The organism is Nocardia sp. NPDC055165, assembly GCF_053606985.1.
On the sequence record NZ_JBSGSS010000020.1, the window covers coordinates 1 to 55994 of the forward strand.

General features: G+C 67.8%; 54 protein-coding genes, 1 rRNA gene and 1 riboswitch (1 of these 56 running past the window's edge). Of the genes, 21 read left to right on the forward strand and 34 right to left on the reverse strand.

All coding sequences use genetic code 11. From position 1 onward, the window contains the following. The 8 genes from ACWFRF_RS30705 to ACWFRF_RS30740 all read right to left on the reverse strand — a co-directional run. Nucleotides 1-356 (reverse strand): 16S ribosomal RNA (locus ACWFRF_RS30705); the annotation flags it as partial. Nucleotides 357-906: 550 nt separating this feature from the next. Beyond that, nucleotides 907-2193 (reverse strand): tyrosine--tRNA ligase, encoded by a 1287-nt coding sequence (gene tyrS, locus ACWFRF_RS30710; protein WP_379316252.1) that lies wholly within the window; start codon nt 2191-2193, stop codon nt 907-909. A 28-nt stretch (nt 2194-2221) separates the two neighbouring features. Continuing rightward, entirely contained in the window at nt 2222-3070 is an 849-nt protein-coding gene (locus tag ACWFRF_RS30715) for an alpha/beta hydrolase (protein ID WP_379316250.1), read from the reverse strand. Nucleotides 3071-3255: 185 nt separating this feature from the next. Further along, nucleotides 3256-3681 (reverse strand): DoxX family protein, encoded by a 426-nt coding sequence (locus tag ACWFRF_RS30720; protein WP_378994284.1) that lies wholly within the window; start codon nt 3679-3681, stop codon nt 3256-3258. Between the two features lie 108 nt (nt 3682-3789). Beyond that, nucleotides 3790-4398 carry a DNA-3-methyladenine glycosylase gene (locus ACWFRF_RS30725; RefSeq protein WP_378994282.1) on the reverse strand — a complete coding sequence of 203 codons (609 nt, stop codon included), beginning with the start codon at nt 4396-4398 and terminating at the stop codon, nt 3790-3792. Nucleotides 4399-4482: 84 nt separating this feature from the next. Next, nucleotides 4483-5628, reverse strand: a complete 1146-nt coding sequence (locus ACWFRF_RS30730; RefSeq protein WP_378994280.1) for a low temperature requirement protein A — start codon at nt 5626-5628, stop codon at nt 4483-4485. A 130-nt stretch (nt 5629-5758) separates the two neighbouring features. Next, nucleotides 5759-6649 (reverse strand): RNA polymerase sigma-70 factor, encoded by an 891-nt coding sequence (locus ACWFRF_RS30735; protein ID WP_452453613.1) that lies wholly within the window; start codon nt 6647-6649, stop codon nt 5759-5761. A 77-nt stretch (nt 6650-6726) separates the two neighbouring features. After that, nucleotides 6727-7905 carry an NAD(P)/FAD-dependent oxidoreductase gene (locus ACWFRF_RS30740; protein ID WP_452453615.1) on the reverse strand — a complete coding sequence of 393 codons (1179 nt, stop codon included), beginning with the start codon at nt 7903-7905 and terminating at the stop codon, nt 6727-6729. A 187-nt stretch (nt 7906-8092) separates the two neighbouring features. Between ACWFRF_RS30740 and ACWFRF_RS30745 the strand changes: the two genes are divergently transcribed. From ACWFRF_RS30745 to ACWFRF_RS30760, 4 genes are all read left to right on the forward strand, one after another. After that, complete coding sequence (locus ACWFRF_RS30745; protein ID WP_452453617.1) at nt 8093-9607, forward strand: multicopper oxidase family protein; 1515 nt, start codon at nt 8093-8095, stop codon at nt 9605-9607. Between the two features lie 72 nt (nt 9608-9679). Continuing rightward, nucleotides 9680-10414, forward strand: a complete 735-nt coding sequence (locus tag ACWFRF_RS30750) for an ABC transporter ATP-binding protein (protein WP_378994271.1) — start codon at nt 9680-9682, stop codon at nt 10412-10414. After that, complete coding sequence (locus tag ACWFRF_RS30755) at nt 10411-11172, forward strand: ABC transporter permease (RefSeq protein WP_378994269.1); 762 nt, start codon at nt 10411-10413, stop codon at nt 11170-11172. Before ACWFRF_RS30750 ends, ACWFRF_RS30755 begins: the two co-directional genes overlap by 4 nt. Before the next feature lie 28 nt (nt 11173-11200). Continuing rightward, nucleotides 11201-11836 (forward strand): TetR/AcrR family transcriptional regulator, encoded by a 636-nt coding sequence (locus tag ACWFRF_RS30760; RefSeq protein WP_378994267.1) that lies wholly within the window; start codon nt 11201-11203, stop codon nt 11834-11836. Between the two features lies 1 nt (nt 11837). On the opposite strand, the gene ACWFRF_RS30765 is transcribed toward ACWFRF_RS30760, so the two are convergent. The 4 genes from ACWFRF_RS30765 to ACWFRF_RS30780 all read right to left on the reverse strand — a co-directional run bounded on the left by ACWFRF_RS30765 (nt 11838) and on the right by ACWFRF_RS30780 (nt 15606). After that, nucleotides 11838-12644 (reverse strand): class I SAM-dependent methyltransferase, encoded by an 807-nt coding sequence (locus tag ACWFRF_RS30765; protein ID WP_379312933.1) that lies wholly within the window; start codon nt 12642-12644, stop codon nt 11838-11840. Between the two features lie 98 nt (nt 12645-12742). Continuing rightward, complete coding sequence (locus ACWFRF_RS30770) at nt 12743-12967, reverse strand: Trm112 family protein (RefSeq protein ID WP_378636876.1); 225 nt, start codon at nt 12965-12967, stop codon at nt 12743-12745. A gap of 9 nt (nt 12968-12976) precedes the next feature. Further along, complete coding sequence (locus tag ACWFRF_RS30775) at nt 12977-13414, reverse strand: GtrA family protein (protein WP_378994263.1); 438 nt, start codon at nt 13412-13414, stop codon at nt 12977-12979. Beyond that, on the reverse strand, nt 13411-15606 hold the full coding sequence (locus ACWFRF_RS30780) for a hypothetical protein (RefSeq protein ID WP_452453621.1): 2196 nt from the start codon (nt 15604-15606) through the stop codon (nt 13411-13413). Before ACWFRF_RS30780 ends, ACWFRF_RS30775 begins: the two co-directional genes overlap by 4 nt. A gap of 266 nt (nt 15607-15872) precedes the next feature. Here ACWFRF_RS30780 and ACWFRF_RS30785 point away from each other — a divergent pair, with 266 nt between their 5' ends. Beyond that, nucleotides 15873-16913, forward strand: a complete 1041-nt coding sequence (locus ACWFRF_RS30785; protein ID WP_378994259.1) for a glycosyltransferase — start codon at nt 15873-15875, stop codon at nt 16911-16913. Further along, nucleotides 16910-18046, forward strand: coding sequence for a dTDP-4-amino-4,6-dideoxygalactose transaminase (gene rffA / locus ACWFRF_RS30790; protein ID WP_378994257.1), 1137 nt, complete (start codon nt 16910-16912; stop codon nt 18044-18046). Before ACWFRF_RS30785 ends, rffA begins: the two co-directional genes overlap by 4 nt. A gap of 78 nt (nt 18047-18124) precedes the next feature. Here the strand turns inward: rffA and ACWFRF_RS30795 are convergent, their stop codons facing one another. Continuing rightward, the gene (locus ACWFRF_RS30795; RefSeq protein WP_452453623.1) at nt 18125-21082 is read right to left on the reverse strand and encodes an AMP-binding protein; all 2958 of its coding nucleotides are present in this window, start codon (nt 21080-21082) and stop codon (nt 18125-18127) included. Between the two features lie 569 nt (nt 21083-21651). Between ACWFRF_RS30795 and ACWFRF_RS30800 the strand changes: the two genes are divergently transcribed. The 5 genes from ACWFRF_RS30800 to ACWFRF_RS30820 all read left to right on the forward strand — a co-directional run bounded on the left by ACWFRF_RS30800 (nt 21652) and on the right by ACWFRF_RS30820 (nt 26316). Continuing rightward, nucleotides 21652-23058 (forward strand): family 2B encapsulin nanocompartment shell protein, encoded by a 1407-nt coding sequence (locus ACWFRF_RS30800; RefSeq protein WP_452453625.1) that lies wholly within the window; start codon nt 21652-21654, stop codon nt 23056-23058. Nucleotides 23059-23070: 12 nt separating this feature from the next. Continuing rightward, the gene (locus ACWFRF_RS30805) at nt 23071-24348 is read left to right on the forward strand and encodes a family 2 encapsulin nanocompartment cargo protein terpene cyclase (RefSeq protein ID WP_452453627.1); all 1278 of its coding nucleotides are present in this window, start codon (nt 23071-23073) and stop codon (nt 24346-24348) included. Next, a complete protein-coding gene (locus ACWFRF_RS30810; protein WP_452453629.1) occupies nt 24345-25217 on the forward strand; it encodes a geranyl diphosphate 2-C-methyltransferase in 873 nt (290 codons plus the stop codon). Before ACWFRF_RS30805 ends, ACWFRF_RS30810 begins: the two co-directional genes overlap by 4 nt. Then, complete coding sequence (gene idi, locus ACWFRF_RS30815) at nt 25214-25774, forward strand: isopentenyl-diphosphate Delta-isomerase (RefSeq protein ID WP_452453630.1); 561 nt, start codon at nt 25214-25216, stop codon at nt 25772-25774. Before ACWFRF_RS30810 ends, idi begins: the two co-directional genes overlap by 4 nt. A gap of 170 nt (nt 25775-25944) precedes the next feature. Continuing rightward, nucleotides 25945-26316: a hypothetical protein gene (locus tag ACWFRF_RS30820; RefSeq protein ID WP_379314312.1), complete on the forward strand. Its 372-nt coding sequence runs from the start codon at nt 25945-25947 to the stop codon at nt 26314-26316. A 7-nt stretch (nt 26317-26323) separates the two neighbouring features. Here ACWFRF_RS30820 and ACWFRF_RS30825 read toward each other — a convergent pair whose 3' ends face one another. The 3 genes from ACWFRF_RS30825 to ACWFRF_RS30835 form a co-directional block, all read right to left on the reverse strand. Continuing rightward, nucleotides 26324-27052 (reverse strand): aspartate/glutamate racemase family protein, encoded by a 729-nt coding sequence (locus ACWFRF_RS30825; protein ID WP_452453632.1) that lies wholly within the window; start codon nt 27050-27052, stop codon nt 26324-26326. Then, the gene (locus ACWFRF_RS30830; protein ID WP_378994241.1) at nt 27052-28539 is read right to left on the reverse strand and encodes an NCS1 family nucleobase:cation symporter-1; all 1488 of its coding nucleotides are present in this window, start codon (nt 28537-28539) and stop codon (nt 27052-27054) included. The genes ACWFRF_RS30825 and ACWFRF_RS30830 overlap by 1 nt, the downstream gene beginning before the upstream one ends. Nucleotides 28540-28623: 84 nt before the next feature. Continuing rightward, the gene (locus ACWFRF_RS30835; protein ID WP_378636910.1) at nt 28624-29346 is read right to left on the reverse strand and encodes a GntR family transcriptional regulator; all 723 of its coding nucleotides are present in this window, start codon (nt 29344-29346) and stop codon (nt 28624-28626) included. Nucleotides 29347-29452: 106 nt separating this feature from the next. On the opposite strand from ACWFRF_RS30835, the gene ACWFRF_RS30840 reads away from it, so the two are divergent. Together ACWFRF_RS30840 and ilvA are read left to right on the forward strand one after the other, a co-directional pair. After that, nucleotides 29453-30631, forward strand: coding sequence for a serine hydrolase domain-containing protein (locus ACWFRF_RS30840; protein WP_452453634.1), 1179 nt, complete (start codon nt 29453-29455; stop codon nt 30629-30631). 80 nt (nt 30632-30711) lie between these two features. Then, on the forward strand, nt 30712-31935 hold the full coding sequence (ilvA, locus tag ACWFRF_RS30845; RefSeq protein ID WP_452453727.1) for a threonine ammonia-lyase: 1224 nt from the start codon (nt 30712-30714) through the stop codon (nt 31933-31935). 51 nt (nt 31936-31986) lie between these two features. On the opposite strand, the gene ACWFRF_RS30850 is transcribed toward ilvA, so the two are convergent. From ACWFRF_RS30850 to ACWFRF_RS30860, 3 genes are all read right to left on the reverse strand, one after another. Next, nucleotides 31987-32301 carry a DMT family transporter gene (locus ACWFRF_RS30850; protein WP_358114922.1) on the reverse strand — a complete coding sequence of 105 codons (315 nt, stop codon included), beginning with the start codon at nt 32299-32301 and terminating at the stop codon, nt 31987-31989. Between the two features lie 10 nt (nt 32302-32311). Continuing rightward, a riboswitch (guanidine-III (ykkC-III) riboswitch) is annotated at nt 32312-32376 on the reverse strand. A gap of 65 nt (nt 32377-32441) precedes the next feature. Further along, nucleotides 32442-33860: an argininosuccinate lyase gene (gene argH, locus ACWFRF_RS30855; RefSeq protein ID WP_378636916.1), complete on the reverse strand. Its 1419-nt coding sequence runs from the start codon at nt 33858-33860 to the stop codon at nt 32442-32444. A 232-nt stretch (nt 33861-34092) separates the two neighbouring features. Then, a complete protein-coding gene (locus tag ACWFRF_RS30860; RefSeq protein WP_378994234.1) occupies nt 34093-35295 on the reverse strand; it encodes an argininosuccinate synthase in 1203 nt (400 codons plus the stop codon). Between the two features lie 270 nt (nt 35296-35565). Here ACWFRF_RS30860 and ACWFRF_RS30865 point away from each other — a divergent pair, with 270 nt between their 5' ends. From ACWFRF_RS30865 to ACWFRF_RS30885, 5 genes are all read left to right on the forward strand, one after another. Then, nucleotides 35566-35706: a hypothetical protein gene (locus tag ACWFRF_RS30865; RefSeq protein ID WP_266287497.1), complete on the forward strand. Its 141-nt coding sequence runs from the start codon at nt 35566-35568 to the stop codon at nt 35704-35706. A 30-nt stretch (nt 35707-35736) separates the two neighbouring features. Next, nucleotides 35737-35868 (forward strand): hypothetical protein, encoded by a 132-nt coding sequence (locus tag ACWFRF_RS30870; RefSeq protein WP_255284563.1) that lies wholly within the window; start codon nt 35737-35739, stop codon nt 35866-35868. 62 nt (nt 35869-35930) lie between these two features. Continuing rightward, nucleotides 35931-36086, forward strand: a complete 156-nt coding sequence (locus tag ACWFRF_RS30875) for a hypothetical protein (protein WP_378994231.1) — start codon at nt 35931-35933, stop codon at nt 36084-36086. Nucleotides 36087-36153: 67 nt separating this feature from the next. Continuing rightward, entirely contained in the window at nt 36154-36975 is an 822-nt protein-coding gene (locus ACWFRF_RS30880; RefSeq protein ID WP_452453637.1) for an aldose epimerase family protein, read from the forward strand. Nucleotides 36976-37005: 30 nt separating this feature from the next. Further along, nucleotides 37006-37827, forward strand: coding sequence for a DUF4184 family protein (locus tag ACWFRF_RS30885; protein WP_452453639.1), 822 nt, complete (start codon nt 37006-37008; stop codon nt 37825-37827). Here the strand turns inward: ACWFRF_RS30885 and ACWFRF_RS30890 are convergent. Beyond that, a complete protein-coding gene (locus tag ACWFRF_RS30890; RefSeq protein ID WP_452453641.1) occupies nt 37711-39126 on the reverse strand; it encodes an MFS transporter in 1416 nt (471 codons plus the stop codon). The two genes, ACWFRF_RS30885 and ACWFRF_RS30890, sit on opposite strands and share 117 nt — an antisense overlap. A 126-nt stretch (nt 39127-39252) precedes the next feature. Between ACWFRF_RS30890 and ACWFRF_RS30895 the strand changes: the two genes are divergently transcribed. After that, nucleotides 39253-39816: a TetR/AcrR family transcriptional regulator gene (locus ACWFRF_RS30895; RefSeq protein ID WP_379314395.1), complete on the forward strand. Its 564-nt coding sequence runs from the start codon at nt 39253-39255 to the stop codon at nt 39814-39816. A 6-nt stretch (nt 39817-39822) separates the two neighbouring features. Here ACWFRF_RS30895 and ACWFRF_RS30900 read toward each other — a convergent pair whose 3' ends face one another. From ACWFRF_RS30900 to ACWFRF_RS30935, 8 genes are all read right to left on the reverse strand, one after another. Continuing rightward, the gene (locus ACWFRF_RS30900; protein WP_056824335.1) at nt 39823-40326 is read right to left on the reverse strand and encodes an arginine repressor; all 504 of its coding nucleotides are present in this window, start codon (nt 40324-40326) and stop codon (nt 39823-39825) included. Between the two features lie 34 nt (nt 40327-40360). Next, nucleotides 40361-41293 carry an ornithine carbamoyltransferase gene (argF, locus tag ACWFRF_RS30905; RefSeq protein ID WP_378994221.1) on the reverse strand — a complete coding sequence of 311 codons (933 nt, stop codon included), beginning with the start codon at nt 41291-41293 and terminating at the stop codon, nt 40361-40363. Then, complete coding sequence (locus ACWFRF_RS30910) at nt 41290-42492, reverse strand: acetylornithine transaminase (RefSeq protein WP_452453643.1); 1203 nt, start codon at nt 42490-42492, stop codon at nt 41290-41292. The genes argF and ACWFRF_RS30910 overlap by 4 nt, the downstream gene beginning before the upstream one ends. Continuing rightward, nucleotides 42489-43403 carry an acetylglutamate kinase gene (argB, locus tag ACWFRF_RS30915; RefSeq protein ID WP_452453645.1) on the reverse strand — a complete coding sequence of 305 codons (915 nt, stop codon included), beginning with the start codon at nt 43401-43403 and terminating at the stop codon, nt 42489-42491. Before argB ends, ACWFRF_RS30910 begins: the two co-directional genes overlap by 4 nt. Beyond that, nucleotides 43400-44626 (reverse strand): bifunctional glutamate N-acetyltransferase/amino-acid acetyltransferase ArgJ, encoded by a 1227-nt coding sequence (gene argJ / locus ACWFRF_RS30920; RefSeq protein ID WP_449971011.1) that lies wholly within the window; start codon nt 44624-44626, stop codon nt 43400-43402. The genes argB and argJ overlap by 4 nt, the downstream gene beginning before the upstream one ends. After that, the gene (argC, locus tag ACWFRF_RS30925) at nt 44623-45681 is read right to left on the reverse strand and encodes an N-acetyl-gamma-glutamyl-phosphate reductase (RefSeq protein WP_452453647.1); all 1059 of its coding nucleotides are present in this window, start codon (nt 45679-45681) and stop codon (nt 44623-44625) included. Before argC ends, argJ begins: the two co-directional genes overlap by 4 nt. A gap of 27 nt (nt 45682-45708) precedes the next feature. Further along, nucleotides 45709-46932, reverse strand: coding sequence for a cation:proton antiporter (locus ACWFRF_RS30930; protein ID WP_379314010.1), 1224 nt, complete (start codon nt 46930-46932; stop codon nt 45709-45711). An 85-nt stretch (nt 46933-47017) separates the two neighbouring features. Further along, the gene (locus ACWFRF_RS30935) at nt 47018-47509 is read right to left on the reverse strand and encodes a pyridoxamine 5'-phosphate oxidase family protein (RefSeq protein ID WP_378636960.1); all 492 of its coding nucleotides are present in this window, start codon (nt 47507-47509) and stop codon (nt 47018-47020) included. A 62-nt stretch (nt 47510-47571) separates the two neighbouring features. Between ACWFRF_RS30935 and ACWFRF_RS30940 the strand changes: the two genes are divergently transcribed. After that, a complete protein-coding gene (locus ACWFRF_RS30940) occupies nt 47572-48552 on the forward strand; it encodes a helix-turn-helix transcriptional regulator (protein WP_452453650.1) in 981 nt (326 codons plus the stop codon). Nucleotides 48553-48572: 20 nt separating this feature from the next. Here ACWFRF_RS30940 and ACWFRF_RS30945 read toward each other — a convergent pair whose 3' ends face one another. Further along, nucleotides 48573-48980 carry a MerR family transcriptional regulator gene (locus tag ACWFRF_RS30945; RefSeq protein ID WP_452453651.1) on the reverse strand — a complete coding sequence of 136 codons (408 nt, stop codon included), beginning with the start codon at nt 48978-48980 and terminating at the stop codon, nt 48573-48575. A 134-nt stretch (nt 48981-49114) separates the two neighbouring features. On the opposite strand from ACWFRF_RS30945, the gene ACWFRF_RS30950 reads away from it, so the two are divergent. Further along, a complete protein-coding gene (locus ACWFRF_RS30950; protein WP_452453653.1) occupies nt 49115-50014 on the forward strand; it encodes an MBL fold metallo-hydrolase in 900 nt (299 codons plus the stop codon). A 2-nt stretch (nt 50015-50016) separates the two neighbouring features. On the opposite strand, the gene ACWFRF_RS30955 is transcribed toward ACWFRF_RS30950, so the two are convergent. The 5 genes from ACWFRF_RS30955 to ACWFRF_RS30975 all read right to left on the reverse strand — a co-directional run. Continuing rightward, nucleotides 50017-51114, reverse strand: a complete 1098-nt coding sequence (locus ACWFRF_RS30955; protein ID WP_452453655.1) for an FAD-dependent monooxygenase — start codon at nt 51112-51114, stop codon at nt 50017-50019. Between the two features lie 230 nt (nt 51115-51344). Then, nucleotides 51345-52778, reverse strand: coding sequence for a GntP family permease (locus ACWFRF_RS30960; protein WP_452453657.1), 1434 nt, complete (start codon nt 52776-52778; stop codon nt 51345-51347). Nucleotides 52779-52788: 10 nt separating this feature from the next. Next, a complete protein-coding gene (locus tag ACWFRF_RS30965) occupies nt 52789-53430 on the reverse strand; it encodes a bifunctional 4-hydroxy-2-oxoglutarate aldolase/2-dehydro-3-deoxy-phosphogluconate aldolase (protein ID WP_452453659.1) in 642 nt (213 codons plus the stop codon). Beyond that, the gene (locus ACWFRF_RS30970) at nt 53427-55040 is read right to left on the reverse strand and encodes an N-acyl-D-amino-acid deacylase family protein (protein ID WP_452453729.1); all 1614 of its coding nucleotides are present in this window, start codon (nt 55038-55040) and stop codon (nt 53427-53429) included. The genes ACWFRF_RS30965 and ACWFRF_RS30970 overlap by 4 nt, the downstream gene beginning before the upstream one ends. A 9-nt stretch (nt 55041-55049) precedes the next feature. Beyond that, nucleotides 55050-55994 carry the 3' portion of an amino acid deaminase gene (locus ACWFRF_RS30975; protein ID WP_452453730.1) on the reverse strand. 348 nt of this gene lie beyond the right edge of the window, so the window shows 945 of its 1293 coding nt (coding positions 349-1293); its start codon lies off the right edge, out of view; it ends in the stop codon at nt 55050-55052.

Consider the following 55994-nt stretch of genomic DNA (forward strand, 5'->3'; position numbering starts at 1 on the left):
TTCCCCACTGCTGCCTCCCGTAGGAGTCTGGGCCGTGTCTCAGTCCCAGTGTGGCCGGTCACCCTCTCAGGTCGGCTACCCGTCGTCGCCTTGGTGAGCCGTTACCTCACCAACAAGCTGATAGGCCGCGGGCCCATCTCGCACCGATAAATCTTTCCACCACCGAACATGCATTCAGTGGTCATATCCGGTATTAGACCCAGTTTCCCAGGCTTATCCCGAAGTGCAAGGCAGATCACCCACGTGTTACTCACCCGTTCGCCGCTCGTGTACCCCGAAGGGCCTTACCGCTCGACTTGCATGTGTTAAGCACGCCGCTAGCGTTCGTCCTGAGCCAGAATCAAACTCTCCGTTGAAGACTCTCGAAACAACCCTCCGAAGAGAGCGAATCAAAATTATCTAACTAGAGTCCGAAAACCTAGCAAAGCGAACACCAGCAAAAAGATTCGCTGTTGTTCAATGTCCAACCTCCCACGACCGGGGGGTACATGAAAGATTGGAACCAATAATAACTATTGGCACTGACATTCATCGACACACTATTGAGTTCTCAAAGAACACACGCACAAACGGAATGACCGGATCGTTCCGGATCTTCCGAAGGGCAACTGTTCCAGCCTAACCTCACGTCCAGACGAAGTCAATCGTAAGCCTGGTCACAAGATCTTCAGCTCTGTCAGGCGTTTCCCCGTACTACCGCGTTTTCCCATGGCCCGCCAGCCTCTCGGGCTAGCGTCTCGGCTCCGGGTTGGTGTCCGTGTCGCTCTGACTTCCAATAAGTTACGCGCCGGATAACGCCGCGTCAAATCGCCTGGACAGCACCGGATCTCCGCAGGTCACGGCGGTGCGCTCAGCCCTTGCGCCGGCCTGAATCACACGCATGTGACTCAGGCCTCCGCAACGACGTCAGGCTATCCGATGCACGCCCGCCATGTTCTTCTTTCCGCGCCGCAGCACCAGCCACTCGCCGTGCAGGTAGTCGGCATCGGAGGGAGTCCATTCGAGGTCGCTCACCCGCTGGTTGTTCACCGACGCACCGCCTTCGTTGACCACCCGGCGGGCCGCGCCCTTGCTTTCGCACAGGCCGGACGCGACGAGCAGGTCGACGATCGTGTTCGGTTCACCCGGCACCACCTCGGCGACCTTGCCGTCGACCGCGGCTTCGCGCAACGCGGCGCCGAGCGTGGACAGCGGAAGTTCGCCGAGCTCACCGCGGCCGAACAGGGCATGGCTGGCCAATTCCGCCGCGCGGGTCTCGGCCTCGCCGTGCACCAGCGTGGTCATCTCGGCTGCCAGGCGCTTTTGCGCCTCGCGGGCGAACGGACGTTCCGCTGTCGCCTGCTCGAGTTCGTCGAGTTCTTCGCGGCTCAGGAAGGTGAACCAGCGCAGGTAGCGCACGACATCGGCGTCGGCGGTGTTCACGAAGTACTGGTACCAGGCGTAGGGGCTGGTCAGTTCGGGGTCGAGCCACAGGCTGCCGCCACCGGTGGACTTGCCGAACTTCTTGCCGTCGGCCGAGGTCACCAGCGGCACGGTGAGCGCGTGCACATGCGCGCCGTCGACGCGCCGGTTCAGTTCGACGCCGGCGATGATGTTGCCCCACTGATCGGAGCCACCGACCTGCAGCGTGCAACCGTGCTCGCGCCGCAGCTGCAGGTAGTCGTTGGCCTGCAGCAGCATGTAGCTGAACTCGGTGTAGGAGATGCCGTCGCCTTCGAGCCGCCGTTTGACGGTGTCGCGGGCGAGCATCACGTTCACGGAGAAGTGCTTGCCGACATCGCGCAGGAAGTCCACGGTCGACAGCGGGCCGGTCCAGTCCATGTTGTTCACGATGACCGCACCGGTCGGCGACTCGTCGAGGTCGACGAACCGCTCGAGCTGGCCCCGGATGCGCTGTGCCCACTCGGCGACGGTATCGGTCGAGTTCATGATGCGTTCGCCCACGTCACGTGGGTCGCCGATCATGCCGGTCGCGCCGCCGGCGAGCACGATCGGCCGATGCCCGGCCAGCTGGAAGCGCTTGAGCGCGAGCAGCGGGACGAGGTGGCCGGCGTGCAGGCTGGCGGCGGTCGGGTCGAAGCCGGCATAGAGCGTCAGGGGCGCGGTGGCCGCGGCAGCGCGCAGCTCGTCCAGGTCGGTGGACTGCGCGATCAGGCCGCGCCAGGTCAGTTCGTCGAAGATGTCGCCGGTCACGCTGACCCATCTTTCCGCATGCGGTTCGTCAGTCGCGTGCGCGGGTGAGCCAGGCGAGCAGATCTGCTTCGACCTCGTCGCGGTTGGTTTCGTTGAGGACTTCGTGGCGGGCGTCCGCGTAGACCCGGTAGGTGAGGTCGGCCAGGCCCGCGTCGCGGTAGCGCTGGACGAGCAGGTCGGACAGGCGGAGCTTGTTGTTGAGCGGGTCCTTGTCGCCGACCATCACGTAGATGGGCAGGTCGGCGCGCACGGTACTCGGATCGGACAGCCGCGTCTGGGCGTTGCCCGCGAGCAGGCCCATGTTGGCGTCGTCGATGGCGAAACCGCACCAGGGGTCGGCGTTGTAAGCATCGACCTGGGCTTCGTCGCGACTGATCCAGTCGGCGTCGGTGCGGGTGGGCTGGAACTCCGCGTTGAAGAAGCCGATCAGGTCACCACCGGCGGCCGCGATCTCGCCGAACAGGCCGTCGACCGCGGTCGTGCCGCTCAGCACCACCTCGTCGACGAGGCCGGAATGGTCGAGCAGGTACTGCTGCACGGCGAAGGAGCCGAGGCTGTGGCCGATCAGGGTGACGGGCAGCCCGGGGTGACGTTCGCGAAGGATCTCGGTGAGCGCGACCTCGTCGGCGACGAGCAGGTTCCAGCCGTCGGGGCCCAGGTCACCCGGTACGGCACCCATGCTGAGCCCGTGCCCGCGGTGGTCGTCGGCATAGACGGCGAACCCGAGACCGGCCAGTCGTTCGGCGAGGTGGCTGTAGCGGTCGGAATGTTCGCCCATGCCGTGCGCGATCTGCACGACCCCGCGCGGCTCGGTCTCGGTGGGGAGCCAGCTCCGCACGTGGATCGTGGTGCCGTCACTACTGGGGAAAGTGAACACGGGCGCTCCTGCTCGTACGGTCTTCTCAACGTGGTTCTCGATCGTCGCACCTGCGAGGGATTCGCCCTATTGGGTTCGGCGACGAAATCGGGAGCACGAGATCAGCTCCGTCACCGAACTCTCGGCACGCCGACAATCGCCGGAACCTCACGGCTCCGGCGATTGTCAGCGTGTCGAGTGGTGGCTCATCGCACCAGCGCGGTGATGGTGGCGCGGCGTTCGTAGGCGATCCAGGCGAAGATCGCGGCCAGCACCAGTGGGAAGATCCCCATCGCGGGCTTGTCGGCGATGAAGGCCTGCGTCGCCGCGGCGAGCACCGTGAGCACGGACAGACCGGCGGCGGCCAGGCCGGACAGGCGCGGCACCATCAGGCCGATTCCGCCCGCCACCTCGACGACTCCGATGAAGATCAGCAGCCCGATCGGGATGGTCAGGTTCTCGGGGGCGTTGTCCATCAACGTGTTCGGGATGACGAGCTTCGGGCCGCCGGAGGCGATGACGAAGAACAGGCCGAGCACGATCTGCAGGGTCCACAGGACGCGGTTGCGGATCTTGCCGGGGCGGTAGCCGGCGGCGTCGGAGAGGTTCGCGGAGGGGGTCGCAGTGGTCATGGTCTCGTCCTTCGAGTCGGTCGCGCCGGGTTGGTAGCGCGTTCAACAGATAGGACGGACCGTCGCCGGAAAACTCATCGCTGTCGGCGAAGTCTGTCGAAATCGTCGCTAGGGCATCGGGGCGCGAGGGCTGCGCCGATAGACCGAGACGGCGGGCGAGGCCGGTAGCCAGAACCGCCACGGGATCTCGGCGGCCACGCTGACACCCACTCGGGGACCGGTGGCGATATCGGACTGCGGCACCGGTGGTTCCAGTGCGAGGCGCAGCGCGGAGAACGGGTCGAACAGCTCGGTTCCGTAGTCGGACATGCTGATGCCGAGCGCGCTGCCGACATTGCCCGGCCCCCGCGCCAGATCGGCGTCCGTGCGGGCGGCGGGCCTGCGTTCGCGAGCGAGGTCGATGCCCTCGACTACTTCCGCCGCGCGCACGAGCACCGCACCTGCCTCACCGTCGTAACCACCGGTCACGTTGACACAGAGATGAATTCCGTACGAGCGGTAGACGTAGAGCCGCCCGGCCGGGCCGAACATCACCGCGTTGCGGGCCGTCGGCCCCGGCCAGGAGTGTGCGGCCGGATCGGGCCACGGTCCGTCGGGGTTGCTGCCGTAGGCCTCGACTTCCACGATGCGCAGCGCCACCGGTCCCGACCACAGGATCGCGCCGAGCAACCTGCGGGCGGCGGTAGGGGGATCGACGGCCAGTTCCTGGGCGGACACGACCGTCATTGTCACCCAGTCGGGCACCCACGCGCGGCATTCCGTTGCCGCGCGTGGCCGAAGGTACGCCGATGCGACCGGTACTCAGGCGTAGGCGCTGTGCTGCCCGGCGCGCAGGATGCGCCGATCGTCGACGATCACCACCGCGTAGGCGACCGCTACCAGGGCGGCGAGTTGGCCCCAGGCGAGCCAATACACCCCGATCGGCGTGGTGGCGGCGACGGCGAGGGCGCCGAGCAGCCTGCCGCGGGCACCGGACAGACCGAGCGCGGTCCGGAACCAGGACTGTCCGGCGAAGTAGAGGGCGACGCCGCCGGACAACGCGCCCGCGGCGGCCCAGCTCACCGGTTCGCCGCCGTGCGCGATGCTGAGCGCGATCCCTGCCGACGTGAGGATGACACCGACCAGGAGCGGATAGAGCGCATAGTCGTAGGCGACGAGCGCAGGCCGCACCCGTTCGAGGTCGGGTCGTTCGCCCAGCGCGTGCTCGCCGCGTTCGTCGTCGAAACCGAAGTAGGCCCACCACAGCACGTACGCCAGCGCCAGCCCCAACGCGACCATGGCCAGCAGCGCGACGGTGATCGGTTCGCCTGCCAGCCCGACGCCGAGGGCGACGATCGATTCGCCGAGCGCGACGATCACCACCAGCCCGTGCCGCTCGCAGAAGTGCGAGACGCGCACCCGGAACCCGGCGGTGTCGACGAGGTAGGGACTGAGGATCTGCACCGCGAAAGCCCCTGCCCAGAGCACGTATTGCAGTGGCGGGTGGGTGAAGCCGCCCGCCACGACCAGGGTGGCCGATACCGCGTTGAGTGGCCCGATCCGGCGGATCGCCAGGACGGCCGACGCCCCGCCCGCCGAGGCGAACATCGCGGTGTGGATCGCGGTCACCAGCAGATAGCCGATGCCGAAGGCGACACCGGTGCCGTGGAAGGCGTCGGGCACGGCGAGCGCGAGCATGAAGAACGCCGACATCCCGACCAGCAACCAGGTCCGGCGCGAGGACGAGCTCGGCGCGACCTCGTTGGTCAGCCAGACGTACCCGCTGTACATCCACCAGATCACGCCGAACATCAGCGAGACCTGCAGAACTGCTTCCCATCCCGGATGGTGCACGAACACGTGGGTGAGCTGGGTGATCGTGAAAACGAAGACCAGGTCGAAGAACAGTTCCAGGGTCGAGGCCCTGACCTGGCCACCTTCGGCCCGGTCGTTGAGATTGCTTGACACGGCAGAATGGTAGGGCCAGTGACCGGTTCGCGCGAACCCAGCGCGGGACGCGGTTTCACCCCTGATGCAGGAGGGGTTCTCGGCCGGGACGAGCTCGTCCCGGCGCGACAAACGGTCAGCGAGGGGTTGCTCAGCCGAGCAGGTCGGTGCCGCGGTACAGCCCGGCCAGCTTGCCGGGGTTGACCTGGAAGCGCAGATTCTGGATGTGTCCGTCGACGAGGTCGAAAGTGAAGGCGGCGCCGGGGTTTCCGGCGAAGGAGGCCAGGGTGCCGAGCTCACCGTTGATGCCGGTCGCGGTGAGTTCGAAACCCGCGGACGACGGTTTGGCGAGGACGCCCAGGATCCAGCGGGCGACGTGGTCGGGTCCGTGCAGGGGGCGACGGGCGGCGGTGACCACGCCGCCGCCGTCGGACCAGCACGTGACATCGGGGGCGAGCAGGTCCATCAGGGCATTGAGGTCGCCGCCTGCGCAGGCGGCCATGAACTGTGCGGTGACCTGGGCGCGGGCGTCCTTGTCGGTATCGAATCGTGGACGTCGCGAGTGGACGTGGTTCTTCGCGCGGTGCGCGATCTGGCGCACGCTCGCCTCGGACCGTTCGAGGGCTTCGGCGATCTCGGCGTGCGAGTAGCCGAACACTTCGCGCAGCAGGAACACCGCGCGTTCGACGGGGGTGAGGGTTTCCAGCACGACGAGCATGGCGGTGGAAACGGTGTCGGCCAATTCGGTGTCCTCGGCGATATCGGGCGATGTCAGGACCGGCTCGGGAAGCCAGGGGCCGATATAGCTTTCGCGAGTCGCGCGGGCGGAGGTGAGTCGGTTCAGCGAGAGATTGGTGACCGTGCGGACCAGGTAGGCCTTGGGATGGGTGACCGCGGCGCGGTCGGTGTCGTTCCACTTGAGCCAGGTGTCCTGCAGGACGTCCTCGGCGTCGGTGACGGTACCGAGCATGCGGTAAGCGGTCGCGAACAGCAGGCGGCGGTGTTCGAGAAACGGATCCTGATCGGCCATACGATCTACCATGTCGCACGCTCCGTCACGGTGGCCACTCGGTGGGCGCCGAGCAGGCTCGGCGCCCGATCGGCGACGGTGCAGGCTGTTCACGCGACGGCGCGAGTCACCTGGCCGCCCTTGGACAATTGCACGTTCATGGTCATCTTCTTACTGGCCTTGAACGTCGGAACGGGGCTGCTGCTGACCAGCTCCTTGTAGATGCGCGCGGCCCAGCCGGTGAGGTAGAGGCGGCGCGGGGTGTCGTCGGCGTTGGTGAACTGGATGACCGCGTCGCGGCGGCCCAGGCTGACCGGCTGGTGGAAGTACCCGAAGCGGAACGGCCGCACTGTCTTGCCGCGCAGTTCGGCGGCGATCAGGTCGGCGGTGTAGGCGGCGGTCGGCAGGCCGCTCTGACAGGTACCGTGCACCTGCCCCCACTCCTGGCGGACGGCGGCCGCGTCACCGATGGCGTGAATCATGGGGTGCGACAACGACTTCAGTGTCGGGTCCACGACGATGAGGCCACGCGCGTCGGTCTCGATCCCCGCCTCGGCGGCCAGCGGTGAGACCCGCACGCCGGTGGTCCACAGCGTGAGGTCGGCGCCGATCACCGAGCCGTCGGCGAGCTCGACCGCGTCGGGCTGCACCTTGGCGACGCGCACGCCGATCTCGCGGACGATGCCGAGCAGGTCCATCGCCTTGTTCAGGTGGGCGCGGGCTTTGTCGCCCATCATCGCGCCCGGCTCGCCCGAGCTGATCAGGGTGACGCGCAGACCGGGGTGGCTTTCCGCGATCTCGGTCGCGGCTTCGATGCCGGTGAGTCCACCACCGCACACGGCGACACAGGCACCCTGCGCCGCGAGGGTGGCGAGCTTGCCCGCGAATTCGTGGGCGAGGCGCGGGTCGTCGAGGGTGAAGGCGTGGTCGGCGACACCGGGCACCAGGGAGGTCTCGGCGGTGCTGCCGAGGGCGTAGATCAGCTCGTCGTAGGCGAGTTCGCCGATGCCGTCGACCTGGACGCGCCGCGCGGCGGGGTCGATCGCGGTGACCCAGCCCTGCACGAATTCGACGCCGGTGCCGTCGAGGATTTCCGGGATGTCGTGGTGGGCGAGTTCCTGACCGGCGGCGATCTGGTGCATCCGCAGCCGCTCGGTGAAGCGGGCCGACGGATTGACCAGGGTGATCGCCACATCCAGTTTTCTGGTGCGCCGGGCCAGGCGGATCGCGGCCAGTATGCCGGTGTAGCCGGCCCCGAGGACGACGATGCGGTGCGTAGTGGTGGTCATTGCGGTACTCCTGTCGGTGGGATGTTCATGGGACAAAGCAGCTCGCAGGAACGTGACAACCCGGCAATGTGATCCAAGTCACATGGCTCTGACCTGCGGGAAACCCTGAAATCCGCGACCGGAAATCAGGGTCGCACCGGGGACGCACCCGGATGTGGCGCCGGGTTCGCGTCCCTACCGTCGACGCATGGCTTCTCCCCCACGCCGGCTACGCCGCATCCTGCTCGGCGCGTGCGCCCTCGTCGTCACCCTGGCCACCGCGATCGGCGCCGGGGTGGCGTGGACCTGGAGCTCCGCCGACATCGCGACGGTCGGCACCACGGAATTCACTCAGCCACTGCGCATCCCACCGCTGGCGGATTCGACTGTCGACTCCACCGGAACACGGGTGTTCGCCCTCGATATGCGCACCGGGACAACCACATTCGAGCCCGGCCGCGCCACCGAGACGTGGGGCTTCAACGGCAGCTACCTCGGCCCCACCGTGCGCGCGGCCCGCGGCGAACGCGTGCGAGTCCAGGTGCGCAACCAGCTCCCCGAGGCATCGACAGTGCACTGGCACGGCATGCACCTGCCTGCCGCCATGGACGGCGGGCCGCACCAGATGGTCGACTCCGGTGCGACATGGACACCGGAATGGACTGTGGATCAACCGGCTTCGACTCTCTGGTACCACCCGCACCCGCACGGCGCGACCGAGGACCATGTGCGCCGCGGCCTGGCGGGCCTGTTCCTGATCGATGACGCACCGAGTGCGGAACTGCCGCTGCCCAGCACCTACGGCGTGGACGACATCCCGGTGATCGTGCAGGACATGCGTCTGCGCGGTAGCCGCCTCGACAGCGCGCACGCGATCTTCCGGGACATCGGCTTCCTCGGCGACCGCACCATGGTCAACGGCACCCTGTCCCCCTATCGGGAAGTCGGGGACGAACTGGTGCGGCTGCGCCTGCTCAATGCCTCGACCGCGCGGATCTACACCTTCGCCTTCGACGACGCCCGCGCGTTCGCGATGATCGGTTCCGACGGCGGCCTGCTCGAACGCCCCACCACCCTCGATCACCTCCGACTCTCACCCGGCGAACGCGCGGAGATCGTGGTGCGGATGCGGCCCGGTGAGCGCACGGTGTTGCGCAGCGAGAAACTCGCGGCGGGTCTCGACTTCTGGTCGAACCGGTTCTCGGGCGGTGACGACACGTTCGATGTGCTCGAACTGCGCGCGGCGGCGACCTTGCGCCCCTCCGCTGGGTTACCGGAAACTCTTGTGCCGCTGTCGATTCCCGATGGGACCGACTCGGTCATGCAACGGCGCTTCGACCTGACCCTGGCCGGTATCAACGGCGAGCGCATGGACATGAGCCGCATCGACACCACGGTCACCCGGGGCACCACCGAGACCTGGGTCGTGCGCAACATCGACGGCATGCCGCACAACTTTCACGTCCACGATGTGCAGTTCCGGGTGCTCGAGTACGACGGCAGCCCGCCCCCGCCCGAGCTGACCGGCGCCAAGGACACCATCTTCCTGCCACCGAATACGGCGACGACGCTGGCCCTACGGTTCGACGGGCCCGCCGATCCGACGACGCCGTACATGTATCACTGCCATCTGCTGTGGCACGAGGATGTCGGGATGATGGGCCAGTTCACCGTTGTCGAACCAGGTCAGCAGGCCGTGACACCTTCGGGACACGCCCACTGACCTTGCCACCTCGAAACCATCGCGCTAAATTCATCACGTAGTGAATTCAACACTCGATGAATTGAGGCGACCATGTCGCGCACCGCACCGCCACCGATCGCCGTCCGGGTCGCGGACCTGACCGTCAAACGCGGAAAACGCCCCGTCCTGCACGGCCTCACCCTGGATATCCCCCGCGGCTCGATCACCGGCCTGCTCGGACCGTCCGGTTGTGGGAAGACCACCCTGCTGCGCAGCATCGTGGGAACGCAGCTGGTGGAATCGGGCACCGTCACGGTGCTCGGCGAACCGGCGGGCAGCGCCGGGCTGCGGCGCCGGGTCGGTTACGTCACCCAGGCGCCGAGCATCTACGCCGACATCAGCGTCCGCGACAACGTGGCGTACTACGCCGCGCTCTACGGGCGCGACCGCGACGACACCGAATCCGCGCTCGTCGCAGTCGGTTTGGCCGATCACGCGGATCAGCTCGGCGACCAGCTCTCGGGTGGCCAGAAGACCAGGGCATCCCTGGCATGCGCGCTCGTGGGCAAGCCGGAACTCCTGGTGCTCGACGAACCGACAGTCGGCCTCGATCCGGTGTTGCGCGTGGAACTGTGGAAGCAGTTCCGTGAATTGGCCGCGGCGGGAACGACTCTGCTCGTGTCGAGTCACGTGATGGACGAAGCCGAGCACTGCGACAAGCTGCTGCTGATGCGCGAGGGCAACCTGCTCGCCCAGCTCAGCCCCGACGAACTGCGCGAGCGCACCGACGAACAGAACCTCGAGGCCGCTTTCCTGACCCTGATCACGATGGGAGAGCACGCATGACCACGCTGCGCCCCTACACCGCCACGACCGCCCGGATCCTGCGACAACTGCGCAACGATCACCGCACCGTCGCGATGATCCTGGTGGTCCCCGCCCTGCTGATGACGCTGCTGTACTTCATCTACCAGGACGCACCGCGCCCGCCGCACGCCCCGCTGACGATGTTCGACCGGGTCGGCATCACGATGCTCGGGATCCTGCCGTTCATCGTGATGTTCCTGATCACCGCGATCGCGATGCAGCGCGAACGCACATCGGGAACCCTCGAACGACTGCTCACCACACCGCTGAGCAAGCTCGACCTGCTCGCCGGATACGGCAGCGCGTTCTCCCTCGCCGCCGCCGCGCAGGCCGCGGTCGCCTGCGTGGTCGCGTTCTGGCTGCTCGGACTGACCGCCGCGGGCAGCCCGGGCTGGGTCATGCTGATCGCGATGGTCGACGCGGTGTGCGGCGTCGGGCTCGGCCTGCTGGCGAGTGCGTTCGCGCGCACCGAATTCCAGGCCGTGCAGTTCATGCCGGTGATCGTCGCGCCGCAGATCTTCCTGTGCGGGCTGCTGGTACCGCGCGACCGGCTGCCCGGCTGGCTCGAGGCGATCAGCAATGTGATGCCGTTGAGCTACGCGGTCGACGCGCTCCAGCAGGTGTCGGTTCACGCGGAGCCGACAGCTGCGATGTGGCGCGATATCGCCGTCGTCGCCGGGTTCGCGCTGGTGGCGCTCGGCCTCGCCGCGGCTACTCTGCGTCGACGCACCCCGTAGCGAACACGACCCGACGAGAGGATCCACGATGAGTGACGGCGAATCCGGTGCCGGCACAGCGAAATCCGGGCGCACCGGACGCAGGCCGGGCAACGCCGACACCAAGCTGGCGATCCTCGACGCGGCGCGGGTCCGGTTCGCCGGCGCCGGGTTCGACAAGACCTCGATCCGCGCGATCGCGGCCGATGCCGATGTCGACCCGGCGCTGGTGCACCACTACTTCGGCAACAAGCAGCAGCTGTTCGCCGCCGCCGTGGACTTCCCGGTCGACCCGGACACCACGCTCAGAGCCGTCGACGCCGCGCCGATCGCCGAGCTCGGCGCGACGATCGTGCGCGCGGTCGTCACCGTGTGGGACTCCCCCGCCGGACCCGGCATCGTGGCCATGGTCCGCAGCATCTTCGCGGGCGGCGATCAGAATCTCGCGCGCACGTTCCTACTCCAGGTGGTGCTGGAACGGGTCCGGGTGCGCATCGCCACCGCCGACGACGACGGTCGCGCCAGGGTCTCGCTGGCGGCATCCCAGATGATCGGGGTCCTGACCGCCCGCAAGATCATCGCGCTGGAACCGCTGGCCTCGATGCCGATTGATGCCGTGGTCGATGCCGTCGGCCCAGTCGTACAGCGCTACCTGACCGGTGAGATCGAGACCGGCAGTTGGTGATTCAGCGCGACCTCACCCGCACGATCGCCGGTGGCACATCGCGCAGCAACGGCAACGCGCCGAAGATCGGCAGGGTCGCGGCCAGCGGACCGTGCGAGGGACCGTAGGAGCTCACCGTCACCTCGCCGACCGCCGGACTCCACGACCGCAGCAGCGCCGCGATCTTGCTGCGCTCGATCCCCCACGGCATCGGCGGCGCCGTGTAGTCCGGCGTCGTGTGGAACCCGCGCACGGTCTTGCGGGAGAACCACGGCGGGATCGTGTCGAACATCAGCTCCACGCCGGGAAATCGTTCGAGAATCGCGGCGACAAGACGGCGCACGTCGTCGGGCGCGAAGTACATCAACAGCCCCTGCGCCGTGACGAAGACACCGCGCTCGGGGTCGACGTGGTCGAGCCAGGTCAGATCCAGCGCACTGATCGGCAGATACGCACACCTCGGCGTCGGCGGCAGGAATCGAGTGCGGATCTCGATCGCCTCGGGCACATCGACGCACAACCATCGCACCGCGCCGTCATCGCACCGCTGGAACTGGGTCTCGAGCCCGGCGGCCAGTTCCACCACGGTCCCGCCGGGATGCGCGGCCAGCCACGGCCGCAGTGCCTCATCGAAGCGGGCCGAACGTACAGCGTGGGTGCCGTCGGGCTCGCCGAAGGTCCGCGTGTAGTCGAAATCGATGGTGTCGTAGAGGCGTTCACAGTCCGGATCGGTCAGGACCGCGTCGGCGCGCTTCACCTCCGCACCACGGTTGTGCAGGGTCCACAGCATGGTCAGCGGAATGCCGCTCAATGCGACGTCATCAGCCATCGGACGCACTCTTTCCTGATCGGGTCAGCACCTCAGCACGAACTAAGGTAAGCCTAACTCCGATTCGGGAGCGGTGGGGAAGCTGCCGAATGGGCCGATCAGGATTCGGCGACGAAGAATTCGTGCTCGGCGTCGGAGACGTCGCGGGCCTCGTCGATCAGCAGCACCGGGATGCCGTTGTCGATCGGGTATGCGCGACGTAGACGCGGGTTGTAGAGCACGCTCACATCGGCTTCGGTGCGCACCAGCTGCAGGGGACCCTTGTCCTGGGGGCAGGCCAGCAGGCCGAGCAGGGTTGCGTCGATGGTGGATTCGTGCGCCATGTGCCTAACCTACCGCGCCCGGCGGAACGAGATGTAGCGGTGTCCGAAGAAGCTCACGACCGCCACCAGACCCATGACGATCACCGAGGCGGGGGCGGCGGGAAACCCGAGGCCGGTGACCGCCAGTTCCACCAGGATCACGTTGAGCACCAGACCACCGGCGTTGACCCCACAGAACGCGAGAAAGTCACGCAGGAGATGGCCGTGCACGCGGAACACCAGGGTGCGGTGCAGCACGAACGCGACGACCGTGCTCACCGCGTAGGCAGCGACAACGGCCAGACCGGGCCTGCCGTCGCCGAGCACCTGCAGCCAGAAAACGACGAGCGCCATGCCGAGCAGGGTGTTGAACCCGCCGACGATCGCGAACGCCAGCTCCTGACGTTTCACGATCCGCAGCAGCGGGCCGGGTGTCTCGAGCACGCCGCCCGCCGCCTCGGCGGTCATCGCACCGCGTTCGCGAGCGCGGTGTCGTCGGCGGCGATCGACTCCGCCGCCGGGGCGTCCAGCTCCTCGTCGTCGGGCTTACGCCCACGCACGTACAGCCACTGGAACACCGCGAGTCCGAGCAGCCCGAGGCCGATCGCGGCGCCGCCGATCTTCCAGCCCGGCGGACGCCAGGTCAGCTCGAGATCGCCGTTCTTCGTCCCGGCCGGAATGTCGACCGCGACGAAACTCTTCGCGACGACCTTGAACGGGATGTCCTTGCCGTCGAGGCTCACCCGGTAGCCCGGCCAGCCCAGACGCGCGAACACGACGCGGCCACCGGCCGCCGAGCTCACGGTGACCCGGCTCGTCGTATCGCTTTCCGAGGTCGAGACCGCGGTGGCGTTCTCGACCGCCGAGATCCGGCCGTTGCGGGTGGAGATCAGGCCGTCCGCACGTTCGAGGACCGAGATGTAGTTCTCGTGGCCGGGGTAGTCGACCCACTTCCACCCCTCGGGCGCGGGCTCGGTCCGCGCGGCCGGGTAGAGCGCGCGTTGCAGCACCACCCGGTCGATGTTCATCAGATCGACGACCGTTTTGCCCGTCGACGGCTCGACCGCGAACGCGCGGCGGTAGGCGTCGGGGCACACGCTGGTGTCCCAGCGCATGCAGAGCATGTCGCCGAACCAGAAGTGACCGTTCGGGGTGTAGCCGCTGACATAGGTGCGCTCGATGTCCTTGGCGTAGTTGCCGAACACCAGCGAGCCGTAGGCACCGTCGAGGGTGCGCTCCCCCGGTTGGATCAGCGCGCGATCGCCGAGCTGCAGCGTGGTCCCCGCGAATTCCGGGAACGCCGCGCGCGCCGCGGCCCGATCGCTGGGCAGATTCCAGCTCATCGGCGTCGGCTGTGCCCGTTCCACCTGGACATACGCGATCGGGGACACCGCGATGATCGCCAGCGCCACCGCCGCCGAGATCCCCTTGTTCACCGCCAGCCACACCAGCGCGGCCCCGAGCGCGGCGATGGCCAGCGCGGCGATCACATGCGCGATCCAGTTGTGTGGGTCGGCGGAGAACGACCGCACCCACAGCAGCCCGATCAGTACGGCCGCCGCGATACCCCGCGCACGCCAGTCCTTGAAGGTCGCGAACCGCCCGAGCAGCACGCACACCAGCAGCAGCAGACCCAGCGCCACCATCGGCAGCACGCGGGCGGGCCAGCGCAGCGGGCCGATCGTGCCGGGGCCGGCCGTCCACATCAGCGCAGCGATCGCGAACAGGCCGATGCCGCTGAGTTCGCGCCAGGCCGCGCGCGCCTTGCCCCAGTCGATGAACGCCAGGGCCGGAATGAGGAACCAGGCGATGTAGACCACCGGCAGCGGCTGGACGTAACCCCACCACGAGGTGAACGCGGGCAGGGTCGAGGGCAGGCTCGCGTTCAGCGATTCCGACCACGGCACCGTGAGGAACATGTCGTTGTTGATCTGAGCGGTGCCACGCCAGGTGACCTTCGCCGACAGCATGCTCGGCAGGTAGGTCGCCGCTCCGGCCAGCGCCGCCAAGCCGGCCACCATCAGCAGTTTCAGCGAAGGGCGCCAGGTCCGCTGGTAGATCAGCTCACCGACCGCGACCGCACCGATCATCAGACCGGCTTCCACCGCCGGGAAGATGTACTGCACCGAAATCGCCAGGTAGAGATACACGAACACGGGGATCGGCCCGCCGCGACCGCGCGAGTAGCGCACCCCCGACGCCCACGCGTGCACCATCCACGCGGTGCCGGTGAAGGCGGTCATCCAGCTGGCCTCGTCGAAGAACAGCAACCAGCCGGTGAACGGAATCGAGACCCCGGCCAGCGCCGCCCACTGCACCCGGGAGCCGTAGGCCAGGCAGATCCGGTAGACGCCGAGTCCGAGGACGATCGCGAAGATCAGCTTCACCACGGTCGCGTACAGCACCAGGTTGTCCACCGAGGGCGCGATGAGATCGATCAGCAGCTGCGGCGGATTCAGCAGCCCGGCTTCCTCGATCGAGTAGTTCCCGGCCATCCAGTGCTCGGGCACCATGACCGGCAGATCACCGTTGCGCAGCCGGTTGCCGAGCATCACCCACAGCGGGACGTACTGGGATTCGGTGTCGTCGGTATAGAAGTGCCGAACGTTGGCCAGGAGAACCGCACCATAGCCCGCGATCACTCCGAGGGAGGTGATCAAGCCCCAGATATAGACGGAACGACGGGACGGGGTTCTACTTTCCACCACGAGGACCAGACCCTACAGGCACACGGCCCGACTGGCACCGTCGCACAGCGGGATCGCTTCCACCGACGTGTCACGCGCCGGTGTTAAAGTGCGCACACTGCTGGGTCAATACCTCCGAAACACCGAAAGTGTCCGCGATGCCGATTCCGTCCGCACCTTTGTCCAGGCCCGACACTGTCGTGCGATCGGGCGCGCCCGATCGCAACGGATCGAGCCCGGTGCATTCGGTATCGGTGGTCGTCCCGGTGTATCGGGGCGAGGACACGATCGCGGCACTGGTCGCCGAGCTGGACCGGCTGACGGGCCCGAGTACGACCGCGGCGGGCGCCCGGTTCGCGGTCGAGGAGATCATCCTCGTGCACGACAACGGCCCCGACCGCTCCGATGTCGTCCTGCAGGAACTGGAAGGGTCCTTCCCGCAGGTGCGCGCGGTGTGGTTGAGCCGCAACTTCGGTCAGGACGCGGCGACGATCGCCGGTATGGCGGCGGCACAGGGCGACTGGATCGTCACGATGGACGAGGACGGTCAGCACGACCCCGCGTTCATCGCGGACTTCCTCGACGCGGCGCTGGCCTCGCGCGCGGACCTGGTCTATTCGAAACCGTCCAATACCCGCCCGCACGGCTTCCTGCGCAATCTCACCTCACGCGGCGCCAAGATCGTGCTCGCGACGGTGTTCGCGTTCCCGGATTCGACGCGCTTCGAGAGCTTCCGGCTGATCCGCGGCGACATCGGCCGCCAGCTCGCCGAGGTCGCGGCCAACGGGGTGTACCTGGACGTGGCGCTCACCTGGGTCGTCGGCAATACGGTCTCGGTGCCGGTGGTGCTGCGCGCCGAAGGGCGCGAGGAGTCCGGCTACAACTATCGCCGCCTGTTCTCCCTGTTCTGGAAGATGGTGCTGTGCAGCGGCACTCGCGGCCTGCGGCTGGTGAGCATGCTCGGGGTCACCCTCGCGCTGGCCGGGGTGATCATGGCCGCGGTGGTGATCGTGCAGGCGTTGACGCAGGACAACCACGATCCAGAGGGCTGGGCGTCGATCATCGTCGTGATGCTGCTGTGCTCGGGCGCGATGCTGTTCTCGCTCGGCCTGATCGCCGAGTATCTCGGTGTCGCACTGCACATCCTGGTCGGCAAGCCGCTCTACCTCACCGTGCAGACCCCGACACCGCGCCCGGATACGATGCATGCGCCGGCCGTGAACCATCGAGTCGACGCCGCGGTACCGGCAGCCGCGACGGAGAAGGGCCATCGCGCGTGAGCGACCGCATCATCTTCAGCAGGCCGTTCCGCGCTGCCGCTGAACGCCCCAATCTGATGACCGTGCTCGACTCCGATCACAGTCACGGCGACGGTCAGTTCACCAAGTCGGCGACGGCGAAGATCAAAGCCATCACCGGCGCCGATCACGCGCTGCTCACCACCTCCTGCACGCACGCGCTCGAATTGGGCGCGCTGCTGCTGGAGCTGGGTCCCGACGACGAGGTGATCGTCCCCAGTTTCGCGTTCACCTCCGCGGCCACCTCGATGGCCCTGCGTGGTTCCACCTGCGTGTTCGTCGACATCGACGAGTCCACCGGCAATATCGACCCCGCCGCCGCGGCCGCCGCGATCACCGACCGCACCAAGGCCATCGTGGTGATGCACTACGGCGGTGTCGCCGCCGACATGGAGCCGCTGCTCGCGCTGGCCGCCCAGCACGGCGTGGCGATCATCGAGGACAACGCACACGGTCTGGGCGGCACCTGGCGGGGCAGACAGCTCGGCACGATCGGCACCCTCGGCACACAGAGTTTCCACGACACGAAGAACGTGCACTGCGGTGAGGGCGGCGCGCTGCTGCTGTCGGACGAGATCCTGATGGGTCGCGCCGAGATCATGCGGGAGAAGGGCACCGACCGCGCTCGCTTCCTGCGCGGCCAGGTCGACAAGTACTCCTGGCAGGACATCGGTTCCAGCTACCTGCCCAGCGAGCTCAACGCCGCCGTGCTCGACGCCCAGCTGGCCGAGTTCGACACCATCCAGGCCAACCGCCACCGCGTGTGGGACACCTACGCGGCCGCGCTGCCCGACTGGGCGGCACGCAACGATGTGCGCCCGATGACGGTGCCCGCCGACGCGGGCCACACCGCGCACCTGTTCTACCTGCGGATGCCCAGCGAGGACAGCCGCGACGGCATCATCGCCCACCTCGCCGAACGCGGCATCGTCGCGCCGTTCCACTACATTCCGCTGGATTCGAGCCCCGCGGGCCTCAAGTACGGCCGTACCCCGGTGCCGTGCACGCGCTCGGCGAACTTCTCGGCGACGATCGTGCGTCTGCCGCTGTGGCCGTTGCTCAGCGAGGCTCAGCTCGGTCGCGTCGTCGACGCCGTCACCGAATACCAGGTGTAGCCGCAACGAACGAAGGCCGCCCGGTTTCTGCCGGGCGGCCTTTTCGTTGTGCGGTCAGCGGTTGGGTCGGGTCACCGGTCAGCTTCCGCCGAACAGCGTCGCCGCGGCGGCGTCGCTGAGTACCTCGTAAGCCTCGGTCTCCCGGTTGTAGATCCAGGTGCCCGGTCCCGCCTTGGGCAGGCCCGCGGCCTGGATCGCCGACGCCGAGGGGCGGAAGCTGGAGCTACGCGGGATCTCGGCGACGACGTAGACCAGGTCGGGACGCTGGGAAGCCTCCAGCCCGCGCATCGCCTCGGTGACATCGCCCGGTTCGATCCGGAATCCGTGACGCACGCTCAGCGCGGCCGCGGCGATGACCCCGGCCGCGGTCTTCAGCCCGAACGCGACTTCCATGTCGACCGGTGTGATGTCGTTGAGCATGTCCACGATCGGCTGGGTGAACACCGGGCCGCGCGCGGTGCGGATCACCGTGTCACGGCGATCGACCAGCCAGTAGTCACCGTCGCTGTCGCGGCGGAACAGATTCTCCGTCGGCCACCAGGCGTCACCGGCGCGGAACACACCGCGCAGCCCACCGTCGGAGATGTCGCCGCCGTCGACGGCCTTGCCGAGCAGCAGGCCGGGCTCGTTGTCGGCGCAACGGCGCGCGAATCCGTCGTCGCCGACGAGGATCTGCTCGCTGATCGGGTCGTAAGCGACCAGTTCCACCCGTGCGGTGCCGGGCACGGGCCTGCCTTTGGACCCGATCTTGGCGCCGGTGACATTCGCCAGCACCACATCACCGTCGATCGAGGCGTAGAACTCGAGCACCCTGGCCGGGTCGAACTGTTCGACCGTGCGCCGCCACAGTCCAGCGGGCATGCCGGAGCCGATGAACAAGCGGATCGGATGGTTGTGGCCCGCGGGGAAGACCTGGGCGTCGAGCAGATCGCGCAGCATGGTCCAGGTGTAGGTGACAACAGTGACGCCGTACCGGTGCACCTCTTCGGCGAAGCGACCCGGGTCCATGTCCACCGGCCTGGCCAGCGCGATCCGGCTGCCACCGGCGATCGCCCCACCGAGGCTCACCAACAGTCCCGACGAATGGTGCAGTGGCGCAAGGCAGTACACGGTGTCGCGACGGTCCAGATCGGCCGCGCTCGCGGTACCGAATGCCGACAGCGCCCAGCGATGGTTGGTGATGTACTTCGCCTCGAGGCGGTCGCCGGAGCCGAGCACGAGTACGAACGCGAGTTCGCGCGCCAGACCCGGGTTCGGCCGGTACCACGCGGGCACTCTGACCTTCGCCGGGTCGATCTGCTCCAGGTCGACCACCCGGTCGCTGGTGGCCACCGCGAGCGAACGACTGTCGCCGCCGCCGAGCACGAGCACCCTGGCGGCGGTCGCGGCGGCCGAACGCAGGTTCTCCGGGTCGGCGATCAACGTCTGCACGCCGGTCAGCTCGATGGCCCGGTCGAGTTCGGCGCCCGGCGCGAGCAGCACCGCGACAGCGCCGATCCGCGACAGCGCGGCCACCGAGGCCAGCGCACTCGGGCGCGTCTCCATCATGACGCCGACCCGCATCGCGGGCCGGATACCGACAGAGATCAGACCACGCACCACATTGTCGACGCGCTCCTCGACAGCGGCATTGGTGTGCACCCGGTCGTCGAAAAGCACCAGGTCCTTCTGCGGAGCGCGGGAGGCGTGCTCGCTGAGCAGCTTGCCGAGGGAGATACGGGTGTGCGGCTGGATCATCCCGAGCCGCGTCAGCCGCGGCAGCGCACGCGCCGCCTCGCCCGCCATCTCGATCGATCCTCGAATCGTATTGCCCGCGATGCCTTCCAACGCCTTGCCGACACCCGCGCCGGCCTCGGCCAGACCGGCGGCGGTGTGCACCATCCGGGTGGCAGCCGTGCGCGGCGCGTTGCTCGAGACGTGTTCCTGCATGGGGGTGATCTGCTCGGGCAGGGTCCCGTTGCCGTCCATCCAGGCGATCCAGTCGCGCACCATCGGCCAGGTGTGGTTGGTGGCCGTCGAGCCGGCGACGAGCCCGAAATGGCCTGCCACCAAACTCGCTTCGTATACCTCGGCATTGGGTGCGGCCCGCACGATGCCACGCACCGCGGCGGGCTGACCGATGTCGTCGACCTCGCCGACGAATGCCAGGATCGGGCACTTGAGCTCGGCGAGCGACACCGGGTGGTCGCGAATCACGAAGCCGCCGAGCATCATCCGGTTGTGGGCGACGAACTGCTTGAGCAGATCGGCCACGGCCGGACCCGAATACCCCACCCAGCCATCGCTGTTGAGGAATCGACGCTGACGTTCCTTGGGCAGCAACGCTTCCCGATCGTGCAATTGCAGCAGGAAGTCGATCCGCGACTTGGCGGTCTTCACCGGATCGAGCATCTGGAAACCGATGCGTACCATCGATTCGGTGATCGGCAGCCGGTGCATCACGTGGTCGGCGAGGAAATCGGCGACTTCGGAAACCAGACCGTAGGGCAGGCCGAACGGCATCCCGTTGACTATGTCGACAGGGCTGCCGAAGGTGACGATCGAGGCTACGCCCTTGCCGTAGCGATACGCGGTGGTCTGGTAGGCGAACATGCCGCCCTGGGAGTACCCCATCAAATGCAGCTGCGCGCCGGTGGCCTCACAGACGGTGTCGATGGCGGAGTTCACCGCGAGCACGTGGTCGGCCAGGTCGCGTTCCCAGCCGCCCTCCTCGGTCGCGGGTGAGCCGAAATCGATTACCCAGCAGTCGATTCCGCTCGCGTGCAGGATGCCGACCGCGCCGCCCGCCGCATTCACGTCCCAGATGTCGGCGTTCACCATCAACGGCGGCACCAGCAGCGCCACCGGACGCCCCGGCGTCGTATCGTCGGGGAAGTAATGTCGCAGCCGGTACATGCGTCGACGCTCGACGACCTCGAAAGGCGAGGACTCGACATCGTGTGACAATCCGCCGAAGCGGATCACCTCCAGCCCGTTCTGCGCGGTAGCCAGCAACCGCTGCACCGAACCGACCACACCTTTTGGACTGATATCCACCGTTCCCACCTGGCCCTACCTGCTCAAAGTGACACACCTCACACACCCCGATGTGCTCATATGAGCTTGCCACATCGGACCTCCATTATGTGTCGGCTGTGACAGGCCGCATGTTCCGGCGATTCGAGTCACATGCCCCGCTCACCGGCCGATCACACTGAGGTCACAACTCTCGTACGGTTCGCTGTCACGCCGAGATCGCCCGGGAACGGACAGCCCGGGGCGAGGTGGCCGCCGCGATGAGGCCGAGCATCAGCGCGCAGAACACATCGCCGGGCGATCCTCGGACACCCGTCTGTCCGCAATCGCCTCCCGCACAACGGTTCTCCCGGTCATCATCATGTTTTCCCGAATTTCCGGCGGGCGGCCACCGCAACCACCTACCATCGTAATCGTCCGGAACGTACTGACACGCATCAGATTTCGTGTAACACCGTTTCACACGCCCGGTTATCCGCGCAGGACCATTCGCTTCGCACCATTACCCACACCCGAGCCTGTCGCGCATTGTCGCGCCACACAGGTCGATCGGCCGTGCCGGTTTCCGTCCCGAGGTGAGGACATATCTCATGACCATCGAAATGCCGTTGCCCACAGACAATTCCGTGCGCAAGAGCCTGAGCACCACGGCTGCGCACAAGCTGACGCACACCACCAAATCCGAACCGCAGATGCAGGGCATCAGCTCGCGCTGGCTGTCACGCGCCCTGCCATGGGTGCAGGTCGCGGGCGGTATCTACCGGGTCAACCGCAGGCTCACCCACACCGTCGGCAACGGCGAAGTGGAATTCGTCGTCGACGGGTCACGGGCCAGGGTGATTCCGCAGGAACTCCGCGAGCTTCCGCCGCTGCGCCATATCGACGACGACGAACTCCTGCGCCCGCTCGCGGAAAAATTCGTGCAATACGACCTCGATCCGGGAACGGTGGTCGCCGAATTCGGTAATCCGATGGATCAGGTCATCCTCGTCGTGCACGGAAAACTCGCCCGGCTCGGCTCCGGTCAATACGGCGAGTCGACCAAACTCGGTCTGCTGTCCGGCGGCGACTACTACGGCGAGGAAATGCTCACCGAGCCTTCGGCGATCTGGCCGGACACAGTGAAGACGGTGACCAGAACCACCATTCTCTGCCTGCCGAGACAACAATTCGAGCAATTTCTCGAGCTGAACCCGGAGCTGGATCAGATCCGCGCCGAAGCGGCCCAGCGGTCGAGCCGGCTCCAGAACTCCAAGGGTGAAGCCGACATCGAGATCTCCTCCGGCCACTCCGGCGAACCGCTGCTCGAGGGCACTTTCGTCGACTACGACGCCAGTCCCCGCGAATACGAACTCAGTCTGGCCCAGAGCGTGCTGCGGGTCCACACCCGCGTCGCCGACCTGTTCAACGATCCGATGAACCAGGTCGACCAGCAGCTGCGGCTCACCGTCGAAGCGCTCTACGAGCGACGCGAGCACGACCTGGTGAACAATTCCGAGTTCGGGCTGCTGCACAACTGCGACCTCAAACAGCGCATCACCACCGAATCCGGCGCGCCGACCCCCGACGACATGGACGAGCTGCTCAGCATGCGGCGCGGCACCAAATTCTTTCTCGCACATCCGAAAGCGATCGCCGCGTTCGGTCGCGAGTGTTCGCGCCGCGGTCTGTATCCCGATCCCGTGGAGTACCAGGGGCACCGGGTGCCCGCTTGGCGCGGCGTCCCCCTGCTGCCGTGCGGCAAGATCCCGGTCAGCGACACCCAGACCACATCGATCATGGCGATGCGCATCGGTGAGAAGGATCAGGGCGTCGTTGGTCTGCATCAGACGGGCATTCCCGACGAATACGAGCCGAGCCTCAACGTCCGGTTCAAGCAGATCGACGACCAATCGATCATGTCGTACCTGGTGAGCTGCTATTACTCCGCGGCCGTCCTCGTTCCCGATGCGCTCGGCGTGCTGGACGACGTGCTCGTCGCGCGCCGCGCCGACTGATCGGCGCGGACCGTGTCCATCCTCACCAGGGTCGGCGCCCCGATCGCGGCAGGCGATCTGGCTGTCGCGGTGGCGGCCCTGTTGCACGGTGCCGCCGCCCCGGCCGACCTGTTCTCCGGCACCGCGACGCTCCCCCGACGCACACCCGATGCGGCCACCGGCTCGGTCACGCCGCGTCGTCTTCGCGGCCCGACCGGGATCGGCACTTCAGGCCTGCGATTGTTCCCGGCACAGAAATCGCCTGTCGCACCCCCTGCGGAGACGGCGAATTCCGCTGGGCAACAGCCGATTCCCGCTCTCTACTGCCCACCTCCCGAGCGCGATGACCCGGCGCTCGCCGAGGCCGTCAACGCGGGTCTGCTCGCCTGGGCCGCCGAGATCGGCCTCTACGAAGGCCGGCTCGACGAGCTCGCCAAGGCCGACTTCGGCCGGCTGATCATGCTCGCCCATCCCGATTGCGACGATCCCGACCGGCTGCTGGCCGCCGCACGCTGCGCGGTGGCGGAATGGTCGGTCGACGACTACTACTGCGAGGAGGACGCCCCTGGCGACACCGCACCCGACGGCACGCCGTCCAGCGCCGCCGCCGAACTCGGGCCGCGGCTCGAATTGGCCGCCGCCGCGATGGATCCGGCCCACCTGCCCACGCGATACGCACCCAGGCTGGAACAGGCCATGCAGGCCGACCCGATCCTGCGCGCGTTCCGCACCTCGTTCGCGCACCTGGCGGGGTACGCGAGCCCGGCGCAGCTGACCCGGTTACGCACCGAGATCGCGGGGTGGTTCATCGCGCTCGGCGCCGAAGCGGGCTGGCGCACCGCGGACCGGATGCCGCCGGTCTGGGAGTACCTGACCAACCGGCAGCCACACAGTTTCCTGCCGTGCATGGCACCGATCGACGCCGTCGGCGGCTACGAACTCACCGCCGCCGACTACGCCGACCCGGCGGTGCGGCGGGTGACCACCACCGCCGCGCTGGCCGCCCAGATGGTGAACGACCTGTATTCGATGGCGCGCGAGGACCTTTCGGGCGGCAGGGAGTTCAATCTGCCGACGGTCCTGGCCGCCGAGGAAGGCTGCAGCCGGGCCGATGCCGTGCTGCGCACCGCCCAGATCCACGACGAACTGATGCATCGCTTCGAACGGGAGGCGGCCCCCCTCGCCGCCTCGGGCTCACCCCAGCTGCGCCGCTTCCTGGCCGGGCTGTGGGCCTGGATGGGCGGCAGCCGCGCCTGGCACGCGGGCAGCCGCCGCTACCACGACATCGCACCAGGAGAGGACGACAGATGACCATCGTCAACACCCCCGACCGCTCGGTCCTGCGCACCACCTATCAGCGTTCGGTCGCCGCGTACTGGAACAACAATCCCAACGACGACCGGGTCAATACCGAACTGGGCAAGGTCGACGGCCTCTACCACCACCACTACGGCATCGGCGAACCCGATTGGTCGGTGCTGGAAGGCCCCGAGAAGACCCGGCAGGAACGGATCGTGCGCGAACTGCACCGCCTCGAGACGGCCCAGGCCGACTATCTGCTCGACAACCTCGGCGCCATCACCCCCGACGACCGGCTGATCGACGGCGGCTCGGGCCGCGGCGGCACGAGTTTCATGGCCGCCGATCGTTTCGGCTGCCATGTCGACGGCGTCAGCATCTCCGAGTACCAAGTCGGCTTCGCCAACGATCAGGCCGAGGCCCGCGGCGTGACCGAGCGGGTCGGGTTCCACTTCCGCAACATGCTCGACACCGGCTTCGTCGACGAGTCGGCGCGGGCCATCTGGACCAACGAAACCACCATGTACGTCGACCTTTTCGATCTCTTCGACGAATTCGCTCGCGTGCTCCAACCGGGTGGGCGCTACGTGTGCATCACCGGCTGCTCCAACGATGTCACCGGCGGCCGGTCCGCCTCGGTCAGCTGGATCGACGCGCACTACGGCTGCATGATCCATCCGCGCAGCGAGTACTTCCGCGCACTGTCCGACAGCGGCCTCGTCCCCACCACGGTCGTCGACCTCACGCCCGACACCATCCCGTATTGGGAGTTGCGCACCCATTCCGAGCTCGCCACCGGCGTCGAGCAGCCGTTCCTCACCGCCTACCGCGAGGGCAGCTTCCAATACCTGATGATCGTCGCCGATAAGGTGGCCAGGTGACCGAGAAGCTCGCCGACCCGTCGACCGACCGCGAAACCATGCTCGTCGAGTTGGTCGACGAATCAGGCGCGGCGATCGGAGCGTGCTCGGTGGCCGATGCCCATCGGCCACCGGGCACGCTCCACCGCGCCTTCTCCGTGCTGCTGTTCGACTCGCACGGACACGTCCTGCTCCAGCAGCGCGCGGCGGTGAAGACCCGGTTCCCGCTGCAGTGGGCAAACACCTGCTGTGGGCATCCGCTGCCGGGTCAGAGCGTTGTCGAGGCCGCCGCGATCCGGTTGCGCGAGGAGTTCGGGATGGCGGCCGAGCTCACGAAGGTCGGCGTGTTCACCTATCTCGCCGGCGACGAGAAGACCGGCCGTGTCGAGCACGAGTACGACCACGTCTTGATCGGTGTGGTCGGCGACGTGCCGCCGCGGCCGGACTCGGCCGAGATCGCCCGCTGGGCGTGGATCCCCCCGCAGGAGGTGCGTGCGGATCTGGCGGCGAACCCCGGCAAGTTCACGCCGTGGCTGTCCCAGGTGCTCGAGATCGCCGACCAGGCACACGAGCGCTGACCCGGCTGTCCCTGTTTTCTTTCTCGTCTCGGGTGCCCCCGTGGCGATCAACCGGTTAGATGCGCATATCTATATTTGTAGATGGTTCCGAGTTCCTTGGGGAACTCACAGGCTCACCACAGTCCGTGACCAGGCCGCCCGGCGAAACTGGACATCGAACGGTCCGCACGATGGCGAGTGAGGTAGCGATGGTCGAGGTCGAGATCAACGACGACACGGTGACGGTCAATGTGCTCGGTGGGCATCGCCTGCTCGCCCTGCGCCAGCAGGTCGTGATCGACCGCGCCGCGATCACCGAGATCGCCACCGCCGAAGTGGACCTGCGGCCCCCGTGGGTCCGCGCGCCCGGCACCTTCATCCCCGGCGTGATCGCCGCGGGCGTCTACCGAGGCAAGGGCCGCAAAGAGTTCTGGGACACCACTTTCGGCGGCAGCGCCGTGCGGATCGACCTGGACGGGCCGGACTTCACCCGTCTGGTCGTCGACGTCGACGATCTCACCGCGGTGCTGAACGCGCTGAGCACCGAGACCGCCGGCGTCTGAGCGGCATTCACGAACCGAAGGATTCCAGCAGTCCCGCGTAGGTCTTCGGCGGCGGCGTCGCGAACTCTCCCCTACCCGACTTGTGCAGGCCCATCGTCAGCAGCGACTGCACGGTCAATGTCGCCGCCGCGACGCCGTCGATCACCGGCACCCCGATCTCGCCGCGAATGTGCGCGCACAGCTCCGCCATTCCGGCGCACCCGAGCACCACAGCATCTGACCCGTCCTGCGCGACGGCGACCCGGCACGCCTCGGTGACGATCTTGCGCGCGTCCGGGTCGGTGTCGAGGGCGAGTACCGGGATCTCGCACGCGTGGATGCCCCGGCAGAACCGTTGCATCCCATAGTGTTCCGCGAGATCGGCCGCTCGCCCGATGGTGCGGCCGAGCGTCGTGACGACACTGAATCCGCGGCCGAGATGACTCGCGGTGTGCATGGCCGCCTCGGCGATCCCGATCACCGGCCCCGCCGCCAGTTCCCGTGCGGCGTCCAGGCCCGGATCACCGAAGCAGGCGATGACATACCCGTCCACACCGTCGGCCTCGCCCTGCCGGATCGCGGCGAGCAGGCCCGGCACGCTCATCGCCTCGTCGTAGTGGCTCTCGATCGAAGCGGGCCCGATCTCGGAGGTGACCGCGTCGAGCAGTGTGCCCCGGCCCGCGACGGCCAGCGCACACTGCTCGATCGTGTCGGTCATCGCCCGCGTGGTGTTCGGGTTGACGACCCGGATGCGCATCAGACACCGACCTCCTCGGCAGCGGCCGCCCGCGCGGCGCCCGTCAGCAGGTAGTAGACGGCGAAGCCGATGCCGCACCCGATGAACCAGCTGTATTGGGCGGCGGAGTGCATGCCGGGCAGGCTGTTGGCCAGCACCGGGAACACCGCCACCGCGGCGGCCACCGCGGTCGCGATGATCGCGGCCGGGTGATAGCCCTTCGCGTAGTAATACGTCCCCTGCTCCGACATCGTGAACAGGTCGTCGACGACCACCTTCTGCTTGCGCACCAAGTAGTAATCGCAGATCAGCACCCCGAACAGCGGTCCGATGAAGGCCCCGAGAACCTCGAGGGTGTAGTGGATGACGTCAGGATTGTTGTACAGATTCCAGGGGGTGATCAGCACGGAACCGACCGCCGCGATCATGCCGCCCGCCCGCCAGCTGATCCGCTGCGGACTGACGTTCGAGAAATCGAAAGCCGGCGAGATGAAGTTCGCGACGATATTGATCCCGATGGTGGCGACCGTGAAGGTGAGTGCGCCGAGCACGATCGCGAAAGTGGAATCGATCTCGGCGACGGTGGCGACCGGATCGGTGATGAGCTCGCCGTACACCGGCAAGGTCAGGGAGGCGGTGACCACCACCAGTACCGAGAAGACCAGGAAATTCACCGGAAGCCCGAGGAAGTTCCCCTTCTTCACCGCGGCGAAGCTCTTGCCGTATCGGGAGAAGTCACCGAAATTGAGCATCGGCCCCGAGAAATACGACACGACGAGTGCGATCGCGCCGAGCATCACCGGCACCGACGCCCAGCCGGTGTATTTCACATCGCCGAGTTTCAGGTCGATGGCACTCCAGCCCGCCTTCGCGATGAGGTAGCCGCAGAGCAGGAACATGACGACGTAGACGGCGGGACCGCAGAAGTCGATGAACTTGCGGATCGATTCCATGCCGCGCCAGAACACGCACGCCTGCACCACCCACAGCAGCAGGAAGCTGCCCCAGCCCAGGGCCGACAGTCCGAGGAACCCGTAGTCGGCGGTGACGGCGTAGGGCGCCAATCCCGGAAACAGTTTCACCAGAACGACATCCAGCGCCGCCGACGCGAGGAAAGTCTGAATGCCGTACCAGGCCACCGCGATCAGACCGCGGATGATCGCGGGGATATTCGCGCCGAGCACGCCGAACGCACTGCGGCAGATCACCGGATAGGGCACCCCGGTCATCTGACTGGGTTTCGCCACCAGATTGCAGAAGAAGTACACGATGGTGATGCCGATGAGCAGTGCGGCGAGCACTTGCCAACTGGCCAGTCCGAGTGCGAAAAGGCTTCCCGCCGTGACATATCCGCCGACACTGTGCACGTCTGACATCCAGAACGCGAAGATATTGTAAGTGCCCCAGCTCTGCTTGCGCAGCGGCGCCAGATCCTCGTTCGTCAGCCGCGGGTCGTACGTGGGCGGTTCACCGGCGGGAACCGCCGAGGACGTAAGGGTGTCGGTCATGATCGTTCCCGTCCGAAAGGGTACATCTGCTGAACAGACGGTAAGTATCAGCAATTGCCCAGCGGTTTCCCGGGAATTTCGCGCCTATTGCACCGAAGATATATCTTCCGGCGCGAGCAGCCCGGTATCGGTCGGCAGGGTCGCGACCACGGTTTCCAGCCTGCGGTGGTGTTCCTCGGCGGCCACGAGCAGTCGGTCGACATCGCGGGCGAGAAACGCGTCGAGCATGGCGATGTGGTCGATGTGCAGGCGCTCGCGGTCGAGTCGGTCGATGTGGACCATCGACTGCACCGGCTCGGTGACATTCCACGCGGCTTCGAGCATGTACAGCAGCCGGAACATCCGTGACGGCCGCGTCAGCGCTACGTGGAAGCTGCGGGACTGACGCTGGTACGACTCGGGATCGTCGTCGAGGATGGCGCGTTCGAGCAGGTCGTTCACCGCGAGCAGGTGCGCGCGTTCGGCCTCGTCGGCGTGCAGCGCGGCCGCGGCGAGTGATGCCGTCTCCAAAGTGTCACGCACGATGTACATTTCGCGCAGTTCACGGGCGGTGAGCTGGGCCACCTGGTAGCCGCGCTGCTGACGGTGGGTGACCAGGCCCTCCCCGATCAGCGTCTTGAGCGCCTCACGGACCGGGATGTGACTCACCCCGAACAGCTCGGCGACTTCGCGCAGCGGGATCACGGTGCACGGCGGTACGGCGCCGTCGAGGATCACCCGGCGCAGTTCGCCCAGAATCACTTGCGGTCGGCCTGGCTCATCGACCACAAGCCTTGCGAGCAGCGCCGATCGTCGTCTCGGGGGCATGCAAGCATGCTATGGACCGCGTATTGCGTGCGCGGTGTTCGGTGTGACAGTTAGGAAACGATCACCGTACCGACCGGTCCCTAGTGTGTGATGGCATGCTCGAAGGATGGGAGTTTCGACAGCGCAGTCGGTGGATCGCCGTTTCGTCCGCTTGGTCACCGTCTTCGACCATCTGTTCCGCAAGCCCTCGCACGGCGGTGGCGCACTGTGCGTGTATCTGCACGGCGAGCCCGTCGTCGATGTGTGGGCGGGCTACGCGAGCCCTGGTGTGCCGTGGACGGCGGACTCGGTGGCGCTGGGCTTCTCCACCGGAAAAGGCGTGGCCTCCACCGTGATTCATCAGCTGGCCGATCGGGGACAGCTCGACTACGACAGCCCGGTCGCCGAGTACTGGCCGGAGTTCGCCGCGGCGGGCAAGGCCGCCATCACCGTGCGCGATGTACTCACCCACCGCGCCGGCCTGCACCGGCTGCGTGGCCTGCTGCCCGGGCCGATCGAGCGTTTCCTCGATGACGCTGCCGTCACCGCCGCGCTGGCCGCCGCCACTCCCGATCCGCGGCATCGGGTCACCAGCGGCTATCACGGAATCAGCTACGGGCACTTGGCCGCCGAGATCGTCGCGCGGGTGACCGGCCGCGCATTCGTCGATGTGGTGCGCACCGAACTGGCCGAACCTCTCGATGCCGAAGAACTCTGGTTCCGGGTGCCGCACGATCAGCGCCACCGCATCGCCACCACCTTCCCGCGCCTGCGCGCCGCGGGCATGGACTGGGACACCGGCTCCGATCTGCTCACCCGTACCCGTTTCGCCGCCGCCGCGGAGACCACCCCGCGCGGGTTCGCCGACCTGATCGTCGATGAGCGCGTCCACGATTCGGTGATGCCCGGCGTGAACGGTGTCTTCTCCGCCCGCGCGCTCGCCCGCGTGTATGCCGCCCTGGCCAACGGCGGCGAACTCGACGGCACCCGCATCCTCTCCCCCGGCTCGATCCCCCGCTTCGCCGCGCGCCAGGTCTTCACCCCCGACTACGTCCTGGCGTTCCGCATCCCCTGGGCCATGGGCTTCCACGGCGTCCCGATGAAACCCTCCAAGGCCGACCCGATCTCCGCCTTCGGCCACTTCGGCCTCGGCGGCTCCGGCGCCTTCGCCGATCCCGAAACCGGCCTCTCCCTGGCCTTCGTCACCAATCGTCTCGGCGGCAAACTCACCCCGCTCGGCGACGCCCGCCTCACCCGCCTCGGCACCATCGCCCACAACATCGCGAAGTCCTCGCAACTGCGCTGAGCCACTCGCCGGGCGGTTGATCACTGCACAAAATGGACGCAACCCCGGGATACCCGACTGGCGATGCCGAACCTGGCACCATGTGGCCGATGGAGACCGTGGGACTGGAGCGGATCGAGGAAGCCGCGCGATTGCTGGCGCCGGTGATTCGACGGACACCGATCGTGGGGTCGCGGGTGTTGTCGGAGCGGGCGGGTACGCAGGTGTTGCTCAAATGCGAGAACCTGCAGCGGACCGGGTCGTTCAAACCGCGCGGGGCCTACAACCGGATAGCCCATCTCCCGGCGGCGGATCGCGCGCGGGGCGTGGTGGCAGCCAGCGCCGGCAACCATGCGCAGGGGGTGGCGTGGGCGGCGAGCGAGCTCGGGATCGCCTCGACGGTGTTCATGCCGGTCGGGGCCTCGTTGCCGAAGCTCGTCGCGACGCGCGCCTACGGTGCCGACGTGCATCTGGTGGGCGACACGATCGACGAATCCTTGGATGCCGCACAGGAATTCGCCGATCGGACCGGCGCGACCCTGATCCATCCTTTCGATCATCCCGACATCGTCGCCGGACAGGCGACGGTCGCGCTGGAAATCCTCGAGCAGGTTCCCGAGGTGGGCACGGTCGTCGTGCCCACCGGTGGTGGCGGGTTGCTCGCGGGTGTCGCGGTGGCGTTGCACGCGCTGGCGCCGAATGTCCGGGTGATCGGCGTGCAGGCGGCCGAGGCGGCGGCGTGGCCGGATTCGCTGGCGGCGGGCAGGCCGGTCCGGGTGCCACGGATGTCGACGATGGCCGACGGTATCGCGGTCGGACTACCCGGCGCGGTGCCCTTCGCCCATGTCGCCGAACTGGTGTCCGAGATCGTCACCGTCGACGAGGACGCCCTGTCCAGGGCCCTGTTGCTCTGCCTGGAACGGGCCAAACTCGTCGTCGAACCCGCGGGTGCGGCGGGCGTGGCCGCCTTGCTCACCTCCGCTCTCGAAGATCTGCCCGGCCCGGTGGTGACCATCTTGTCGGGCGGGAATATCGACCCGCTGTTACTCACGCGCGTGATCGGCCACGGTCTCAGCGCCGCGGGCCGCTACCTGGCCATGCACGTGACGATCGACGACCGGCCAGGCGCCCTGTCCGCGCTGCTCGCCGTGGTCGGGCGCGCCGGCGCGAGCGTGGTGGATGTCGTGCACTCGCGAACGGGGCCGTGGCTGGCCGTCGACGAGGTCGAGGTGTCGCTCACCGTGGAAACCCGCGGCTCCGCGCACCGCGACGACGTTCTGGACGCACTGCGTGACTCGGGTTTCCGCGTACACGCCGAGCTCTAGAACCCCGTGCGCGCACCGGGTTCCCGCACCACGCGCCCGGGGATCACCGCGTCAGTGCGCCATTTTCAGCCCGACCACACCGGCGACGATCATCACCAGGAACACGGCCTTCACGACCGAGAAAGCTTCCGCGCCGGTGACCATGGCATAGACGACGGTCAGGACGGCGCCGATGCCCACCCAGACCGCGTACGCGGTGCCGACGGGGAGATCACGCATGGCCAGCGCCAGCCCGGTCATGCTGGCTGCCAGGGCTACGCCGAAAACCACGGTCGGGACGAGCCGGGTGAACCCTTCGGTCCGGCCCAGCGCGGTGGCCCACACTGCTTCCAGTACACCGGAGATGACGAGCAGAATCCACGACATGACGAGCCTCCTGTGGCCGTCTTGTCGCGTTCCGGGTACGGCTACCCTCGTCCGGGAGCCCCGTTCGGGCTCACTGCCAAGTTGTCACACCGGCAATCTCTTGGCAAGCAGGTGGTGGGTGAAGTCACCACCTCCCCGCCTCAGCTCAACCAGGCGCGAGCGTCGTCCGCGGTCTTGCGGACCTCGTCGAGCTGTTCGGCCACACGCACACCGGCGGTGCCACCCCGCGCGTTACGCGAGGCGATCGAACCCTGCACCGTGAGCACCTCGCGCACACCGGCGGTGAGCGCGGGGTCGACGGCGGCGAACTCCTCGTCGGTCAGCTCGTCGAGACCGACACCGCGCGCCTCGGCGACGCGCACGCACGCACCGGCCGCTTCGTGGGCGACGCGGAACGGAACACCTCGGCGCACCATCCATTCCGCGATATCGGTGGCGAGGGTGAACCCGGCGGGTGCGAGTTCGGCCATCCGGTCGGTGTGAAAGGTCAGGGTGGCGACCAGGCCCGCGATGGCGGGCAGGAGCAGTTCGAGCTGGGCGACCGAGTCGAAGACCGGCTCTTTGTCTTCCTGCAGGTCCCGGTTGTACGCCAGCGGTTGGGCTTTCAGCGTGGCGAGCAGGCCGGTCAGGTTGCCGATCAGGCGGCCCGCCTTGCCACGGGTGAGCTCGGAGACATCGGGGTTCTTCTTCTGCGGCATGATCGACGAACCGGTGGACCAGGCGTCGGCCAAGGTCACGTAGCCGAATTCCGGTGTGCTCCAGATGATGACCTCTTCGGCCATCCGGCTCAGATCGACGCCGATCATGGCCAGCACGAAGGCGGCCTCGGCGGCGAAGTCACGCGAGGAGGTGGCGTCGATCGAATTGGCGGCGGAGGCGGTGAAGTCCAGTTCGGCGGCGATCTGCTCGGGATCGAGGCCCAGCGAGGAACCGGCCAGCGCGCCCGAACCGTACGGGGAGATGGCGGCGCGCTTGTCGAAGTCGCGCAGGCGTTCCAGATCGCGCAGCAGCGGATGCGCGTGGGCGAGCAGGTGATGCGAGAGCAGTACCGGCTGGGCAGCCTGGAGGTGGGTCTTGCCCGGCATCACGGCGTCGGGATGCGCGGCGGCCTGCGCGACCAGCGCGTCGACCACGTCGAGCACACCGGCGGCGACGCGACGCACACCGTCGCGCAGCCACATCCGGAACAGGGTCGCCACCTGGTCATTGCGCGAACGACCGGCCCGCAGCCGACCACCGAGCTCGGTCCCGACCCGCTCGATCAGCCCACGCTCGAGCGCACCGTGCACATCCTCGTCGGAGTCGGCGGGGCCATAGGCACCCGAGGCGACATCGGCGGCGAGCGCGTCCAGACCGGCCAGCATGGCGGGCAGATCCTCGTCGGCGAGCAGCCCGGCCTTGTGCAGCACCCGAGCGTGCGCCTTGGAGGCGCGAATGTCATAGGGCGCCAGCACCCAGTCGAAATGGGTCGACTTGCTCAGCGCCGCCATCGCCTCGGCCGGCCCGGAAGCGAATCGCCCACCCCAGAGCGCACCTTCGTTGGTTCCACTATGGGTCATCGTGTGCCCTCTCCTGGGTATAGGCGGTCGCGCTCACAGTCGCACATCGGCTGCCAGCGCACGAAGGGCAACCGAATCGAGCCTACGGTTGCCAACTGATCTAGCGAGAACATGGGTAACTCATCGGGCACGCCCAGAACAGATGTACACCTCAGGCGAGCCCGGAACCGACGCCAACCGCCCCCCTACGACCAGCAGAAGTCGCGGGGAGGCGGGAAGGCGGCGGGCGTGCTTACTTCTGGTTCAGGTCGCGGCGGGCGGCGACCTTGGAGGACAGGCCGTGGATCTGCACGAAGCCCTTGGCCAGCGACTGGTCGAAGGTGTCGCCCTCGTCGTAGGTGGCCAGGTTGAAGTCGTAGAGCGACTGCTCGGAGCGACGGCCGTTGACCACCGCGGACCCGCCGTGCAGCACCATCCGGATCTCGCCGGTGACGGTCTGCTGGGTGTCGGAGATGAAGGCGTCGAGTGCGCGCTTGAGCGGGGAGAACCACAGGCCGTCGTAGGCCAGCTCGCCCCAGCGCTGCTCGACCTGCCGCTTGTAGCGGGCCAGCTCGCGCTCGACGGTGACGGCTTCGAGCGCCTGGTGCGCGGTGATCAGCGCGATGGCGCCCGGCGCCTCGTAGATCTCGCGGCTCTTGATACCGACGAGGCGGTCCTCGACCATGTCGAGACGGCCCACGCCCTGACGGCCGGCGCGGGTGTTCATCTCCTCGATGGCCTGCAGCACCGAGACGGGACGGCCGTCGATGGCAACCGGCACACCCTTCTCGAAGGTGATGATGACCTCGTCGGGCGCCTCGAAGTTCACCGTCGGGTCGGCGGTGTAGTCGTAGACGTCCTTGGTGGGCGCGTTCCACAGGTCCTCGAGGAACCCGGTCTCGACCGCGCGGCCCCACACGTTCTGGTCGATGGAGAACGGCGACTTCTTGGTGACGTTGATCGGCAGGCTGTTCTGCTCGGCGAAGGCGATGGCCTTCTCCCGGGTCCAGGCGTAGTCGCGGACCGGGGCGATGACCTCGAGGTCGGGCGCGAGCGCGCCGATGCCGACCTCGAAGCGGACCTGGTCGTTGCCCTTGCCGGTGCAGCCGTGCGAGACGGTGGTGGCGTTGTGGAACTTCGCGGCCTCGACCAGGTGCTTGACGATCAGCGGGCGGCTGATGGCCGAGACGAGCGGGTACTGGCCCATGTACATGGCGTTGGCCTGGATGGTGGGCAGGCAGTACTCGTCGGCGAACTCGTCGCGCGCGTCGACCACAATGGCCTCCACGGCGCCGCAGTCCAGTGCGCGCTGTCGGATCGCGCTCATGTCCTCGCCGCCCTGGCCCAGGTCGATGGCCACGGCCACCACCTCGGAACCGGTCTCCTTCGCGATCCAGCTGATGGCGACGGAGGTGTCAAGCCCACCGGAGTAGGCGAGTACGACGCGATCGGACATGTCTGTTGTGCTCCTCGAAGTCTGGTACGTAAAAGGGCTGCCCTGAGCAGTATGGATGCTCCGGCCGCCGGTCGGCTCACGCCGTTGCTACAAATGATTATGCATGATGATGCAATCTCATTCATAACCGGGGGGTACAGCCTCGGACCTACGCCGACGAAATAGCCGATCACCTGCGACGACACCATCGCAGCCCTTGGCGAGTACTCTCGGCTATGAGACGCTGGTCACAGCAGATAGCCATCAGGTCGGGACCGAAGGAGAGCCATCATGCAGTCGCTACGTGATTTCGCCGAGGCCAACTACGACCTGATCGGAACGGTTGTCATCGGACTCGGGAACCTCAGCCTGACGGTGGCCAAGGCTGTCATCGACCTCGGCACTCCCCTGCTCCAGGGATTCTTCGCCTGACTCACCGACCTCGAATCCAGGGAGCACATCATGGATGAAGTCCTGCAGTTCCTCTCCGACAATTACGAGGCAGGCGCCGCCCTCGGCCTCTATGTCGGCCGTGCCGTCTTCGAGATCACCGCCCCACTGACCCTGCTGATCCTGAACTTCCTCAACTCCTGACTCCTCACCTGTGGCACTCTGGGAGAGCACTATTCGGCTCGCCACACGTGAGGACGAACAAGATGCTCCACTACATCGCGCAGGAATTCTCGACCCTCGGCAACGGTGTTCTCGATGTCGGTAGAGCAGTCGTCGAGCTGGTCCAGAACATCATCGACATCGCCACGCCGAATAATCGCGGTGGCGGCGCGGGCGGCGGGCAGTACCCGTTCAACTGAAGACCACATCCCAGCTTTCGGCGTGAGTTACCGCTGACGACATAGTCACGCGGCTAGTGTGCGAATCATGACCGACGATGTGCGGCTCGATGTTGGCTCCGCGGGTCTCACGATCGTCCCCGGCGACGGCGGCGCGATCCACAGCCTGACCGTCGACGGCACCGAACTGCTCCGGCAGGATCCGGGCACCGGCTGTTTCGTCATGGCGCCGTGGGCAGGTCGGCTCGGCGACGGCGAACTGACCGTCGGCGACCACACGTATCAGATGCCGATCAACAACCCGCCGCACAGCATTCACGGCACCGCCCGCGACGGAGTGTGGGAGGTGGTCGCGGCTTCGCCGACCGAGGCGACGATCAGCCATCGCCTCGGTGATCCGTGGCCGTTCGCGGGCACGGTCACCCAGACGTTCACCCTCACCGACACCGGCCTCACCCTGGCGATGCGCATCGCCACCGACCACGACGCCTTCCCCGCCCAGGGCGGCTGGCATCCGTGGTTCCTGCGCGAAGTCCCGCCCGCGACCGGGCCGGTGCGGCTCGATTTCGACCCGGCATGGCAGTACGAACGCGGCGACGACTACCTGCCCACCGGCCGCAAGATCGCGCCGACGCCGCCACCGTGGGACGACTGCTTCGGCATGCCCGACGGCGTTCTCGCCCGCCTCACCTGGCCCGGATTCCTGGCATTCACCATCACCAGCCCCGTCCACGACGTAGTCGTCTGGACCCTGCCGGAGCAATCCCTGTCGGTGGAGGCCCAGTCCGGCCCACCCAACGGCCTGACAACCGCACCACGGATGGTCACACCCGACTCTCCGCTCGATGTCCACGTCGACTGGACATGGCAACGCCTGTCGCGGAACCGAACGACTCCGCAGCCCGAGTAGCCCAGCACCACCGCCGATTACGGTGATTGCGTGCCGATCACGTTCGCCCATCCCGTCGCGGTGCTGCCCTTCGCTCGATATCTCCCCCTTCCCGCACTCGTCGCGGGATCCATCGCCCCCGACGTCGTCTACTACCTGCCCGGTCCCCTGTCCGGCACCACCACCCACTCGGTTGTCGGCGTTCTGTGCTGGGACCTGCTGATCGGCCTGGTGCTACTCGTCGCTTTCCGGCTTTCCGCCGGCCCGGCCTCGGCGCTTCTCGGCCTGGCGCCCGCCTCGTCCCCTGATCCCAGATCAGCGGGGCTCGCGGCGGTTTCGACGGTCACCGCCCTGGTACTCGGTGCCGCGACACACGTGGTCTGGGATTCTTTCACTCAGACAACAGGTTTCGTGGTCCAGCACTCGGCTCTGTTGCGGACGTCGGTCATCGAGCCGCACAAGACCTACAACGTCCTCGGCTATCTCTCCTCTCTCGCCGGAACGGCGGTCCTCACCTACCTCGTGGTGCGCCGCACCCGGCGCAAGGTTCGCCCACCCACGTGGACGCACCGGGCCGTCGTCGCCGTGCTGCTCGTCGCGCCGGTCATCGGTGCGGCACTCGCCGTCGACGACCCGGTCACCCGGGTCAGTACCTACGACCTGATCCGACACACGATCGTCGGTGCGGCCCGCGCGACAGTTGTCGCCTGGGCCGCCTACGCCGCGCTCTGGCACCTCGGCACAGGTCGCGTGCGCTCACCGCGGCGAGCGGACGCTGCGGAAGGTGAGCGCGACCAGGAAGGTCAGGGCGGCGATGACTGCGGCTGCCGCGAAGGCGGCGGTCATGCCGCCGACCAGGGCGTGGGTCGGTGAACCGCCCGCGTCGCGCGCGGCGGTGCCGAAGATCGTCACCAGGATCGCCAAGCCCAGCGCGCCGCCGGTCTGCTGCATGGTCTGCAGGGCGCCGCCCGCCGCACCCGCCTCGTCGGGCGAGACCGTGGACATGATGATCACGTTCAGCGGCGAGAACGCCAGCCCGATACCGCAGCCCATCGCGACCATCGCCACGAACAGCAGGGGGAAGTAGCCGGAGTCCTCCGAAAGCCTGGTCAGCAGCACGAGTCCGGTGACCATGGCGACGGCGCCGGTCAACGTCACCGGCTTGGGTCCGAAACGCGCCAGCAGCCGCGGGATCAGTCGGATCATCGCGAACATCAGCACCGCCGTCGGCAGGAACGCGAAACCTGTTGCCAGCGAACTCATCCCCAGCACATCTTGCAGATACTGGGTGAGGAAGAAGAACATCGACATGCCCGCCATCGGGCCGAGGAACATGTTCAGGTAGGCGGCGGCGCGATTGCGGTCGGCGAACAGGTGCAGTGGCAGAAGCGGTTGCGGCGCACGCAGTTCGATCGCGATGAACGCCGCCAGCAGGGCCACCCCGACCGCGAGCCAGATGTCGGTGCCCGCCGCGCCCCAACCGTGCGAGGCGGCACTGATGAAACCGTAGACCAGGGCGGCCACGCCCGCGGTCGCCGTCACCGCGCCCGGCAGGTCGAGCCGAGCGGCGCGACGCGGCAAATCAGGCAGGTACCGCAGTGCGAGTACTGCGATGACCAGGCCGAACGGCACATTGATGAACAGCACCGAGCGCCAGCCGAACCATTCCGTGAGCAACCCGCCGACGATCAAGCCGATCGCGAATCCGGCGCTGGACATCCCGGAGAACAGGGCGAGCACCCGGATTCGAGCCTTGGGCTCGGTGAACGTAGTGGTCAGTAGCGCAAGGGTATTCGGCCCGGCCATGGCGCCGCCGATGCCCTGGAGCACACGGGCCGCGAGCAACCACCCGGCCGACGGCGCCAGGCCACCGGCCAGCGAGGCCACGGTGAACAGCACCACGCCCCCTATGAACATGGTGCGCCTGCCGAACAGGTCGCCCGCGCGGCCGCCGAGCAGCAACAGGCCGCCGAAGACGAGCGTGTAGGAGTTCATCACCCAGGACAGGCCGGTCGCGCTGAACTCCAGGTCGGTCCTGATGTGCGGCAGCGCCACATTCATCACGGTGATGTCGAGAATGATCATGAGCTGACAGGTCAGCAGGGTGACCAGGACGATCCGTGGCCGAACGCGTTCGACCCGGTCGATTTCGGAGAGTGTGGGGGCAGTCAAGAACGCTCCATCAACAAGGAACTCAAACGGAGAGACTCTCCGTTTATGGCAGAGTTAGCATAGGGAGAAAGTCTCCGGTTCCGCAAGACTAAACGGAGACTTCATCCGTTTCCAGTGGAGGATCTTGTGGACGCACCGTCGCGGCCGATGCGCGCCGACGCACGCCGCAATTACGAGCGCATCGTCGACTGCGCCCGCGACGCGTTCGCCGAGCACGGCACCGACGCACCGCTGGACGACATCGCGCGACGCGCGGGGGTCGGTCCCGGAACGCTGTATCGCCACTTCCCGAATCGCACCACGCTGATGGAAGCGGTGTATCGCGCCAATATCGAGACACTCGCCGCACGGGCAGACGAACTACGCCGAACGCACGCCCCCCTCGACGCGTTCGACGCCTGGTTCGGCGAACTCGTCACCTACATTCTCGAAAAGCACGGCCTGGCAACCACTCTCAAAGCCGCCATCGACCGAACCTCGGACACTTTCGCCGCCTGCTCCGCCCTGCTGGCCGAGGCCGCGGGCAGCGTTCTGATCCCGGTACAGGAGGCAGGCGAGATCCGCCCCGAGGTGAGCCCCCGCGACATCCTGCGCCTCGGCCACGGCATCGGCGCGGGCTGCCAGGCCGCCCCGGAGTCCGCCCCACTGCTCACCGACGTGGCGCTGGCCGGCCTTCGCGCCCAGCGCTAGCGGCGCTCAGGCCAGGTCTTCGATTTTCGCCGCCAGTTCGGCGCCGGTGAGCGGCTCGCGGGCGATGACGGCGATGGTGTCGTCGCCGGCGATCGTGCCGACGATGTAGGGCAGGGCGGCGCGGTCGAGGGCGCTGGCCAGGAAGTGGGCGGCGCCGGGCGGGGTGCGCAGGACGGCGAGGTTGCCGCTGGCGTCGGTGGAGACGAGCAGGTCACCGAGAAGTTTGGACAGGCGGCCGGTGCCGCCGGTGACCCCACGCACGGGGCTGCCGTCCTCGGGGACGATGTAGACGCCCGCGCCACCGTCGGCCGCGCGCAGTTTCACCGCGCCGAGTTCGTCGAGGTCACGCGACAGGGTGGCCTGGGTGGTCTCGATCCCCTCGGCCGACAGCAGCGCGGCGAGTTCGGTCTGACTGCGGACCGAATGCGAGGTCAGCAGTTCGATGATGCGTGACTGGCGGCCGGCGCGAGTGCGAGCGATCGCGGGCGAGCCCTTTTCGGGCGCGCTCATCGCCCAGCCCCCACGCCGGCCCCGGTTCGCGGTCTCACGCGGCGGCTTTCGCGAGCAGCCACACCAGCAGCGCCTTCTGCGCGTGCAGGCGATTCTCGGCTTCGTCCCAGACCACACTGTGCCCACCGTCGAGCACCTCGTCGGTGATCTCTTCGCCCCGGTGCGCCGGAAGACAGTGCAGCACAATCACTTCCGGAGTCGCGTGGGCGAGCAGCTCGGTGTTCAGCTGGAACGGGCGGAACGGGCCGACGCGGTCGAGACCGTCGTTCTCCTGCCCCATGGAGGTCCAGGTGTCGGTGACGAGCACGTCCGCGCCGGTCGCGCCGACCACCGGGTCGCCCGTGACCGACACGGTCGCACCGGTTTCCGCGGCGCGCTTGGCGGCGGCGTCCAGGATCCACGGCAGCGGTTCGAAGCCCGCGGGCGCGGCCACGGTCACGTTCATGCCCGCCGTCACGCCACCGAGCAACAGCGAGTGGGCCATATTGTTGGCGCCGTCGCCGAAGTAGGTGAGGTTCAGCCCTGCGAGCGAGCCCTTGCGCTCGCTGATCGTCTGCAGATCGGCGAGCACCTGACAAGGGTGGAACTCGTTGGACAGCGCGTTCACCACGGGAACCGTCGCGGTGACGGCCATCTCGTCGAGGCGGGACTGTTCGAAGGTCCGCCACACGATGGCGTCGACGTAGCGCGAGAGCACGCTGCCGGTGTCGCCGAGGGTCTCCTCACGACCCAGCTGGGTGTCGCGACCGTCGACGACCACCGCATGCCCGCCGAGCTGAGCGATGCCCAGCTCGAACGAGAAGCGGGTGCGGGTGGAGTTCTTCTCGAAGATCACCCCGACTCCGCGCGGGCCGTCGAGCGGCCGGTGCGCGAAGGGGTCCTTCTTCAATTCGGCGGCGATGGCGAGGATCTCGGCCTGTTCGGCCTGCGTCACATCGTCGTCGCGCAAGAAATGACGCAGGGTCACTTGGTCGCTCCCTTAGCATCGGCGGCGGCCTTGTCGAGGATCTCGGGCAGGTCGGCGACGAAATTGTCGGCCTGGGTTTCGGTGAGCACCAGGGGTGGCGCCAACCGGATCACGTTGGGCTTGGCGGGGTTCAGCAGGTAGCCGGCCTCGCGCGCCCGTTCGTCGACGTACGCGGAGATATCGTTCTTCAGCACGATGCCGATGAGCAGACCCGCACCACGCACGTGGTCGATCTCCGGATGCTCGAGCAACGCGATGCCGTCGCTGAGCTTCTTGCCCACCCACTCCACGTGGGTCAGCAGGTTATCGGAGTCGATCGTGCGCAGCACGGCCAAAGCCGCTGCCGCACAGACGGGATTGCCGCCGAAGGTGGTGCCGTGCAGACCCGGCGTGAGCAGTTCGGCGGCGCGGCCCTGGGCCAGCACCGCGCCGATCGGCAGGCCGCCGCCGAGCCCCTTGGCCAGGGTGATCGCGTCGGGCACGATGCCCGCCGCCTGGTGCGCGAAAAATGTTCCGGTGCGCCCGATTCCGGTCTGGACCTCATCGAGGATCAGCAGCGCCCCGGCCCTGGACGTGATCTCCCGCGCCTTGGCGAGATAGTCGAACGGCGGGACGACCACACCGCTCTCCCCCATCATCGGCTCGAGGAAGACCGCGGCGGTGTCGGAATCGACCACGGCTTCGAGCGCGGCGGCGTCACCGTAGGGCACGTGCACGACGCCGGGCGGCATCGGCTCGAACGGTGTCCGCTTGGCAGGCTGACCGGTCAGGGCGAGCGCGCCCATGGTGCGTCCGTGGAACGCCTCCTCGGCGGCGACGATCTTGGACCGCCCGGTGAGCCGCGCGATCTTGAACGCGGCCTCGTTGGCCTCGGTGCCGGAGTTGCAGAAGAACGCCTTGCCCTCACCGTCGCCGAAGTGGGCCAGGAGCTTCTCGGCCAGCTCGATCACGGGCTCGCTGACGTACAGGTTCGACACGTGGCCGAGCGTGCCCAGTTGCTGGGTGACCGCTTCCAGGATGGCGGGGTGGGCGTGGCCGAGGCTGTTGACCGCGATGCCACCGAGGAAGTCGATGTAGCGCTTGCCATCGGCGTCGTAGAGCACCGCACCGGCGCCGCGCACCAGCGCGACCTTCGGGGTGCCGTAGTTGTCCATCATCGCGGCCGACCACCGCTGCTGCAGCATCTCTGTTTCGCTCATGATTGCGTTCCATCCGGCGACCCGGCGGGGGTCACCATGGTTCCGATTCCTTCTCCGGTGAACAGCTCCAGTAGTACCGAATGCGGGACGCGCCCGTCGATCACGTGGGCACTGGGGACCCCGCCGAGCACGGCGCGCAGACACGCTTCCATCTTCGGCACCATGCCCGCATCCAGGCGCGGCAGCAACTTCGCCAACGCGTCGGCGTCGATCCGGCTGGTCAGCGAGGAGCGGTCCGGCCAGTCGGTGTAGAGGCCCTCGACGTCGGTGAGCACCACGAGCTTCTCCGCGCCGATGCCCTCGGCCAGTGCGGCGGCGGCGGTGTCGGCGTTGATGTTGTGCACCACGCCGTCGGCGTCGGGGGCGATGGTGGAGACCACCGGGATGCGGCCCGCGTCGATCAGGTCGAGCACGGCGCCGGGGTTGACCTCGGTGACGTCGCCGACCAGGCCGATGTCGGTGGCGACGCCCTCGACGGCGACGGTGCGCCGGGTGGCGGTGAACAGGTGCGCGTCCTCGCCGGAGATCCCGACCGCGTACGGGCCGTGCGCGTTGATCAGCCCGACGAGCTCACGGCCCACCTGACCGAACAGCACCATCCGGACCACGTCCATCACCTCGGGGGTGGTGACGCGGAACCCGCCGCGGAATTCGCCTTCCATGCCCAGCCTTTTCAGCATGGCGTTGATCTGCGGGCCACCACCGTGCACGACTACGGGATGCACGCCGACGGTGCGCAGGAAGGCCATGTCGGCGGCGAAGGCCGACTTGAGTTCGTCGTCGACCATGGCGTTGCCGCCGTACTTCACGACCACGATCTTGTCGCGGAACTTCTGCAGCCACGGCAGCGCATCGGCGAGCACGTGCGCCTTGTCCAGCGCCGAAAGAGTGTGCACCACACTGTTACTCATGAGCTGTACGCCGAGTTCTCTTCGACGTAGGCGTGCGAGAGGTCGGTGGTGCGCACCATCGCGGTGCCCTCCCCGACATTGAGCTCGATCAGCACGTCGACGTCCTCGCCGGACAGGTCGACCTCGCGGGCGCCGGGCGCGCCGACACTGTCGACGCAGACCGGATTGCCGTTGAACGACACCGCGATCCGGTTCGGGTCGAGGGTCACCGGTGCGATGCCGACGGCGGCGAGCACGCGACCCCAGTTCGGGTCGGAGCCGAACAGCGCGGTCTTGACCAGACTGTCGCGGGCGACCGCGCGGGCGACGGTGAGCGCCTCGTCCTCGGAGGCTGCGCCGGTGACGGTGACCTGGACCCGCTTGGTGACGCCCTCGGCGTCGGCCATCAGCTGCGCGGCCAGGTCGTCACACACGGTGAACACCGCGGCGTCGAGATCCTCCTGCGCGGGCGCGACGCCGCTGGCGCCGTTGGCCAGCAGCAGCACGGTGTCGTTGGTGGAGCAGGAACCGTCGACGTCGAGCCGGTCGAAGGTGTATTTCGTGGCCTTGCGCAGGGCGGAATCGAGCTGCTCCGGTGTTGCCACGGCGTCGGTCGTGAGCACGACGAGCATGGTGGCCAGCGACGGCGCGAGCATGCCCGCGCCCTTGGCCATGCCGCCCACATTCCACTTGTCCTCGCTGTGGAATGCCGACTCCTTCGGCACGGTGTCGGTGGTCATGATGGCGTGGGCGGCGTCGGAGCCACCCGACATGCCGCCGCCCATCTCGTGCACGATCTCGGTGATCGCCGGGACGAGCTTGTCCATCGGCAGGCGGTCACCGATGAGACCGGTGGAGCAGACCGCGATCTCGCCCGCACCGGTCTCGGTGCCCCAATTGCTCAGTGCCGCGGCGAGTTCCTCGGCGGTCTTGTGGGTGTCCTGGAAACCGCCGTGGCCGGTGCAGGCGTTCGCGCCACCGGAGTTCAGGATCACCGCGCGCAGATGACCGGTCTTCAGCACCTGCTGCGACCACAGCACCGGCGCGGCCTTGACCTGGTTGCTGGTGAAGACGCCGGCCGCCGCGTATTCGGGGCCCTCGTTGAGCACCAGCGCGAGGTCGGGCTTGCCGCTGGCCTTGATACCGGCCGCGATGCCCGCCGCGCGGAATCCCAGTGGCGCGGTGACGCCCTGGGTGTGGATCAGTTTGCCGTGGTCCGGGGTCTGCGGATCAGGGGTCGTCACGGTGCCACTCCTACGGTGGAAAGTCCTGCGGTCTCGTCGAATCCGACGGCCAGATTCATCGATTGCACCGCGGCGCCCGCGGTGCCCTTGGTCAAGTTGTCGATCGCGCCGATCACCACGAGCAGACCCGCGTCGGCGTCGACGGTGACCTGCAGAGTGATGGCGTTGGATCCGAGCACCGAACCGGTCTGCGGCAGTACGCCTTCGGGCAGCAGGTGCACGAAAGGTTCATCGGCATAGGCTTTTTCATAGACGGCGCGTGCCTGCGCGGCGTCGACCTTCACCGGGGCGGTGCAGGTGGCGAGGATGCCGCGCGGCATCGGCGCCAGCACCGGGGTGAACGACACCGAGACATCCACGCCGCCCGCGGCTTTCAGGTTCTGCGCGATCTCCGGGGTGTGCCGGTGCGCGCCCGCGACGCTGTAGGCCCGAACGCTGCCCATCACCTCGGAACCGAGCAGACCGACATCGAGCTTGCGGCCGGCACCCGAAGTACCGCTCACGGCAACGACATTCACCGCGGGCTCGATGATCCCGGCGGCGATCGCCGGGGCCAGCGCCACACTCGACACGGTCGGGTAGCAGCCGGGCACGGCGATCCGGCGGGCACCGGTGAGCTTCGCCCGGCCGCCGGGCAGTTCCGGCAGGCCGTAGGGCCAGCTGCCCGCGTGGGGGCTGCCGTAGTACTTCTCCCAGGCGGCGGCGTCGGTGAGCCGGTAGTCGGCGCCGCAGTCGATGATGACGGTCTCGTCGGGCAGGGCCGCCGCGATGGCGCCGGACTGACCGTGCGGGAGGCCGAGGAACACGATGTCGTGACCGGCCAGGACCTCGGGAGTGGTCTCCTCGAGAATCCGGTCCGCCAGGGGCAGCAGATGCGGCTGCAGCGCGCCCAGTGCGGTACCCGCGTTGGAACCGGCGGTCAGCGCCCCGATCGCGAGGCGCCCCGCTCGGTATTCGGGATGACCGAGCAGTAGACGCAACACTTCGCCACCGGCGTATCCACTCGCACCGGCAACCGCCACCCGCAACACGGGTCCTCCCGACGAATCAACCATGTGATGATTATGCACGACTATGCAAGCTCATTCATGAGCGGGTGTGACCGACTTCGCCTCCGACGCCCCGATCAGGCGTGCGACCAGCGGAAACACCAGAACGGTCGTCGCGCCCGCCGCGACCAGGATCGAGGCGACCTCGGCGGTCAGCAAGCCCGTTTGGGTGGCCACCTGGGTCACCGCGACGATGATCGGCAGGCCCGTCGCGGCAAAGAGCGCCAATTCGACGCGTTCCCGGGCGGTCGGCAGGGTGTCCGCGCGCGGCACGAACCGCTCACTCAGCCAGACGGGCAACCCGCGGGCGATCGCGATGGTGACCACGAACCACAACCACAGTGCCGGATTCCGGCCGACCGCCGCCACATCGATGCCCATGCCCGACACCACGAAGAACACCGGGATCAGCAATCCGTACCCGATGGCCTCGAGCGACGAGTCCACATCCGGATGCCCCGCCGCGATGAGCCGCCGCAGAATCATGCCCGCGGCGAACGCGCCGAGGACCACGTCCAGATCGAAGACCTCGGCGACCACCATCAGCACCAACAGCAGCAGCACCACCCCGCGCACGGGCAGCTGCGACGTGCCACCGCCCAGCTTGGCCAGCCCGGCGCCCAGATCCGGCATGCGATCGAACATCCGCACCGGCACGAATCCGACCACCACGGCCGCCACCACGAACATCACGACGACCACCACCGCGCTGCCCGCATCGCGACTGGTGAGCAGCACCGACATCGCCACGATGGGCCCCAGCTCGCCCACCGCGCCGTGCGTCATCACCGCCCGGCCCAGCCGCGAGTCGAGGATTCCCGCCTGCTTCAGAATCGGCAGCAGGGTGCCGAGCGCGGTGGAGGTCAACGCGATCGCGACCGCGACGCGGGTGCCGTTGGAGGTGTCCGTCGCCACCATGACGATCACGAACGCGAACAGCAGACACACGATCCACACCACCCACGCCGTCCGCCCGGAGCGGCCGCGCAGCAACCGCGGATCGAGCTCGTAGCCCGCCAGCAGGAACAGCATCCCCAGGCCCAACTCGCTGACCAGGTCGACCCCGCCCGCGCTGCTCGCCCACCCGAGCACGTGCGGTCCGACCACCGCCCCGGCCACCAGCAGGATCACCACATCCGGCAGATACCCGCGCACCAGCCGCGACAGCAGCGGTGCGACCACCGCGATGAGCGCGATCCAGAACAGCGAGACGATCGGCGAGGGATCGCCGACACCCTCGGAAGCGAGCAGATCCATGCAGGTCATCGTGGCACAGCGGTATGCCCGATCCCCGAAACCGCGCGCGGGCGATCGGTCACACCACCGCGCGCGGAGGGATGACTCAGTGCTTGCGGACGACGGTTTCGCCCGCGCCCGGTTTCCAGACGGTGATGTCGAGGTGGTCGTCGTTGGTTTCGACGGTGGAGGCTCCGGTGAGGTCGGCGACGTAGAAGTGGTCGAATTTCTCGCCGCGGATGTCGAAACCGCTGTCGTCGAAGAGCTTTTGGGCGAAGCGGGCGTGGACGGTTTCGTCCTTCAGGTCGGTGACGGTGCCGAAGAGTTTCGCGTCGCCGTCGGAGACCATGGTGTCGACGGTGGCGGTGTGCAGGCAGAAGCGTGGGTCACGCGCGAGATCGTCGAACTTTCGGGTATTGGGCATGCCGGCCAGGACCAGCATGTCCTCGAAGACCATCGGCTCGATCGGGCTGATGCGTGGCGATCCGTCGGCGCGCAGGGTGCCGAGCATGCACAGTTTGCCGGTGGCCTGGTGTCTGCGCTGGAACAAGGCCGCGATGCTCGGTGCTTCTTCGGTGAACTGGCTCCACGTGGTCATATCTCGTACGGTACGACCCAACCTTGACATCTTGTGTCAGGTTTCGCGGCTAGTCTCCGAATATGCGAGCGAGCAGGTTGGTGCAGTTGCTGCTGCTGTTACAAGCGGGCGGCGGCGCGACCGCGAGCGAGTTGGCACGCGAGCTCGAGGTGTCGGTGCGCACGGTGTATCGGGACGTGGAAGCACTCTCGGCGGCAGGAGTTCCGGTGTACAGCGAGCCGGGGCGCGGCGGCGGTGTCCGGCTGATCGACGGCTACCGCACCCGGCTCACCGGCCTCACCTCCGACGAAGCCGACGCCGTCCTGCTCGCCGGCCTCCCCGGCGCCGCCGCCGACCTCGGCCTGGGGACCGTGCTGGCCACCGCACAGCTGAAAATGCTCGCCGCCCTGCCACCGGAACTCCGCGGCCGGGCGACCCGCATCGCCGAACGCGTCCACATCGACATGCCCGGCTGGTTCCAGCGCCCCGACGACACCCCCACCCTGGCCACGGTGGCCGACGCCCTCTGGCACGACCGCCGCCTCGCGATCACCTACCGGCGCCGCGATCGCACGGTGGAACGGACCCTCGACCCACTCGGCCTGGTCATGAAGGCAGGCACCTGGTATCTGATCGCCCGCGAACACACCGACATCCGCTCGTACCGGGCGAGCCGCATCGCCACCGCAGTCCACATTGGCGAATCATTCATCCGCCCAGAGCCTTTCGATCTAGCCGAGCACTGGCAGTCCGCCGCCGAGGAGTTCGCCCGATCCATGCTGCGCGTGAGCGCACACTGCCGGATCTCCATCGAGCACCTGAGCCTGCTGCGCCTCATGAACGACCCCGCCGCCGTCCGCGAAGCCCTCGCCTCGACGGGCACCCCCGATGCGGACGGCTGGGCCGACATCACCATCCCCGCCGAGTCCTACGAAGTCCTGGCCCACGCCCTGCTCCCCCTCGGTGCACACATCGAAGTCCTCACCCCACCCGAGCTCCGCGCGAGCATGACCGCCATCGCCGCAGCCATGCTCGCCCGCTACCGGCGACCGACGGCGACCTAGGCACCCGAGCACCGCGAAACCTACGCCGACTGCGAGGTGCCCGGCCGGCTGAACTCGACGCAGTCAGGGCATTCGTCGACGATCGGGTGAGTACAGCGCAGCACGTGATCGAGGAAGTCGATGGTTCGGGTGAGGTCGTCGACGTGCGCTCGCAGTTCGGCTTGCTTGTCCGCGAAGAGTGCTACGCGCCGGGCCCTCGACCTCGTGTCGAAAAGATCTTTGATCTGCGCCAGGGACAGCCCCGCTCGTTGACAGAGCTGGACGAGGCGGGCCTGAACGATCAGTGCGCCGTTGTAGATCCGTTGCCCGCCGGGCGCGCGGGGCGGAACCAGGACACCGGCGTCCTCCCAGTGGCGCAGGACATGAGCGGCAACGCCCAATTCGGCGGCGGCGTCACCGATGCGGCGCAGCCCGTCGGCATGCGGCATATTCACCCCTTTACTTCAGGTCGACCTGAAGTTTTAGCGTACTTCGCATGGGACACAACGACAATCGGACTCCATTGATCGACTCGGTCGCGACACCGGACTTGTGGCGCTGTTGCCGATCCGTGGGATCGGCGGTGACGGGCGCTCTGCGGCCACGACAACCCGACCGCCGGTTCCTGGCCTCGTTGCCCGATCACGGCCTACCACGCGGCACAACGACGGTCGAGCTGACAGTTCTGGCGCAGAACGCCAAGAGTGTGCCGGCGGCAGCGATCGTCGAAGGCCTGTTCGCCCCGCGACGGATCGATTCCGCGATGACGGCTTTCGTGGTCCGGCATCCGAAGGCGACCTTTCTCGTGGACCCGGGCATCTGCGTCGACGTCCACGACCGAGCGGTGGTGGAACTCCCCCGGATATTGCGGCTCGCGGTGACGCCTCCGAAGGACGTACTCGACATACGCGAGTCACTGCATCGCAGTGGAATCGAGGCGAACGCCCTCGACTTCGCGCTGCCGACACATCTGCACTGGGACCATATCGCCGGCCTGCTCGATCTCCCCGGGCTGGCACTGCGCCTGCACCGACCAGAGCACGCGTGGGCGATGGAGGGTCCGGTGGCGCCGGTCGGCGGCGTGCGGCGAGCCGTTCGCGAACGGCCTCTCGATGTCTACGATCTGGACGGTCCACCCGTTCTCACCTTCGCCCGCAGCCACGATCTCTTCGGAGACGGCGCGGTGCTACTCGTCGACCTGTCCGGCCACACCCCGGGCAGCATCGGTGTGCTCTTACGCACCGAACACGGTCCGGTCCTGCTCGCGGGGGACGCGATCTGGCACAACCTCCAGACCGAGGAGCTACGGCAGAAGTCCGGCTATCCCGGCATGCTGGCCGACAACGACCGCACCGAGACCTGGCGTACTGTCCACCGGCTGCACGCGATCCGCAGCGCTGTTCGCATCATTCCCAGTCACGACCATCGGGCGGCGTGCGCGTGGCACGAGGACTCGCGAGCACTGCGGTCGAGGCAGATGTGACCTCACGACTTCCAGTCGAGAATCTCTGCCATGGAACGCAATTGGGTCGAGGTGGGGGTCAGGCGTAGGGCCGTGTTGCGGAGGGTGACCAGGGGGCGCGCGGACAGCTGGGCGATGGTGCCGATCCGGGCGGAGCGGGCGGTGATCATCTGGGTTCGGGGGCGGCGTTCTCGGTCGTAGCGGGCGAGGCCGTCCGGCTCGCTCGCCGAGCGGGCCAGGACCACCGCGTCTTCCAGGGCCTGGCAGCCGCCCTGGCCGAGGTTCGGCGTCATCGCGTGGGCGGCGTCGCCGAGGAGGGCGATGCGGCCGGCGGTGAAGGTCGGTAGCGCCGGAAGGTCATAGATGTCGTTGTGCAGCACCGTGTTCTGGTCCGCGGCGGCGAGGAGGGCCGGGATCGGGTGGTGCCAGTTGTCGAAGCGGTCGCGCACTTCGGCGAGGCTGCCGGGGGCGTTCTCGGGGGCGTCGTAGACGGCGAAGCAGTAGACGCGACCGTCCGCGAGCGGGGCCATGCCGAACCGTGCGCCGCGACCCCAGGTTTCACCGAATTCGGTGAGCGGCTCGTCGATGTCGACCACCGCGCGCCAGGCGGTGTAGCCGGCGTAGCGTGGCGCGACTTCGCCGCACACCGCACGCCGGACGACGCTGCGAATGCCGTCGGCACCCACGACCAGGTCGGCGGAGGAGGTGCCCGAGGAGTGCACGACCGCGCCGTCGGTCGTCGCCTCGCGCACCGAGATCCCGGTGCGCACAATCCCTTCCGGAAGCGCCGCGCGCAGAATGTCCAGCAGCCGGGCGCGGTGGATCACGACCGGAGCACCGAATCGCTCGCGCAGGGTCGCCACATCGGTGCGTGCGAGCCATCGCCCACGGTCGTCCCTGATTCCGGCCGACACCTCCGCCAGACCCTGCGCACGGACCGTGTCACCCACACCGAGGGCATCCAGCGCCCGTAAGGCATTGGACCACAGGGAAATCCCGGATCCCACGTCGGCGATCTCCGGCGCCCGTTCCAGTACCTGAACCGACCACCCCTTCCGAACGAGCGCGAGCGCCGCGGCCGTTCCGCCGATTCCGCCACCGACGACGATTGCTGTGGACATCGCACACTCCCTCATTTCGAGTACGACACGAACGGCGTCCGCACGCAGGCGCGCTCGGCGCTGTCGGCGAGTCGCAGACGATGCCCATTCTCGCCGAGTCGGTGCATCGTGGGCGCCAGCGGCTGCGCGCCCGGCATGTCCCGACTTCGTCCGGACCGGTCGCGGATCCGTGCTCGGCCCAACACGAAGCCGGGCTGCCCCGTGGGGACAGCCCGGCTTCGCGGTAGGTGTCAGACGATCGAGAACAACAGGGCCGCGACCGCGAAACTGACCACCGACAGGATGGTTTCGAGAACCGTCCAGGTCTGCAGGGTCTGCTTCACCGTCATGTTGAAGTACTTCGCGATGATCCAGAAGCCGCCGTCGTTGACATGGCTGAGGATGATCGAGCCCGCCGCGATCGCCATGGCGATCAGCGCGATCGACATCTGCGAGTAGCCCTGCTCGGCCACCAGCGGCGCGACGATGCCGCCGGTGGTGACGATGGCGACCGTGGCCGAACCCTGGGCGATGCGCAGTCCGCAGCTGATCAGGTAGGCGAGCACGATGATCGGCAGTCCCGCCGCCGACATCGTATCGGCCAGGGCCGTGCCGATGCCGGTGGCCGAGATGACCTTGCCGAAGAAGGCGCCTGCGCCGACCACCAGCAACACCATGCCGACCGGCTTGAGCGACTCGGCGGTGATGGTGCTCAGTTCCTGCACCGTCGAACCGCGCCGGATGCCGAGGAGATAGAACGCGACGAGCACGGTGATGAGCAGCGCGACCGCCGGGGTGCCGAAGAAGGTGAGCACCTGCAGCAGCGTCGAATCCTTGTCCAGCAGCTGGTAGCCGAATGTGGCGCCCAGGATCAAGACCAGCGGGATCGCGATGATGCCGCCGATCAGCGCGACCGAGGGCGGCGATTTCGTGAGCACCGCGGTCCCACCCGAACCGTCGGCCTGCTCGAGCTCGGGCTCGGGCTCCAACGGAACGAACTCCTCGGGCACCGACACCTGCACGCGCTTACCGATATAGCTGCCCCACACGATGCCCGCGGCGATGAAACCCGGAATGCCACAGACGAAGCCCATGAGAATCAGCCAGCCCAGACTCACCCCGAGCAGCCCACCGAGCGCGACGGGGCCGGGGTGCGGCGGCAGGAAAGCGTGCGTCATCGACAGACCGGCGAGCATCGGCATGGCGTAGAGGACCAGCGAGCGCCCGCCGCGCTTGGCCGCGACATAGACCAGTGGCGCGAGCACGAAGATGCCGATGTCGAAGAACACCGGGATGCCGAAGATGAGCCCGAGTAGGCCCATCGCGACCGGAGCGCCCTTCTCGCCGAACATCTTCAGCAGTTTGTCGGTGAGAACATCGGCGCCACCGGATCTTTCGAGGATCGCGCCGAGCACGGTTCCCAGACCGATGATCACCGCGATGTGACCGAGGATGCCACCGAAGCCTGTTTCCAGCAGTGACTCACCGGCTTTCAGCGGTGTGCCGACGATCTGGGAGATCGGCAGCCCGGCGGCCAGCGCCAGCAGGAGTCCGGTCAGCAGCAGCGCGACGAACGGCTCCAGTTTGACCTTGATGATGGCGATGAGTAGGACAGCGATCGCGAGACCGCACAGCACCAGCAACCCGGGGGTGGTGGTGCGCAACCAGTCGATGGTGGCGCCCATGGAAAACCTCTCAATCCAGCGAATGAACGAAATGCGCGGCTTTGGAGCCGATGTGGGACCAGCGCGCGGCCTCGACGTCGGCCGGGGCGACCACTTCGGTGCCCGCGGCGACGGCGATCGCGCCCGCTCGGAGGAAATCGCGGGCGTTGTGGGAATTGACGCCGCCGGAGGGGATCAGGAACATGTGCGGGAACGGCCCGAGCAGATCCTTGAAGTACTGCGGGCCGAGCGCGCGAGCCGGGAAGATCTTCACCGCCGCCGCCCCCAGCTCCGCCGCGGCGAGCACCTCCGACGGCGTGAACGCGCCCATGATCACCGGAATCGTGTGTGCCGCTGCCACTTCGGCGACCTCGGGGCGCAGCGCGGGCGTCACCAGGAAGCGGGCGCCGACCTCGATGGCCGCTTCGGCCTGCGCACGGGTGGTGACGGTGCCGACCCCGATCACGGCGTCGGTGACCGCGCTCGCCTTGCTGATCGCGTCGAGCACACCGAGAGTGGTGAAGGTCAGTTCGACCGCGCGAAGACCGGCGCCGGCGAGCGCTTCGGCCAGCGCGGCCGGGTCTGGGATATCGGGGGCGCGGACCACTGTGAGGGCACGATCCGCGCGGATCACGTCCATGGCCTCCGACGACGAGCTCAGCAACGGGTTCATCGGGTTTCCTCCTTCGTGGGGTCCAGGCGCAGGGAGCGACCGGCACGCGCGCCGGTCGCGGTGCCGTTCTCCAGCGCGAATTCACCGTTGACCAGTACGTGCTGGATGCCACGGGCCTGCTGCTGGGGATGCTCGAATGTCGCCGTGTCGTGGATCGTCGCCGGATCGAAGACGACCAGGTCGGCGGCATAACCGGGCCGGACGAGGCCGCGTTCGGCCAGGCGGAGCCGGGCGGCCGGGCGGCCGGTGAGGTGATGCACGCAGTCCTCGAGATCGAGCACACCCAGTTCCCGGACATAGCGCGACAGATAGCGCGGGAAGGTACCCCAGGCGCGCGGGTGCGGTCGGGCGCCGACGAGCAGGCCGTCGCTGCCGCCCATGTGGCCGGGGTCGACCATGATGGCGCGCACGTTCTCCTCGTGGCCGACATGCTGCAGGATCGTCGTGGCGAGCTGGTCGCGGCGCAGCAGGTCGAAGAACACCTCCGCCGGGGCGGTGCCGCGCTCGGTCGCGAGCTCGGCGACAGTGCGGCCCACCGTGTCCGCGAGCGCGTCGTCGCCGACGCCGCTGATCTGGATGGTCTCCCATTCGACGGTGACGCCGTGGCAGCCGTCGGAGCCGTTGACGTCGACATCTTCGGTGATCCTGGCGCGCTCGGCCGCATTGTCGAGCCGAGCGAGTGCGGCGTCAGGACCGCCCGACATCGCCCAGCTGGGCAGCAGTGCGGACAGGGTGGTCGAGCCGGGCAGATAGGGGTAGGTGTCGAGGGTGATGTCGCAGCCGTCGGCGCGAGCCGCGGCGAGCATCGCGAGGAATTCCGGTGCGCGGCCGCGGTTCACGCCGAAGTTCATGGTGGCGTGGGTCAGGTGCAGCGCGCAGCCGGTCGCTGTTGCCAGGCCGATCATCTCCGCGTAGGCCTCGAGCGCGCCCGCGCCGTAGGAGCGGGTATGCGGTGCGTAGAAGCCGCCGTAGGACGCGACCACCGAGCACAACGCGGCGAGTTCGCCGGTGTCGGCATACATTCCGGGTGTGTAGGTGAGACCGCTGGACATGCCGACCGCGCCCTGATCGAACCCCTCGGCCAGCAGCGCGCACATCCGGTCGATCTCGGCGGCGGTGGCGACCCGCTGCTCGCTGCCGACCACGAGCATGCGCAGCGTGCCCTGGGGGACGAGGTAGGCGGCGTTGGGCGTGATGCCCTGATCGAGGCGGTCCAGATATTGCGCGACGGTGCGCCAGCTGAAGTCGAAGTCCCCCGGGTTACCGTTCCAGCCCGCGATCTGCTTGCGTACCACCGCGAGTGCGGCATCGTCGATCGGCGCGTAGGACAGCCCGTCCTGGCCGATCACCTCGGTGGTGACGCCCTGGGTGATCTTCGGGAAGTGATCGGGATGGGTGAGCAGGTAGAGGTCGGAATGCGCGTGCATGTCGATGAATCCGGGCGCGAGAACCGAACCCGGCTGCACCGGAACGACTCTCGCGCCGGAGTCGACGGTGCCGGGTGGCGCGATGTCGGCGATGCGGCCGTCGCGGACCAGCACGTCGCCCCTGGTGCGTGGGGCGCCGGTGCCGTCGACGATGTCGATGTCACGAAAGAGCAGGTGCGTCATGGTCATCCGTCAGAAGTAGGTGCGGATCAGATCGATCACGCGCGGATCGGGCGCGTCGACGCTGTCGATCACCGGGATCAGGCGCCACTTGTCGAATGCGGTGCACGGGTGTGAGAGACCCAGGCGCACGACGGAGCCGACCGGAAGGTCGGCCGCATCGGCGCCGGGCAACCGCAGGAAGGTGTGCTGATCGTTGAGCGCGGTGACCACCGCGTTCGGTGGAAGAGTGCCGCCGACCACCAGTTGGGGCACCGGCAGACCCTCGTCGAAGGGAAAATCGCGTTTGCCGCCGTCGAGCAGGGCCAGCTCCGGTTCGGGCCGCGAGACCACCCTGGCCCAGCCGTGCATCGCGGACCGGAGGCCGGGCTCCTTCGCGGGCGCGGCGAGCGGGGAGATTCCCGCGTAGAAGCCGTCGTCGTGGACGACGTAAGCGCCACTGCGCAGAACCACTGTGGTCGGCACACCGCGCGCACCCTCGGGGTCGGCCAGTCCGGCGAGTTCCTCGACCACGAGCTCGGGGTAGGCGCTGCCGCCCGCGGTGACCACCGCGGGACCCGAATAGGCGCCTGCTGCACCGAGTTCGGTGTGCAGCGCGGCCAGTTCGCGCAAATAGCCGCGCACCGCCGCGACACCCTCGACGCTGCGATCGTGAGCCAGCGCGCCCTCGTAGCCCGCGACTCCGGCCAGGCTCAGCCGCTCGCTCGCACCGATGGCGGCGGCGACCGCGTGCGCCTGGGCCCGGGTGCGGGCACCGGTCCGGCCGTGCGGTCCGCCCAGCTCGACCAGCACGCGCACCCGCGAACCCGCGGCGGTCTCGCGCAGGATCTTGTCCATCAGTTCGACGGTGGCGACGCCGTCGGCCCAGCAGTACAACTCGAAATCGGCCTCGCGTGCCGATTCCGCTGCGGCTCGAGCCAACCCGACCGGGTCGAGCAGGGTATTGGCGAGCATGAT

What these genes read in the sequence shown, in the direction of transcription:
- ilvA (WP_452453727.1), top strand. Translation starts at nt 30,712, where the DNA reads ATGTGGCCGATGGAGACCGTGGGACTGGAGCGGATCGAGGAAGCCGCG.
- ACWFRF_RS30850 (WP_358114922.1), bottom strand. Translation starts at nt 32,301, where the DNA reads ATGTCGTGGATTCTGCTCGTCATCTCCGGTGTACTGGAAGCAGTGTGG.
- ACWFRF_RS30765 (WP_379312933.1), bottom strand. Translation starts at nt 12,644, where the DNA reads ATGGCTGATGACGTCGCATTGAGCGGCATTCCGCTGACCATGCTGTGG.
- ACWFRF_RS30865 (WP_266287497.1), top strand. Translation starts at nt 35,566, where the DNA reads ATGCAGTCGCTACGTGATTTCGCCGAGGCCAACTACGACCTGATCGGA.
- ACWFRF_RS30900 (WP_056824335.1), bottom strand. Translation starts at nt 40,326, where the DNA reads ATGAGCGCGCCCGAAAAGGGCTCGCCCGCGATCGCTCGCACTCGCGCC.
- argB (WP_452453645.1), bottom strand. Translation starts at nt 43,403, where the DNA reads ATGAGTAACAGTGTGGTGCACACTCTTTCGGCGCTGGACAAGGCGCAC.
- argH (WP_378636916.1), bottom strand. Translation starts at nt 33,860, where the DNA reads ATGACCCATAGTGGAACCAACGAAGGTGCGCTCTGGGGTGGGCGATTC.
- ACWFRF_RS30935 (WP_378636960.1), bottom strand. Translation starts at nt 47,509, where the DNA reads ATGACCACGTGGAGCCAGTTCACCGAAGAAGCACCGAGCATCGCGGCC.
- ACWFRF_RS30770 (WP_378636876.1), bottom strand. Translation starts at nt 12,967, where the DNA reads ATGGCGCACGAATCCACCATCGACGCAACCCTGCTCGGCCTGCTGGCC.
- ACWFRF_RS30745 (WP_452453617.1), top strand. Translation starts at nt 8,093, where the DNA reads ATGGCTTCTCCCCCACGCCGGCTACGCCGCATCCTGCTCGGCGCGTGC.
- ACWFRF_RS30860 (WP_378994234.1), bottom strand. Translation starts at nt 35,295, where the DNA reads ATGTCCGATCGCGTCGTACTCGCCTACTCCGGTGGGCTTGACACCTCC.
- ACWFRF_RS30755 (WP_378994269.1), top strand. Translation starts at nt 10,411, where the DNA reads ATGACCACGCTGCGCCCCTACACCGCCACGACCGCCCGGATCCTGCGA.
- ACWFRF_RS30875 (WP_378994231.1), top strand. Translation starts at nt 35,931, where the DNA reads ATGCTCCACTACATCGCGCAGGAATTCTCGACCCTCGGCAACGGTGTT.
- ACWFRF_RS30840 (WP_452453634.1), top strand. Translation starts at nt 29,453, where the DNA reads ATGGGAGTTTCGACAGCGCAGTCGGTGGATCGCCGTTTCGTCCGCTTG.
- ACWFRF_RS30970 (WP_452453729.1), bottom strand. Translation starts at nt 55,040, where the DNA reads ATGACGCACCTGCTCTTTCGTGACATCGACATCGTCGACGGCACCGGC.
- ACWFRF_RS30825 (WP_452453632.1), bottom strand. Translation starts at nt 27,052, where the DNA reads ATGCGCATCCGGGTCGTCAACCCGAACACCACGCGGGCGATGACCGAC.
- ACWFRF_RS30965 (WP_452453659.1), bottom strand. Translation starts at nt 53,430, where the DNA reads ATGAACCCGTTGCTGAGCTCGTCGTCGGAGGCCATGGACGTGATCCGC.
- ACWFRF_RS30720 (WP_378994284.1), bottom strand. Translation starts at nt 3,681, where the DNA reads ATGACCACTGCGACCCCCTCCGCGAACCTCTCCGACGCCGCCGGCTAC.
- ACWFRF_RS30760 (WP_378994267.1), top strand. Translation starts at nt 11,201, where the DNA reads ATGAGTGACGGCGAATCCGGTGCCGGCACAGCGAAATCCGGGCGCACC.
- ACWFRF_RS30955 (WP_452453655.1), bottom strand. Translation starts at nt 51,114, where the DNA reads ATGTCCACAGCAATCGTCGTCGGTGGCGGAATCGGCGGAACGGCCGCG.
- ACWFRF_RS30740 (WP_452453615.1), bottom strand. Translation starts at nt 7,905, where the DNA reads ATGACCACCACTACGCACCGCATCGTCGTCCTCGGGGCCGGCTACACC.
- ACWFRF_RS30880 (WP_452453637.1), top strand. Translation starts at nt 36,154, where the DNA reads ATGACCGACGATGTGCGGCTCGATGTTGGCTCCGCGGGTCTCACGATC.
- argC (WP_452453647.1), bottom strand. Translation starts at nt 45,681, where the DNA reads ATGGTTGATTCGTCGGGAGGACCCGTGTTGCGGGTGGCGGTTGCCGGT.
- ACWFRF_RS30930 (WP_379314010.1), bottom strand. Translation starts at nt 46,932, where the DNA reads ATGGATCTGCTCGCTTCCGAGGGTGTCGGCGATCCCTCGCCGATCGTC.
- ACWFRF_RS30810 (WP_452453629.1), top strand. Translation starts at nt 24,345, where the DNA reads ATGACCATCGTCAACACCCCCGACCGCTCGGTCCTGCGCACCACCTAT.
- ACWFRF_RS30820 (WP_379314312.1), top strand. Translation starts at nt 25,945, where the DNA reads ATGGCGAGTGAGGTAGCGATGGTCGAGGTCGAGATCAACGACGACACG.
- ACWFRF_RS30870 (WP_255284563.1), top strand. Translation starts at nt 35,737, where the DNA reads ATGGATGAAGTCCTGCAGTTCCTCTCCGACAATTACGAGGCAGGCGCC.
- ACWFRF_RS30910 (WP_452453643.1), bottom strand. Translation starts at nt 42,492, where the DNA reads ATGAGCGAAACAGAGATGCTGCAGCAGCGGTGGTCGGCCGCGATGATG.
- ACWFRF_RS30940 (WP_452453650.1), top strand. Translation starts at nt 47,572, where the DNA reads ATGCGAGCGAGCAGGTTGGTGCAGTTGCTGCTGCTGTTACAAGCGGGC.
- ACWFRF_RS30945 (WP_452453651.1), bottom strand. Translation starts at nt 48,980, where the DNA reads ATGCCGCATGCCGACGGGCTGCGCCGCATCGGTGACGCCGCCGCCGAA.
- ACWFRF_RS30835 (WP_378636910.1), bottom strand. Translation starts at nt 29,346, where the DNA reads ATGCCCCCGAGACGACGATCGGCGCTGCTCGCAAGGCTTGTGGTCGAT.
- ACWFRF_RS30775 (WP_378994263.1), bottom strand. Translation starts at nt 13,414, where the DNA reads ATGACCGCCGAGGCGGCGGGCGGCGTGCTCGAGACACCCGGCCCGCTG.
- ACWFRF_RS30750 (WP_378994271.1), top strand. Translation starts at nt 9,680, where the DNA reads ATGTCGCGCACCGCACCGCCACCGATCGCCGTCCGGGTCGCGGACCTG.
- ACWFRF_RS30830 (WP_378994241.1), bottom strand. Translation starts at nt 28,539, where the DNA reads ATGACCGACACCCTTACGTCCTCGGCGGTTCCCGCCGGTGAACCGCCC.
- ACWFRF_RS30735 (WP_452453613.1), bottom strand. Translation starts at nt 6,649, where the DNA reads ATGGTAGATCGTATGGCCGATCAGGATCCGTTTCTCGAACACCGCCGC.
- ACWFRF_RS30960 (WP_452453657.1), bottom strand. Translation starts at nt 52,778, where the DNA reads ATGGGCGCCACCATCGACTGGTTGCGCACCACCACCCCCGGGTTGCTG.
- ACWFRF_RS30800 (WP_452453625.1), top strand. Translation starts at nt 21,652, where the DNA reads ATGACCATCGAAATGCCGTTGCCCACAGACAATTCCGTGCGCAAGAGC.